50 protein-coding genes (1 of these 50 running past the window's edge) are annotated in these 57,671 nt (G+C 70.3%); 40 read left to right on the top strand and 10 right to left on the bottom strand.

Translation table 11 applies throughout. From position 1 onward, the window contains the following. The coding region (locus tag Aco03nite_RS00550) for an IniB N-terminal domain-containing protein (RefSeq protein WP_203792451.1) at positions 1-564 on the bottom strand (564 nt) is incomplete at its 3' end. A gap of 233 nt (positions 565-797) precedes the next feature. Between Aco03nite_RS00550 and Aco03nite_RS00555 the strand changes: the two genes are divergently transcribed. The 4 genes from Aco03nite_RS00555 to Aco03nite_RS00570 are packed head-to-tail and all read left to right on the top strand — an operon-like array spanning position 798 to position 6,818. Continuing rightward, positions 798-1,850 (top strand): Hsp70 family protein, encoded by a 1,053-nt coding sequence (locus tag Aco03nite_RS00555; RefSeq protein ID WP_203792453.1) that lies wholly within the window; start codon positions 798-800, stop codon positions 1,848-1,850. Beyond that, entirely contained in the window at positions 1,847-4,369 is a 2,523-nt protein-coding gene (locus Aco03nite_RS53950; protein WP_203792455.1) for a helix-turn-helix transcriptional regulator, read from the top strand. Before Aco03nite_RS00555 ends, Aco03nite_RS53950 begins: the two co-directional genes overlap by 4 nt. After that, positions 4,366-6,030, top strand: a complete 1,665-nt coding sequence (locus tag Aco03nite_RS00565; protein WP_203792457.1) for a sensor histidine kinase — start codon at positions 4,366-4,368, stop codon at positions 6,028-6,030. Before Aco03nite_RS53950 ends, Aco03nite_RS00565 begins: the two co-directional genes overlap by 4 nt. Beyond that, positions 6,027-6,818: a cellulose binding domain-containing protein gene (locus Aco03nite_RS00570; protein ID WP_203792460.1), complete on the top strand. Its 792-nt coding sequence runs from the start codon at positions 6,027-6,029 to the stop codon at positions 6,816-6,818. Before Aco03nite_RS00565 ends, Aco03nite_RS00570 begins: the two co-directional genes overlap by 4 nt. Before the next feature lie 478 nt (positions 6,819-7,296). Here the strand turns inward: Aco03nite_RS00570 and Aco03nite_RS00575 are convergent, their stop codons facing one another. Continuing rightward, the gene (locus tag Aco03nite_RS00575) at positions 7,297-7,911 is read right to left on the bottom strand and encodes an FKBP-type peptidyl-prolyl cis-trans isomerase (RefSeq protein ID WP_203792462.1); all 615 of its coding nucleotides are present in this window, start codon (positions 7,909-7,911) and stop codon (positions 7,297-7,299) included. 158 nt (positions 7,912-8,069) lie between these two features. On the opposite strand from Aco03nite_RS00575, the gene Aco03nite_RS00580 reads away from it, so the two are divergent. From Aco03nite_RS00580 to pdxY, 3 genes are read left to right on the top strand one after another with little or no spacing between them, the layout of a single operon-like run. Then, positions 8,070-9,197 carry a sensor histidine kinase gene (locus tag Aco03nite_RS00580; protein ID WP_203792464.1) on the top strand — a complete coding sequence of 376 codons (1,128 nt, stop codon included), beginning with the start codon at positions 8,070-8,072 and terminating at the stop codon, positions 9,195-9,197. Beyond that, the gene (locus Aco03nite_RS00585) at positions 9,194-9,880 is read left to right on the top strand and encodes a response regulator (RefSeq protein WP_203792466.1); all 687 of its coding nucleotides are present in this window, start codon (positions 9,194-9,196) and stop codon (positions 9,878-9,880) included. Before Aco03nite_RS00580 ends, Aco03nite_RS00585 begins: the two co-directional genes overlap by 4 nt. After that, positions 9,877-10,728 (top strand): pyridoxal kinase PdxY, encoded by an 852-nt coding sequence (pdxY, locus tag Aco03nite_RS00590; RefSeq protein WP_203792468.1) that lies wholly within the window; start codon positions 9,877-9,879, stop codon positions 10,726-10,728. Before Aco03nite_RS00585 ends, pdxY begins: the two co-directional genes overlap by 4 nt. A 43-nt stretch (positions 10,729-10,771) precedes the next feature. On the opposite strand, the gene Aco03nite_RS00595 is transcribed toward pdxY, so the two are convergent. Further along, positions 10,772-12,280: a glycoside hydrolase family 5 protein gene (locus Aco03nite_RS00595; protein WP_239144814.1), complete on the bottom strand. Its 1,509-nt coding sequence runs from the start codon at positions 12,278-12,280 to the stop codon at positions 10,772-10,774. 686 nt (positions 12,281-12,966) lie between these two features. Between Aco03nite_RS00595 and Aco03nite_RS00600 the strand changes: the two genes are divergently transcribed. Together Aco03nite_RS00600 and Aco03nite_RS00605 are read left to right on the top strand one after the other, a co-directional pair. Further along, a complete protein-coding gene (locus Aco03nite_RS00600) occupies positions 12,967-14,016 on the top strand; it encodes a neprosin family prolyl endopeptidase (protein ID WP_239144815.1) in 1,050 nt (349 codons plus the stop codon). A gap of 122 nt (positions 14,017-14,138) precedes the next feature. Continuing rightward, the gene (locus Aco03nite_RS00605; RefSeq protein ID WP_239144816.1) at positions 14,139-15,692 is read left to right on the top strand and encodes a GGDEF domain-containing protein; all 1,554 of its coding nucleotides are present in this window, start codon (positions 14,139-14,141) and stop codon (positions 15,690-15,692) included. A gap of 718 nt (positions 15,693-16,410) precedes the next feature. Here the strand turns inward: Aco03nite_RS00605 and Aco03nite_RS00610 are convergent. After that, positions 16,411-19,788: a hypothetical protein gene (locus Aco03nite_RS00610; RefSeq protein ID WP_203792470.1), complete on the bottom strand. Its 3,378-nt coding sequence runs from the start codon at positions 19,786-19,788 to the stop codon at positions 16,411-16,413. Positions 19,789-19,932: 144 nt separating this feature from the next. On the opposite strand from Aco03nite_RS00610, the gene Aco03nite_RS00615 reads away from it, so the two are divergent. The 5 genes from Aco03nite_RS00615 to Aco03nite_RS00635 all read left to right on the top strand — a co-directional run bounded on the left by Aco03nite_RS00615 (position 19,933) and on the right by Aco03nite_RS00635 (position 23,277). Continuing rightward, positions 19,933-20,736, top strand: coding sequence for a transporter substrate-binding domain-containing protein (locus tag Aco03nite_RS00615; RefSeq protein WP_203792472.1), 804 nt, complete (start codon positions 19,933-19,935; stop codon positions 20,734-20,736). Beyond that, positions 20,733-21,527 (top strand): amino acid ABC transporter permease, encoded by a 795-nt coding sequence (locus Aco03nite_RS00620; protein WP_203792473.1) that lies wholly within the window; start codon positions 20,733-20,735, stop codon positions 21,525-21,527. Before Aco03nite_RS00615 ends, Aco03nite_RS00620 begins: the two co-directional genes overlap by 4 nt. A 5-nt stretch (positions 21,528-21,532) precedes the next feature. Next, on the top strand, positions 21,533-22,309 hold the full coding sequence (locus Aco03nite_RS00625; protein ID WP_203792474.1) for an amino acid ABC transporter ATP-binding protein: 777 nt from the start codon (positions 21,533-21,535) through the stop codon (positions 22,307-22,309). Positions 22,310-22,543: 234 nt separating this feature from the next. After that, on the top strand, positions 22,544-22,876 hold the full coding sequence (locus tag Aco03nite_RS00630; protein ID WP_203792475.1) for a hypothetical protein: 333 nt from the start codon (positions 22,544-22,546) through the stop codon (positions 22,874-22,876). A gap of 68 nt (positions 22,877-22,944) precedes the next feature. Continuing rightward, a complete protein-coding gene (locus tag Aco03nite_RS00635; RefSeq protein ID WP_203792483.1) occupies positions 22,945-23,277 on the top strand; it encodes a hypothetical protein in 333 nt (110 codons plus the stop codon). Positions 23,278-23,363: 86 nt separating this feature from the next. On the opposite strand, the gene Aco03nite_RS00640 is transcribed toward Aco03nite_RS00635, so the two are convergent. Next, entirely contained in the window at positions 23,364-26,576 is a 3,213-nt protein-coding gene (locus Aco03nite_RS00640) for a LamG-like jellyroll fold domain-containing protein (protein WP_203792485.1), read from the bottom strand. Positions 26,577-26,783: 207 nt separating this feature from the next. Between Aco03nite_RS00640 and Aco03nite_RS00645 the strand changes: the two genes are divergently transcribed. Next, positions 26,784-27,260, top strand: a complete 477-nt coding sequence (locus tag Aco03nite_RS00645; protein WP_203792487.1) for a hypothetical protein — start codon at positions 26,784-26,786, stop codon at positions 27,258-27,260. Between the two features lie 3 nt (positions 27,261-27,263). Here the strand turns inward: Aco03nite_RS00645 and Aco03nite_RS00650 are convergent, their stop codons facing one another. Further along, positions 27,264-28,223: a LacI family DNA-binding transcriptional regulator gene (locus Aco03nite_RS00650; RefSeq protein ID WP_203792489.1), complete on the bottom strand. Its 960-nt coding sequence runs from the start codon at positions 28,221-28,223 to the stop codon at positions 27,264-27,266. A 129-nt stretch (positions 28,224-28,352) separates the two neighbouring features. On the opposite strand from Aco03nite_RS00650, the gene Aco03nite_RS00655 reads away from it, so the two are divergent. The 18 genes from Aco03nite_RS00655 to Aco03nite_RS00740 all read left to right on the top strand — a co-directional run bounded on the left by Aco03nite_RS00655 (position 28,353) and on the right by Aco03nite_RS00740 (position 43,940). Next, positions 28,353-29,171, top strand: coding sequence for an ABC transporter permease (locus Aco03nite_RS00655; protein WP_203792491.1), 819 nt, complete (start codon positions 28,353-28,355; stop codon positions 29,169-29,171). Further along, positions 29,168-29,959 (top strand): ABC transporter permease, encoded by a 792-nt coding sequence (locus Aco03nite_RS00660; protein WP_203792492.1) that lies wholly within the window; start codon positions 29,168-29,170, stop codon positions 29,957-29,959. The genes Aco03nite_RS00655 and Aco03nite_RS00660 overlap by 4 nt, the downstream gene beginning before the upstream one ends. Next, positions 29,956-30,942 (top strand): ABC transporter ATP-binding protein, encoded by a 987-nt coding sequence (locus Aco03nite_RS00665; protein ID WP_203792494.1) that lies wholly within the window; start codon positions 29,956-29,958, stop codon positions 30,940-30,942. Before Aco03nite_RS00660 ends, Aco03nite_RS00665 begins: the two co-directional genes overlap by 4 nt. Before the next feature lie 4 nt (positions 30,943-30,946). Then, a complete protein-coding gene (locus tag Aco03nite_RS00670; RefSeq protein ID WP_203792496.1) occupies positions 30,947-31,999 on the top strand; it encodes an extracellular solute-binding protein in 1,053 nt (350 codons plus the stop codon). A gap of 63 nt (positions 32,000-32,062) precedes the next feature. After that, the gene (locus Aco03nite_RS00675; RefSeq protein ID WP_203792497.1) at positions 32,063-33,136 is read left to right on the top strand and encodes an adenosine deaminase family protein; all 1,074 of its coding nucleotides are present in this window, start codon (positions 32,063-32,065) and stop codon (positions 33,134-33,136) included. 211 nt (positions 33,137-33,347) lie between these two features. Further along, positions 33,348-34,172: an ABC transporter ATP-binding protein gene (locus tag Aco03nite_RS00680; protein ID WP_203792498.1), complete on the top strand. Its 825-nt coding sequence runs from the start codon at positions 33,348-33,350 to the stop codon at positions 34,170-34,172. Beyond that, positions 34,169-34,933, top strand: a complete 765-nt coding sequence (locus Aco03nite_RS00685) for an ABC transporter permease (protein WP_203792499.1) — start codon at positions 34,169-34,171, stop codon at positions 34,931-34,933. The genes Aco03nite_RS00680 and Aco03nite_RS00685 overlap by 4 nt, the downstream gene beginning before the upstream one ends. A 47-nt stretch (positions 34,934-34,980) precedes the next feature. Continuing rightward, a complete protein-coding gene (locus Aco03nite_RS00690; RefSeq protein WP_203792500.1) occupies positions 34,981-36,048 on the top strand; it encodes an ABC transporter substrate-binding protein in 1,068 nt (355 codons plus the stop codon). Between the two features lie 24 nt (positions 36,049-36,072). Next, positions 36,073-37,122, top strand: coding sequence for an LLM class flavin-dependent oxidoreductase (locus Aco03nite_RS00695; protein ID WP_203792501.1), 1,050 nt, complete (start codon positions 36,073-36,075; stop codon positions 37,120-37,122). Further along, positions 37,119-37,727 carry a cysteine hydrolase family protein gene (locus Aco03nite_RS00700; protein WP_203792502.1) on the top strand — a complete coding sequence of 203 codons (609 nt, stop codon included), beginning with the start codon at positions 37,119-37,121 and terminating at the stop codon, positions 37,725-37,727. Before Aco03nite_RS00695 ends, Aco03nite_RS00700 begins: the two co-directional genes overlap by 4 nt. After that, positions 37,724-39,058 carry an NtaA/DmoA family FMN-dependent monooxygenase gene (locus Aco03nite_RS00705; protein ID WP_203792504.1) on the top strand — a complete coding sequence of 445 codons (1,335 nt, stop codon included), beginning with the start codon at positions 37,724-37,726 and terminating at the stop codon, positions 39,056-39,058. The genes Aco03nite_RS00700 and Aco03nite_RS00705 overlap by 4 nt, the downstream gene beginning before the upstream one ends. 50 nt (positions 39,059-39,108) lie before the next feature. After that, complete coding sequence (locus Aco03nite_RS00710) at positions 39,109-40,371, top strand: MFS transporter (RefSeq protein WP_203792506.1); 1,263 nt, start codon at positions 39,109-39,111, stop codon at positions 40,369-40,371. Further along, positions 40,368-40,775 (top strand): riboflavin kinase, encoded by a 408-nt coding sequence (locus Aco03nite_RS00715; protein ID WP_203792508.1) that lies wholly within the window; start codon positions 40,368-40,370, stop codon positions 40,773-40,775. Before Aco03nite_RS00710 ends, Aco03nite_RS00715 begins: the two co-directional genes overlap by 4 nt. A gap of 53 nt (positions 40,776-40,828) precedes the next feature. Next, positions 40,829-41,254: a hypothetical protein gene (locus Aco03nite_RS00720; protein WP_203792510.1), complete on the top strand. Its 426-nt coding sequence runs from the start codon at positions 40,829-40,831 to the stop codon at positions 41,252-41,254. A gap of 117 nt (positions 41,255-41,371) precedes the next feature. After that, the gene (locus Aco03nite_RS00725; RefSeq protein ID WP_203792511.1) at positions 41,372-41,851 is read left to right on the top strand and encodes an NADPH-dependent FMN reductase; all 480 of its coding nucleotides are present in this window, start codon (positions 41,372-41,374) and stop codon (positions 41,849-41,851) included. Further along, positions 41,844-42,323, top strand: coding sequence for a flavin reductase family protein (locus tag Aco03nite_RS00730; RefSeq protein ID WP_203792513.1), 480 nt, complete (start codon positions 41,844-41,846; stop codon positions 42,321-42,323). The genes Aco03nite_RS00725 and Aco03nite_RS00730 overlap by 8 nt, the downstream gene beginning before the upstream one ends. Positions 42,324-42,425: 102 nt before the next feature. Then, the gene (locus tag Aco03nite_RS00735) at positions 42,426-43,463 is read left to right on the top strand and encodes an NAD(P)-dependent alcohol dehydrogenase (RefSeq protein ID WP_203792515.1); all 1,038 of its coding nucleotides are present in this window, start codon (positions 42,426-42,428) and stop codon (positions 43,461-43,463) included. Positions 43,464-43,577: 114 nt separating this feature from the next. Then, the gene (locus Aco03nite_RS00740; protein ID WP_203792517.1) at positions 43,578-43,940 is read left to right on the top strand and encodes a helix-turn-helix domain-containing protein; all 363 of its coding nucleotides are present in this window, start codon (positions 43,578-43,580) and stop codon (positions 43,938-43,940) included. A 124-nt stretch (positions 43,941-44,064) separates the two neighbouring features. Here the strand turns inward: Aco03nite_RS00740 and Aco03nite_RS00745 are convergent, their stop codons facing one another. Together Aco03nite_RS00745 and Aco03nite_RS00750 are read right to left on the bottom strand one after the other, a co-directional pair. After that, a complete protein-coding gene (locus tag Aco03nite_RS00745; protein WP_203792519.1) occupies positions 44,065-44,931 on the bottom strand; it encodes a hypothetical protein in 867 nt (288 codons plus the stop codon). A 300-nt stretch (positions 44,932-45,231) separates the two neighbouring features. Further along, a complete protein-coding gene (locus Aco03nite_RS00750) occupies positions 45,232-47,046 on the bottom strand; it encodes a glycoside hydrolase family 35 protein (protein ID WP_203792521.1) in 1,815 nt (604 codons plus the stop codon). Positions 47,047-47,123: 77 nt separating this feature from the next. On the opposite strand from Aco03nite_RS00750, the gene Aco03nite_RS00755 reads away from it, so the two are divergent. The 7 genes from Aco03nite_RS00755 to Aco03nite_RS00785 all read left to right on the top strand — a co-directional run bounded on the left by Aco03nite_RS00755 (position 47,124) and on the right by Aco03nite_RS00785 (position 55,666). Next, a complete protein-coding gene (locus Aco03nite_RS00755) occupies positions 47,124-48,128 on the top strand; it encodes a LacI family DNA-binding transcriptional regulator (protein WP_203792522.1) in 1,005 nt (334 codons plus the stop codon). Between the two features lie 83 nt (positions 48,129-48,211). Further along, positions 48,212-49,501: a carbohydrate ABC transporter substrate-binding protein gene (locus tag Aco03nite_RS00760; protein WP_203792524.1), complete on the top strand. Its 1,290-nt coding sequence runs from the start codon at positions 48,212-48,214 to the stop codon at positions 49,499-49,501. Then, on the top strand, positions 49,498-50,388 hold the full coding sequence (locus tag Aco03nite_RS00765; protein ID WP_239144818.1) for a carbohydrate ABC transporter permease: 891 nt from the start codon (positions 49,498-49,500) through the stop codon (positions 50,386-50,388). Before Aco03nite_RS00760 ends, Aco03nite_RS00765 begins: the two co-directional genes overlap by 4 nt. Before the next feature lie 12 nt (positions 50,389-50,400). Further along, entirely contained in the window at positions 50,401-51,261 is an 861-nt protein-coding gene (locus Aco03nite_RS00770; protein WP_203792526.1) for a carbohydrate ABC transporter permease, read from the top strand. A 24-nt stretch (positions 51,262-51,285) separates the two neighbouring features. After that, on the top strand, positions 51,286-52,599 hold the full coding sequence (locus tag Aco03nite_RS00775; RefSeq protein WP_203792528.1) for an alpha-L-fucosidase: 1,314 nt from the start codon (positions 51,286-51,288) through the stop codon (positions 52,597-52,599). Further along, the gene (locus Aco03nite_RS00780) at positions 52,596-53,426 is read left to right on the top strand and encodes a hypothetical protein (protein WP_203792529.1); all 831 of its coding nucleotides are present in this window, start codon (positions 52,596-52,598) and stop codon (positions 53,424-53,426) included. The genes Aco03nite_RS00775 and Aco03nite_RS00780 overlap by 4 nt, the downstream gene beginning before the upstream one ends. After that, positions 53,423-55,666, top strand: coding sequence for a galactose-binding domain-containing protein (locus Aco03nite_RS00785; RefSeq protein WP_203792530.1), 2,244 nt, complete (start codon positions 53,423-53,425; stop codon positions 55,664-55,666). The genes Aco03nite_RS00780 and Aco03nite_RS00785 overlap by 4 nt, the downstream gene beginning before the upstream one ends. On the opposite strand, the gene Aco03nite_RS00790 is transcribed toward Aco03nite_RS00785, so the two are convergent. Both Aco03nite_RS00790 and Aco03nite_RS00795 read right to left on the bottom strand, forming a co-directional pair. Then, positions 55,654-56,808: a branched-chain amino acid ABC transporter substrate-binding protein gene (locus Aco03nite_RS00790; RefSeq protein ID WP_203792531.1), complete on the bottom strand. Its 1,155-nt coding sequence runs from the start codon at positions 56,806-56,808 to the stop codon at positions 55,654-55,656. The genes Aco03nite_RS00785 and Aco03nite_RS00790 overlap by 13 nt on opposite strands. Before the next feature lie 37 nt (positions 56,809-56,845). Further along, positions 56,846-57,671, bottom strand: partial view of a nucleotidyl transferase AbiEii/AbiGii toxin family protein gene (locus Aco03nite_RS00795; protein ID WP_203792532.1) — the 3' portion only. 407 nt of this gene lie beyond the right edge of the window; the window shows 826 of its 1,233 coding nt (coding positions 408-1,233); its start codon lies beyond the right edge, outside the window; the stop codon is at positions 56,846-56,848.

Genomic DNA, 57,671 nt, shown 5'->3' on the forward strand with positions numbered 1-57,671 from the left:
ACCCACACCGACGCCTGCCCCGGCGCCGATGTCGATCAGACCACCGTGCGCGCCGTGCCCGTCGGCGCCGTAGCCGGAGATCCCGGCCGTCGTGGCGGCGTCGTCGGCCGAACCGGCCGACGAGTCGAACGCCGGGTCGTGGTCGGCCGAGAGACCGCCGACCAGCGACTCACCCGTACCGAGCAGCTGGCTGTCCGGAAGGACGGACTCCTTGCCCAGGGAGTCGGCGTTCAGGCCGAGCAGCCCGGCGTTCGCGGTGCTGAGCCCGTCGGTCACGGTGTCCGGCGCCACCTGCGAGGTGATCGCCTGCAGCTGCGCCACCGCACCGGCGACGTCCAGGCTGTTCACGCCGGTGGTGAGGCTGTCCAGGCCCTCCGCGCCGGTCAGGCCGGCGACCGGCGTGGAGTCCACCACCAGCGGAATCACCTGCTGTACGTCGGCGGCGGTAACGTCGTCGAGCCCGGCGCCCCGCAAGGTAGCCTCGGGGTCGCTCTCGAAGGCCGAACGGGCCGCCGGGTCGTAGATCAGGTTGAGAACGAAGTCCTGCAGGGTGGGTGAGGTCACGGTGAAACTCCTTGACGCTGCTGCGCTAGATGATCAGGTCCAACGGCGCGGGCCCAGCGCCGAGAAGAAAGTTACCGGCGGGCCCCCTACCGGGCATCGGGGTCAGCTCCCCAACCCCGGTCCACCCGGCGGTTAGGGGATTAGGGGATCTCCGGTCCAAGATTTTTGGGGGGACGCTTCCGACCCGTCCTTTGGTACGAACGTGAGGTACCGACATCTGAGGAGATGAACACGTGTCGTACGTGCTGGGAATTGACATCGGTGTCGGCACGGTCAGGGCTGCCATCTGCCGGCGTGCTGCCGGCGGGGAACTGGGGGGTTCGGGGTGGGGCCCGGCCCTCCCCGTCTCGCTGGGGGCCCGTACCCCCGTGGTGGCGTCCGCGCTGCGGATGACCGCCGAGGGCACCGTGGTCCCCACCGAGGTGGGCCAGCACGCGGCCGACGCGGTGGGCGGCTACCTCAACCGGGTCGGCGACGCCCTGCCGATGCACTTCGCCGGTGGCTACTTCCCGGCACACGGCCTGACCGCCGCGATGGCCCGATGGGTGGTGGACCGGGTCTGGGAGATCATGGACGAGCCCCCGGTCCGGATCGCGGTGGCGCACCCGTCCTCCTGGGGCGACGGCCGTCTCGGCCTGCTGCGGGCCGGCCTGGACGAGGCCGACCTGCCCGGCACCGTGCTGGTGACCCGCGCCCGCGCCGTGGTGGAGTGCCACCAGGCCGCCGGCCGGGCCTCCACCACCGACGGGCTGTTCGCCGTCTACCGGCTGGGCGGATCGACCGCCGAGGTGGCGCTGATGGCGCCCGAGCAGCCCGGCCGCCTCGAGCTGCTCGCCTCGGCCGAACTCAACGACGTCGGCGGCTTCGAGGTGGACGGGATGACCGACGCCGAGGCCCGGGCCGCGATCCGGCCCACCGTCGAACTCACCGCCGCCCTGGTCCGCAGCCGCGGGTACGGGCCCGGCGACCTGTCGGCGATCCTGGTCGGCGGCGCCGACGGCGCGGTCACCCCGGTGGTGTCCGAGCTGCTCGCTGCGGTGTTCCCGGTCCCCGTCGTGTTCGACCCCCGGCCCCGGATGACCGTCGCCATCGGCGCCGCGCTCGCCGGGCGCCCGCCGGTCAACCGGCCCCTGCAGGCCGCTGTGGTGGGCCCGACCGACGCGTTCGCCGTCCTGTCGCCCGTCGCGCCGCCGGAGCCGGAGGTCGCCCGCACCCGCGGCGCCGCCGGTGCCCCGCCGCCGCGCCCGCCGGTCACCCGCGTCGCGGTCCGGGCGGAAAGCCGATGAGCGCCCCGGTTCTGAGTGGGTTACCCCTGTCCGGATCAGCGGCTTCGCAGCTGCTGGACCGGGTCGCCGCCGATCCGGCCGCCCCGCTGCTCGCCGTCGTCGGCGCACCGGGCGGCTACGGCAAGACCGTCCTGCTCCGGCACCTGGCCGACGCGTACCGCGGCGCCGGGGTGCCGGTGGACGGCCCCTGGCCGCCCCGCACCCTGACCGCCGAGCACGCCCTGCTGATCGACGACGCCCACCGGCTCTCCCCGGAGCAGCTGGCCGACCTGAGCGAGCACGCGAGCCGGCCGGGCGCGCGGATCGTCGTCGCCTACCGGTCCTGGCCGCGCTGCCCGGAGCTGCTGCGGCTGATCGAGGTGCTGCGCCGCGGCGGCCCGTCGGTCGTCCTGCCGGCGTTCACCATCGGGCAGGTCGCCACGTTCCTGGCCGCGCACCTGCCGGCCGCCCCGTCGGCCGAGCTGACCGCCTTCGTCACCGAGCAGACCGCCGGCATCCCCCGGTACGTGGCCCGGATGGCCGACGCCCTGGCCCACACCCCGGCCGCCGCGCCGCACGTCCCGGTCGCCGCCCTGGCCCCGTTCGCCGCCGAACTCGACGAACTCGACCTCGACGTGCGCACCCTGCTGCTCGCCGTGGAAGCCGGCGCCGGCCTGTCGTTCGACCTGGTCGCCGCGGTCCTGGGCGAGGCCACCGACGTCGCCGACCTGGTCGAGGCGGGCCGGGCCACCGGCATGCTGGCCGCCGACGGCACCCTGGTCCCGCTGGCCCGCCGGGCGATCGCCGCTCTCGGCCCGATCAGCCAGCGCATCGACGTCCGCCAGCGGCTCGCCGCCCGGCAGCTGGCCCGCGGCGGCCCGGTGCTGCCCCTGGTCCGGCCGCTGCTGCGGGTCGTCACCGGCCCCGGCCTGGTCCCCGGCGCCGCGGGCAGCGGCCTCGGCCCGGTCTACGAGGCCGCCGGTGAGGAGGCGCTCGGCGACGACCCGGCGCTCGCCGCGGAGTTGTTCGAGGCGGCGGCCGGCGCCGGGCGTACCACCGCGGCTCGCCGGGCTCTGGCCGTCGCACTGGCCGGCGACCTGGACCACGCGTCCCGGCTCACCGACCAGGTCCTCTCCGCCGGAACCCCGGAACAGCGGGCCGAAGCGGCGTACGTGGCCGCCGCCGTCCTGGCCCACCGCGGGCAGACCGCCCAGGCGGTACGGCTCTTCGAATGGGCCGGCTCCGACGTGTCCGCCGGTTTCGCCGCGGTCGGGCTGGCCGCCACCGGACGGCTCCCGGAAGCCGAACGCCTGATCCGGGCCGACGACCCGTCCGCCCAGCCGCCGACCTCGCTGAGCGCCGCGGCCACCCTGATGGCCCGGGGCACCGCCGAATCGGTGACCGGCTCGCCGTCGACCGCGCTCTCCACCCTGGTCCAGGCCGCCACCGTGATCGCCCCGGCCGGCCCGACCGCGCTGCTGCCGGACAGCCCGTCCGCGATCGGCGCGCTGCTCGCCATGCACTGCAACGAACTCGACGTCGCCGAGTCGCTGCTCACCCGCGCCGGGCTGCAGGGCACCGGCGGCGCGCTGCTGGCCACCCGCCACCACCTGCTCACCTCCTGGGTGCTGCTGCTGCGCGGCCGCCTCGACGAGGTCGAACAGCGGCTGCCCGCCACCGTCGGCGCGGCCGCCCCGGAAGGCCGCGACAACCTGTTCGGCACCGCGCTGCGGGTCGGCCTGGCCCGCCGCAACGGTGACCTGGTCGGGCTGCGCAGCGCCTGGCCGGACGCCTGCCAGGCACTGATCGGCCAGCCGGTCGAACTGTTCAACCTGCTGCCGCTGGGCGAGCTGGCGGTGGCCGCGGCCCGGCTCGGCGAGTTCCACCGGGTGGCCGGTCACCTGGCCGAGGCCGACCGGCTGCTCGCCGAACTCGGCGACCCGCCGCTCTGGGCGGTGCCGCTGCACTGGTACCGGCTGCAGGCCGCGATCCTGGCCGACGACCGGGACACCGCCCGCCGGCACGCCGACCGCCTGGACGCCGCCCGTGCCTCCGGCGCCTGGGCCACCGCGTACGCCGACGCCGCCGCGGTCTGGCTGGACGTGCTGGCCGGCCGCGCCGACCCGGAGCCGGTGCTGGCCGCCGCCCGCACCCTCAGCCTCGCCGGACTCACCTGGGACGCCGCCCGGCTCGCCGGACAGGCCGCGATCCGCACCTCGGACCGCAAGGCGATGGCCCTGCTGCTCGAGTCGGCCCGGGCCATGCAGGGCAGCGGTGCCCGGCCCGAGCAGCCCGCGACCTCGGCACCGGCCCGCACCACCCCGGCCGGGCCGCAGCTGCTCAGTGCCCGGGAGCGTGAGGTCGGCGCCCTGGTCCTGGCGGGGATGACGTACAAGCAGATCGCCGACCGGCTGTACCTGTCGGCGAAGACCGTGGAGCATCACATGGCACGCATTCGGCAGCGACTGGGCTGCGCCGACCGGCACGAGCTGCTCACCCGGCTCCGCGAGATCATCGGGGATCCGGAGAGCAACGCGTGAACCGTCGCACCAGACTGGTCGGCGCCGGGTTGCTCGTCGTGTTCTGGGCCGCGGCCGCCGTCCCGGCGGTCACCGACGCGGTCCGGGCGCTCGCCGACCGGATCGTCGCCGACCGGCTCGACCGGCCGGTCGACGAGGCGGTGCTCGCCCTGGAAGCGGAACGACGGCTGTCGGTCAGTGGCCGCCCGGCCGCCGAACTGACCGCCCAGCGGGCCGAGACCGATCAGGCGGCCGGCCGGTTGCGGCAGCCGGAGCAGTCCCGGTGGCGCTGGCTGGCCATGTCGGAAGCCGATCGTACGGCCGACGAGCTGCTGAAACGGATGGACGGCCTGCCCGATCTGCGGGCGTCGGTGGACTCCGGCGCCGTCGACCGGCGGGAGGCTGTCACGGCGTACGCGGAAATGATCGGATCGACGGGCGACCCGGACCCGACCGCTGACGGCATCCGCACGCTGACCCGCTCCCGGGAGGTCCTCGCCGAGGAGGACGCCCTGCTGGCCGCGACCTCCGCCGGCTCCGGGCCGGCCCGCGCCGACCGGGTCCGGCTGGCCCAGCTGGCCGGCGCCCGGCGGGTGCTGTTCACCATCGCGGGCACCACCCTGTCCGGTGCGGCCGCCGACCGGCACCGCCAGCTGGCCGACGGGCCGGAGCTGGCCCGCCTGAGCGACCTCGAGGACGCCTTCGCCACCCAGCCCGGCGGCATCCCGGACCCGGCCGCGTGGGCGCCCACGTTCAACACCCTCAACACCGCCCTGTGGGAGCTGCGCGAGAGCGCCGCCACCGAGGCCGCGGACGCCGCCACCGAGCGGGCGGTGACCGCCACCGTGTGGGCCGGAGCGGTCGGCGGGGTCGGTTTCGTCGCCCTGCTCGGCCTGCTGGTGGTGACCCTGCGCCGCCGGGCCGTGGCCGCCAAGGCGCCGATCCCGGCGGCACGTACCGCCCGGTCCGGCGGCGGCTACCGTCCCGACGAGCTGATGCACGACCTCGACCGCCGCAACCAGGCCCTGATCCAGCGGCAACTGCGGGTGCTCGACGCCCTGACCCGGCGCGCCACCGACGAGCAGGCCGTCGTCGACCTGCGCCGGGCCGGCGAGTTCGCCACCCGGCTGCGCCGTAACCTGGAGAAGGGGGTCACCCTCACCGGCGGCACCCCGGACCGGAGCTGGCCGCGACTGGTGCCGATGGCGGAGGTCATCCGCGAGTCGGCCGCCGAGATCGCCGACCGGGACCGGGTGGTGACCGGCAGTGTCGAGTCCGCGTACCTGTCCGGGACGGCCGCCACCGACGTGACCCACCTGCTCGCCGAACTGATCGAGAACGCCGCCTCGTTCGCCCCGGCCGACTCGCCGGTGGTGGTCGCCGGGCAGCACGAGACCGGTGGCTACCTGCTGACCGTCACCGACGTCGGGCCCGGCATGACCGAGGGTGACCTGGCCACCGGGCACGAGATGATGACGACCGCCGAACCCCCGGCCGGCGGCACATGGTGGGGGCTGTGGGCGGTGGGCCGGTTCGCCGTCCGGCAGGATGTCGGGGTGCAACTCCACAACACCCCCTCCGGCGGTCTCGTCGCCGCGGTGCTGATCCCGTCCGCCGTGATCACCGGCGGCCCGGACAGCCTGGACACCCATCGCGTCGGTCTGCAGAGGGTCGTCGAGTGACCAAGCGGCGTACCCCGGCGGACGTCGTCCGTGACGCCGCGTGGCGGCTGGCCACCGCGATGCTGACCAGCCCGACCCCCGAACCCCGCCTGATCAAGCCGGGCGGGGCGCACGCCCGCCGCCCGATCGCCGGGCGGCTGATGCTGGTGTCCGGCGCCCTGGCCGCGGTGGCGGTCACCGCGCTGCTGGTCATCTTCCTGGTGGACCGCCCGTTCCAGGGCAAGGTCACACCGGACGAGGCCGCCGGGCTGCCCGGCCGGACCGTCGAGGCGAACACCCCGCCCGGGTCCGGCACACCCGCACAGTCCGGCACGTCACCGTCCGCCGACAGCACCGGACCGTCGGCGTCGGCGTCCGTGTCGGTGGCGCCCTCGGTGAGCCAGGGCGCCCCCTCGCTGTCGCCGACCTCACCCGGCGGCGGTGGCAGCCTGCCGCCGACCGGTGGGGACGGCGCGTCCCCGGCGCCGTTGACGGCCGGGCTCAGCACCACGCCGTACCTGCTGGGGCTGCTCGGTTACCGGACGAACGTGACCGTCGCCAACCCGGGCACCGCCGCCCGGACCGGCTGGACCCTGGCGATCACACTGCCTCGCTCGTCGCTGAAGGTCGCCGATGTGAAAGGTGCGACGGCCAGCCAGCAGGGCACGGTGTGGACGTTCACCCCGGACGCGTCGACCACCGAGATCGACGGCGGCGACCAGGCAGCCATCACCTTCAACGTCAACGGCGACACCCTGCTCAACGCCGCCCCCACGTCCTGCACCATCGACGGCACCCCCTGTTCCTGAGCGGCTTCCCCTGAAGAGTCCACAGAACGATTCCCAGGCCGGGTCGGCTTCGTTTGCGGGCATTGATGCCGACGACCCGGGCAGCTGTCACGCTGCTCGGGTCGCAGATCGCCGCTGCCCGTGAGGAACGCGGCTGGCCGGCTGTGGTCCCGCGCTATCTCTCGGGCGGGGAGATGCCCAGGCGGGTCAGCGCGCTCGCCCGAACCGAACAGACCGACTCACAACCGGCAGAGCCGTCCGGCATCTGCACCCGCGCGGATTGAACACTGATCTCGCCAGGCTCGAACGGATTCCAGTCAATGCCCCAGCCGCGCAGTCAAGCCCGCTGGGCTCGCTGACACTCGAAGGCGGAAACGCTGCCCCCACTCACCCAAAGGATGATCCATTCCGGTCGGCACATGCCCGGATCATAGTCGCGGCAGGGCACGTTCCGGGCGGTGCGGGCCTTCACCGGGCGAGCGTCAACAACCCCGAGTGCTCAGGCGGGTGGGAACCGGCTGACCACCTGGCCGGTCGCGTCGAGGATGTGGATCGACGGGTTGTCGTTTACGTCCACCTGTAGGGAGATTCGTGGGCGGCCCTGTGAGTCGGTGAGGTGCAGCATGGCGCCCAGGTCGGAGCGCCAGCCGAGCAGGACCCGCTCCTTCGGGGCGCCGGATGTGGGCATGGCGGTGGGGTGGGCGTTGACGTTCAGGCCGGCGCCGCCGACGCCGTCTCGCCAGGTGCTCGACACCTTGATGGCGTCCACCGCGCCGGGGTAGTCGAACGTGATGCTGCCGCCGGTCGTTGCGGCGAGGATTCCGCCGATCTCGTTGCCGTTGTCGTCGTTGAAGATCATCCAGCTGGCGTTCTCCGGGCCTCCGCGCTGTGCGGCGGGGATCTCGCGGCCGTCGATGATGATCGGCGGTTTGCGGGAGTCGAGGAGGAACCTCTGCCGGCCGCGCCGGTCGGTGACCTTGAAGGACTCGCGGGGCGGGGGAGCACCGGCCGGCGCCGTGTCGGGGGCGGCGGTGGCGGGGGAAGTGGGGTACAGGGCGGCGGTGGTGGTTGCCGCGGTGGCGCTGAACATGGCGCGGCGGCTGAGGTTCGGCATGGACTGCTCCTGTTCGGATGGGCGGCCGTGGTGACTGCCCGGTGACGGAGCATGCGCCGGGTGTCCCGGCTGTGTCGTCGGAGCAGGGGTGACATTTCGACTGTCCACCGTGGTTGGCGGGCCGCCGGGTGGACGCGGCGTACGGTTAGCCTCGGGGAATGTCGATCGATCATCGGCCACCGCTGCTGAGCCGGCTTCGTACCGGCCATTGGGTCGGTGTTGACGTGGTCTTCGTGCTGGTCGTCGGGTCGGTGCAGGGATGGCCGGTGACCGCCCCGGGGCTTCTTCTTCCCCTTGCGGTACGCCGGATCGCGGCCCTGCCGGTCCTCGTGGTGGTGTCGCTGTCCGCGTGCGGGTCGATGCTGGTCCTCGGTGCGCGGTACCCGGCGTTCGAGGTGGCGTTCGCGATCTATCCACTGGCGGTTTCCTGGCGTACCCGCAGATCGGTGTCGCTCTTGATCGTGGTGTCGGGGGCGCTGGGAGCGGCGGCCTGGCTCGGACCGCCGGTGGCGGCCACCGGCTCCCCCGCCGGCCTGATGGCGGCCACCTTCGTGCTGGTGGGCGGGGCCACCGTCCTCGGTGGGACGGTCCGTGCCCACCGGCGGCATCTGGCCCGGCTCCACGAGACGACGGCCCGTGAGGAACGCCTGCATCTGGCCCGTGAGCTGCACGACGCGGTCGGGCACCGGATGAGCGTGATCGCGCTGCAGGCGGGGGTGGCGAACGTGGTGGCCGGCGAACGGCCGGAGGAGGCCCGGCGGGCGTTGTCGTCGATCGAGGAGACCAGCCGGACCGGTCTGCGGGAGCTGCGGGCCCTGGTCGGCCTGCTCCGGGACGACCGGCCGCCCGGCGTAGCCGATCTGGACGCGTTGGTGCTGCCGGTGCGGGCGGCGGGGCTGCGGGTACGGGTGTCGATCACCGGTACGGTCCGGGCGTTGCCGCCGGAGGTCGGCGCGGCGGTGTACCGGATCGTCCAGGAAGCCCTGACCAACGTGGTCCGGCACGCCGCCGCGACCAAGGTCGACGTGGTCGTCGGCTACACGGCGGCCGCGGTCGAGGTCCGGGTGACCGACGACGGCGCGGGAACGCCCGGCGACACGGGGGTGGGGCCGGCCGGGACGGGTGGCCGGGGCCTCACCGGGATGCGCGGCCGGGGCCTCACCGGGATGCGCGAGCGGGCCGAACTGCTCGGCGGGGAGTTCAGCGCCGGGCCACTGCGCGCCCACGGCGGCGGCGGCGGGTACCTGGTGTGCGCCCGGCTGCCGCTGGAGGAGGTGCCGGCGTGACCATCAGCGTGGCCGTCGTGGACGACGAGGCACTGATCCGGGGGAGCCTTCGGATCCTGGTGGAGACCGTGCCGGACATGCGGGTGGTCGGGGAGGCCGCCGACGGGGCGGCCGCGGTCGATCTGGTCACCGCCGAGCGCCCGGACGTGGTCCTGATGGACGTCCGGATGCCCGGCCTGAACGGGGTGGAGGCGACCCGGCGGATCACCACGGCGGCCCCGCTCCGGGACGTCAAAGTCATCATTCTGACCACCTTCGACCTCGATGAGTACGTCTATGCCGCGCTGCGGGCCGGTGCCAGCGGATTCCTGCTCAAGGACACCGCACCGGCCGCCCTGCTGGACGCGATCCGGCTGGTCGCGGCCGGTGAGGCGCTGCTCGCGCCGACGGTGACCCGGCGGCTGCTCCGGGAGTTCGCGGCCCGCCCCGGCGCGCTGGGCCGGCCACCGCGCGAGCTGTCCGATCTGACCCGGCGGGAACGGGAGGTGCTCACCCTGGTGGCGCGCGGCCTGTCCAACACCGAGCTGGCCGAACACCTGGTCCTGAGCCCGGCGACGATCAAGACGTACGTCACCCGGCTCCTCGCCAAACTCGGCGCCCGTGACCGGGCCACCCTGGTGATGATCGCCTATGACGCCCATCTGGTCGAACCGCGTTCCGCCACACATAGGCTGGGGGGATGAAGGTTCTGTCCATCCAGTCGGCGGTCGCGCACGGGCACGTCGGCAACTCCGCGGCCGTCTTTCCGATGCAGCGCATCGGTGTCGAGGTCGTGCCGGTGCACACCGTCAACTTCTCCAACCACACCGGGTACGGCGCCTGGCGCGGCCCGCTGATCGCGCCGTCGGATGTCGCCGAGGTTCTGCTCGGTGTCGAGGAGCGCGGGGTGTTCCCGCAGGTCGACGCGGTGCTGTCCGGGTACCAGGGTGGGGCGGGCATCGCCGACGTGATCGTCGACGCGGTGCGCCGGGTGAAAGTCGCCAACCCCGAGGCGGTGTACGCCTGCGACCCGGTGATGGGCAACGCCAAGTCCGGCTGTTTCGTCGCGCCGGAGATCCCGGTGCTGCTGCGGGACACGGTGGTGCCGGTCGCCGACATCATCACCCCCAACCAGTTCGAGCTGGGTTTCCTGACCGGCACCGAGCCGGCGAGCATCGAGTCGACCCTGGAGTCGGCCGACCTGGCCCGCGCGATGGGCCCGTCGACGGTGCTGGTCACCAGCGTGGAGCGGCCGGACCGGGCGGAGGGCACGATCGAGATGCTGGTGGTCGACGCCGCCGGCGCCTGGGTGGTGACCACCCCGCACCTGCCGTTCAAGGCCAACGGCTCCGGCGACGTGACGGCCGCGCTGTTCACGTCGCACTACGTCGCCACCAAGGACGCGGCGCTGGCGCTGGAACGTACCGCGTCCAGTGTCTTCGACCTGATCGACCTGACCTTCACGTCCGGTCAGCGCGAGTTGCAGCTGGTGCAGGCCCAGGAGTTCTACGCCACCCCGCGCATGCAGTTCGCCGCCGAGCAGGTGCGCTGAGCCCGCCGGGCCGCCCGGGGAATCGGGCGGCCCGGGGCACGTCTCAGGAGGGCGAGCCGGTGCCGGTCAGGATGCGGGAGCGGATGTAGCGGCCGGACTCGGTCAGGACGCCGGTGTCCTCGAAGGAGGTGCCGGCGCAGGTGCCCTGGACGAAGGCCGAGTTCGTCTCGCGGCCGTCGGAGAGGCTCCACATCGCGTAACCGATCTTGTTGGCTTTCAGCAGGTCCAGCCAGGCGTCGGTGCTGGTGAAGTCGTTGCCGCCGTCGCCGGTGAAGGTCTGGGTGCCGAACTCGCTGACGAACAGCGGCAGCTTCTTCGCCGCGCGGGCCACCACGGTGCGGCGGTCGGCGCCGTGCGAGGCGGCGTAGAAGTGGAACGTGTACATGATGTTCGACGCCCGGACCGGGTCGGCGAGGATCTCGGTCTCGTCGGCGCCGTCGGTCAGGCCCAGCGACGAGAAACCGCGGGTGCCGACCAGCACCACACTGTCCGGGGCGTTCTTCCGGATCACCGGGATGACCTGTTCGGCGTACGATTTGATGCCGTCCCAGCTGACCCCGTTCGGCTCGTTGGCGATCTCGTAGATCACGTTGGTCTTGTCCGCGTGGGCGGCGGTCACGTCGGCGAAGAACCGCTTGGCCAGGTCCAGGTTCTGGTTCGGGTCGCCGGGGGTGAGCACGTGGAAGTCGACGATCACGTACAGGCCCAGGGCGCTGGCCTCGTCGACCAGGCCGTTGACCTTGGCGGTGAAACCTTCCGGGTCGGTCTCCAGGCCGCCCTCCTGGGCGTACATGGAGAGCCTGATGAAGTCGGCGTTCCAGTCGTTGCGGATCGCGGCCAGGGAGCCGGGGTTGACGCAGTCGGGGAAGAACTGCAGGCCGTGGCTGCTCATGCCGCGCAGCTGGACCGCGTCGCCGGCCTCGTTGCAGAGGTTCACCCCGCACACCTCGAGCTGCCCGTTCGCGGCGACCGGGGTGTCCGCGGCCTCTGAGCCGGCCGGCGGAGTGGTGGCCGTCGGTGCGGTCGTGGGCGGTGCGGTCGTGGGCGGTGCGGTCGTCGGCGGAGCGTCGGAGGGCGCTGTCGAGAAAGAGGCGGTCGGCTGTGCGGCGCCGCCGCCGTCCTCGGCCAGGGTGCAGACCGACAGCTTCTCGGCGCCGAGGTCGGGGCGGGCCGCGTTGCGGGCGATCGCGGTCTCCATCCGTTCGATGGTGGCGAAGCGTCTGCTCTGCAGCGGGCCGAGAATCGCGTTCTGGATGAACTGGTCACCACCCTGCCCAGCGGTGTCGATGATGCGCTTGTTCGCCTCGGCGATCTGGGTGTTCAGCAGTTCCAGGTTGCGTTCGATCTCGGCCCGCTGCGGAGCGGGCACCGCCACGCCGAGGGAGACCTGCGGGCAGGCGACCGTCGGCGCGGCCGAGCCGGTCTTACCTGCCTCACCGGCGGATGCGACGCCCAGGCCGGCGCCGACGAGGACGACGGCGGCCCCGGCGACGGCGCCGATCTGCCAGCGGCGGGCGCCTGCACGGGAACGCGGGGAGCGGGCTCTGTCCATGGGGAGGACCTTCGCCTTCGGGTGGTGAACACCTCGGTTACGGCGATGGGTACGGGAGCGCTCCCAATCCGGATCAGTGCCCGTGTGACTTTTCTGCCGACCGCTGGCCGGACCGCATCCGGTCGCGCTCGGAGCTGCGGTGCGAGGCGGAGTTCATCCGGTACGCCATCTTTGCGCGGTCACGGGAGACCGCGTCCCGGGAAGCGGCGGGCGTCACGGGCGGCGGTGGCGGGGCCGGCTCCGGCCGGAGCGAGCCACCCGGGCGCTCCGGGCGCTTCGGGGCGAGTGCCGAAACGGCTGTGGACAGGAACCGGCGGATGGCCAGAGGGAGGAAGCGAGTCACGGCGGCGGTGCCTTCCTGCGGGGTGCTCGATGAACCGTACAGAAAGAACCGTATGTGGTTTTGGCTCTTTCGGTAATCGCTCGCAAGGGGTCGTCCGAAGGCGGTCGGCCGCGCTGAGGCGAAAGAGGCTCGCTGCTCTAGCCTATTTCTGGCGGGTAACCGACGTAACCACTCACCGGATCGTACTAATCCGATCGAATATTCCGTCGGACAGGTCTCCGCAGGCCCGTTTCCAGGCTATACGGTGACTCGCATTGCCGGAGCACGCGATCCGATCGGCCCGGCGAAACGCGAATCGCGGAACACGAAATCACCAGGAACAACGAAGCTGAGGACTGGTCACGTGTCGAATTCACGCCGAGGAGTGTCAGCGGCAGCCCTGATCGCCGTCATGGTCGCGGGAGTGGGCGCCGTCTCGACCCTGAACGCCGGCGCCGAGGAGAACCCGGCTCCGGCCCCGGCCGTGACGGAGAGCCCGGCACAGCCCGGGATCACGCCGCCGCCGCGCCTGCCCTGGGGGCAGAAACCGACCGAGATTCAGACCGGCGCCGCCGGAACCAGCAGCCGCCGGCTCAAGGATGCGGGCCTGGACGCCGCCCCGCCCGACAATTCCGGCGCGAAGTACGCCCCGAAGGGCCGCACCTCGCGCACCGGTGACCTGAGGTCCGCGCCTGTCGCACCGGTCCCGCCGAAGCCTCCGGCGCTCAGGACGGAGGCGCTCAAGACGGTGGCGGCCGCCTCGACCGTGCTCTACCACTACAACGCCGGATCCCAGGCCGCGGTTACCGACGGGGCCTACGCCAATTTCGGCATCGGCAAGCCCACCCTGGCGCTGACCGACTTCCACAGCCTGGCGGAGCTGGCCGTGCAGTCGGCCGACGGCACCCAGGTCGTCGAGGTCGGCTGGACGGTGGACCGGCTGGTCAACGGCGACACCGAACCGCACCTGTTCGTCTATCACTGGGTCAACGGCGTGCCCACCTGCTACAACGCCTGCGGGTTCGTGCGGTACAGCACGAACATCCGGCCCGGGGACACGCTGCCCGAGGACACCACCAAGAAGCTGGGCATCCAGTACTACGACGGGGCGTGGTGGGTCGCCTACGACACCGAGTGGGTCGGCTACTACCCGGCGTCGCGGTGGGGCGGCACGTTCACCCAGACCGGCAACGTCCAGTTCTTCGGCGAGGTGGCGGCGCTGAGCCTGGCCCCGTGCACCGAGATGGGCAACGGCCGCAACGGGAACTCCGACGCGGCGGCGGCGCGGATCAGCAGCGTGACCTACCTGAACGGGCCACCCGTCGACCTGTACGTGCGCAGCACCAGCAACCACTACGACGTCGCGCGGCTGAGTGGCCGGACGTTCCGCTACGGCGGGGCGGGAGCCTGCTGACGGCACCGAGGCGGTCACCGAGTGCTCCGGCCCGGGAGCATTCGGTGACCGCCGGGCGGCCGGATGCCTCAAGTCGACAGGCGGACGGCCGACGGTAGGACCATGGGAAACGGGGACTGCCGATGAATCGTCTGCCGGTACTGGTGTCTCCGTACGGACCGTACGCCGCCCTCGCACTGCACGTGCACGACCTGACCATCCGCGGTCACCACGCGGACACCCTGGTCGCCGCGGACGAGGCGGAGGCGATCACCCTCGCCCTCGGCGACCACCGCACCCACCGGGTCAGCAGGCTGGGCCGGATGTACGCGCTGCGGTCCCTGGGCCGGCTGGACGAGGCCCTGCAGATCGCCGAGGACCTGATCGAGGACCAGACCCGGCTGGGCGGTCCGAAGGCCACCGACGCCAAGATCATGGCGGATGCCGCCGAGGTGCTGATCAATCTCGGCCGGATCGACGACGGGCTGCACTACGTGGCCCGCGCGATGGCGGTGCTGGACGTGGCGCCGCGCAAGGGCCTGCGCTACTTCTCCGCGATGGCCTCGCTGGCCCAGGCCGCCCGCTGCGCCGACCTCTTCGAACTCGCCGACGACGCGATGCGCCGGTGCATCGAGTCGTTCGAGAACCCGGACGACCTCTACCGGTCCGCCGCCGAGCTCACCCACATCGAACTGTGGCTGGAGTGGGCGCTGCGACTGGATCAGGTGGGCCGCACCGACGAGGCGGCGAACCTGGTCGACAAGTGTGTCCGGGTGCTGGAGAACCTCAACGCGCAGGGCATCGACTCGCCGCTGGGCACGGCGGTGCTCGCGGTGTGTTATGCCAAGTCCGGGCGTACCGCGGAAGCGTTCGATCTGGTCAAGGATCTGCTGCCGAAGATGCGCGCGGCCGACCAGTCGCACGAGACCCGCCTGCTGCACCTGGCCAACGGGGTGGCGCTGCGGTCCACCGGCGAGTGGGTCGCCGCCCGGCGTGAGTTCCGGGCCGCCCTGCAGCTCTCGGTCCTGCGGTCGCAGAAACTGCTGTTCCAGTACGAGCTGGCGACCACCGCCGTGGGCGAGTTCCCGGGCGAGGCGACCCAGGCGGTCCTGGAGGCGCTCGGTGGTCACGTCGAGGCACTGTGGCAGCTGCGGATGGACCGGCGGACGATGCTGCGGCAGGCGTACCGGCGGGTCGAGCTGGAAGCGGCGCGGCTGTCCGCGGACCTGGCCGCGGCCTCGGACGCGCTGACCGGGCTGGGCAACCGGCGGATGTTCGACAGGCGGATCAACACGGTGATGCCCGGCGGATCACTGCTGCTCATCGACGTGGACCACTTCAAGGACATCAACGACAGGTACTCGCACGGCGTCGGGGACCGGGTGCTCGGCGAGATCGCCGCGGTGCTGCGCTCACACTGCCGGCACGACGAGGTGGCGATCCGCTTCGGCGGCGACGAGTTCGCCGTGTTCCTGTCCACCGGTGAGGACGAGGCCCGCGAGGTCGCCGAGCGGATCCGCCGGGTGATCCTGGCCCGGGACTGGAACACCATCGTGCCCGGCCTGACCGTCACCCTCAGCATGGGACTGGCCGACTGCCTGGCCGGCGAGCCCGGTCGTGACCTGTTCGACCGGGCCGACGCCAACCTCTACTCCGCGAAGCGGTCCGGCCGTAACCAGCTGGCGGCCGCCGCCTGACCGAACCGCCCTCCCACCGGCCCGCAGCGAATCCCGCTGCGGGCCGGCGTTTTTGTCGGTGGCCCGATGCGGTGATCGCGAGCCCGGGCGGAACGGTCTTCGGGCTCCGGTGCGGTGACACGGCAAGTCGTCGCGAGCTCAGCGGGTGTCCGGCATCGCAGCCGGGCTTCGTCCCTGCCGCGTTCGCCGAGCTTGCCCACGAGGCCGGACCGGGGCCGCTCGGAGGACGGTCGGATCAACCGGTCCGATGGCCACCTCCGGCCGAGGGAGGAGGGCCGCCCTCACCGGCCATGACGAAGAGAGACCGGGCCTGCCGGCCATAGCGAAGGAAGAGGGTCGGCCCTCAGCGGCCATGGCGAAGAGGTACGGCCCGCCGGCCATAACCAAGAAAAGGGGCGGCATCGCCGGCCGAGGACGAGAAAGACGGCCGGAACGGGGCCGGTTGCTGTGCCGCTGGGCGGATCCCGGGGCGGTACCGGATCGCCGGACAGGCGCGGCGCGTGTCCGCCGCGAACGCGGTTCGGCCCGGCCAGCGGGATGCTGGCCGGGCCGTTCGGCGCGGTGATCTCGGGCGGTCAGCCCGCCGCCTTGGTGAAGAAGGCGGTCAGGCCTCCGCTTGGTGAAGAAGGCGGTCAGGCCGCCGGCTCGGCCGGAGAAGCGCCCAGGCCGCCGGCTCGACCGGGGAAGCGGTCAGGCCAGCGGCTCGACGAGGCGGCGGTCAGGCCTCCGGCTTGACGGAGAAGGTGACGGTCGCCGGGCGGCCGGCGATCCCCGCGCCGCTCACCGCGGCCACCGACACCGACATCGTGGTGGCCCGCGGCGCGGTCACCGTCACCGGCAGCGCGAGCGCCGACCCGTCGACGGTGCCGTAGAGGCGGCCGTTCACGGTCACCCGGTAGGCGGTGATCCCGGACGGGCCGGCCAGCGCCGGCGGGGTCCAGGTCACCGTGAACGAGGTGCCGGTGCTGCCCTTGGACACCGGGCTGGTGATCGTCGGCGCGCCGAGCACGGTCGAGTCGACCAGCACCGAGCCGGCATCCGCCTCAGCGGTCAGCCCGGTCTGGTTGACCGCCTGCACGGTGATCTGCCACGTGCCGTTGTCGGGCACCGTCACCGCGCCGGACGTCGCCGTCGCGGTGGCCGCCGCCCGCACCGTCCGGGTGCCGTCGGTCGCGACGATCGCGTACGTCTTGATACCGGACTCGGCGTCGATCGCCGGCGCCCAGGACACCTTGACGGCACGGGCCGACACCATCTCGGGCAGCTTCTCCGGTACGGCCGGGGACGGCGCCGTGGTGTCGAACCAGATCGCGCCCGCCGACGAGGCCCGGCTGCTGTTGCCGGCCCGGTCCACCGCGGTGATCGACCAGGTGTGCTTGCCGGGCGGGGTGGTGACGGTGGCGGTGGTGGCGTTCGCCGGGACCGAGTCGGCCCGGTTGCCGTCCAGGAACAGGACGTACTCGTCCACACCACTGGCCTTGTCGGTGGAGGCGGTCCAGGTCAGCACGGTGTTCGCGTCCGCGCCGGTGACGACGACCCGGCCGGGCAGGGACGGGGCGGTCTTGTCGTACGTGTACCCGAGCGACGCCGGGGTCGAGGACAGCCCGGCCCGGTTGACCGCGGTGACCGTCACGTTCTGCCGGCCGTCGGTCGGCCGGTAGGTCCAGCTGGTGCCGGTCACGGTCGCCTTCTGGGTGCCCGCGGTGACCAGGTAGGAGCCGATGCCCGACTCGGTGTCGGCCGACGGGTTCCACATGACCGTCACCGTGGCGTCCCGGCTGAAGCTGTCGGCCGCCGGCGAGGTGATCACCGGTTTGGTCGGCGGGGTGCTGTCGGTCCACTTGGTGAACGTGCCGGACGGCCCGATGTTGCCGGCTGCGTCGACCGGGGTGATGGTCCAGGTGTGCTGGCCACCCGCGGCCTGGTTGACGAACTCGGGTTTGGTCACGGTCACCGCGGTGCCGTCGTCGACCTGCACCTCCCACGACACCGGGGAACCGGCGGCGGAGGCGGCGGCCCAGCTCAGCTTCGACTGGTCGGTGGCGAGCCGGATCCCGGACGGCGCCGCCGGGGCGGCCGTGTCGACACGCACCGGCACGGTGACGGTCCGGGAGGCCTGGCCGGCCATGTTCCGGGCGACCAGCGACGCGGTGTGGATGCCGTCACCGGACACCGTCAGCGTCGCCGACCGGGCGTCCCCGTCGACCGTGACGGTCTTGCCGTTCAGCGAGAGCGTGTAGGAGGCGATCCCTGAGCCGGGCGCCGACGCCGGGGTCCAGGAGACGGTGACCTGCCGGCTGCTCAGCCAGACGCCGGCCGCCGGGGCGGTGATGGCCGGCGAGAGCGGGACCGACGAGTCGATCCACAGCGTGGTCTCGGCGGTGGCGCCGACGTTGCCGGCCGCGTCCGTCGCGGTCACCGAGACGGTGCGGCGGCCGGGGGCGGCGGCGATCCCGGCGGGGGACTGGGCCACCGTCTTGACCAGTTCGCCGTCGACCGTGACCGCGTAGCTGCGGGCGGTGCCACGGTCGGCCGGGGCGACCCAGGTGACCGTCCGGCCCTCCTTGTCCACCTTCACGTTGGTCACCGCGGCGGGCGCGGTCGAGTCCCGGACCAGGGTCTTCGTGACGCTGTTCTTGATCAGGCCGGCGCCGTTGACCGCGACCACGACGATCGAGTTGCTGCCCTCGGTCAGCGGCACGTCGGCGGTCAGGGTGGCGCCGTCGGTGTCGGCGACCTTCTGGCCGTTGACCAGCACCCGGTAAGCGGAGATGCCGGAGTCGGGGTCGACGGCCGCGGTCCAGGTGACCGTGCCGGTCGCGGTCTTCACCGGGGTGGTCACCGAGACGACCGGGGCGACCGACGGGGCGGTGGTGTCGGTGGCCGTGACGACCTCGACCTTCGCGATGCCGTCGGCGGCCGACGTGACCTTCACCGACTGCTTGCCGCCGGGGATCAGCCACACGCCGCCGACCGGCAGGTTCGGCGCCGAGAACGAGGTGGAGGTGCTCGGCTGCATGTCGAGCAGCTGGGTGGTCGGCGAGCTGCCGGTGGTCCGCAGCCGGACCTGGACACCGGCCCAGGCCGGGACGCGCACGTCCCGGCCGGTCGCCGGGCGGTAGTCGACGAACACCGTGCCGGACGAGGTCTCCAGCTTCAGCCCGCTGGTGCCGGTGTGCGCGGACAGCGCCGACAGCGTGGCCGGCGAGGTGGTGGTGGTCTGCTGGAGACCGAGGAAGTCACCGAAGGCCGAGTTCAGGTTGCCGGAGGCGAAACCGTTGCGGGCGTACCCCATCACGTCGGTGGCGTCCTGGTACTCCGCGACCGTGCAGGAGCTGGACAGCGAGACCCGGGCACCGTTCGCGGTGCAGGTCGCCTTGTTGGCGTGCCCGAGACCGAGGTTGTGGCCGAACTCGTGGGTGAGCACGTCCTCCAGGGGTGTGCCGTTCACCCAGATCATCGGCCCGTTCACCGAGCCCAGACCGGCCCAGGCACAGCCGGACTGCTTCGGGAAGTAGATCCCGATGTGGTCCCGCGCGTTGGCCGGGGCGTCGACGCCGTGCGCCGCGATCGCCGCGTTGAAGATCGCGGTGTAGTCGCACGATCCGCTGGGCGCGGCGATCTGCTGCCAATCGCGGACGTCCACGCTGATGTCGACGCCACCGTTGGACTGCTCGGACCAGTAGGTCTTCGCCTGGTTCGCCAGAGCGGTGAGCGACTCCCGGGTCGCGTCGTCCTTGGCGGTCCAGAACACCGGCAGCAGCGTCAGCTCGTGCGCCCCGGAGGCCGCCGCCTGCGCGCGTTTCGTGGATCCGGTCAGCTCGGCGGAGACGACTGTCGTCCCCTCCAGCTCGACCTTGGCCCGGCGGCCCGAGGCCGCGCCGTCCAGTTCGCCGGGCGGCACCTCGAACAGCTTGCCGTCGGCCCGGACCAGGGTCAGCATGCGGTCCCCGCCGGCCGGGGCGTCCGGCAGCGGATCCACGATGACCGACTCGACCGTGCCGACGACCGTACGGGTCTCGGGGGCGGGTGCCGCTGTCGCGCCCGGCGCGAGCAGGGCCATCGCCAGGAGCGATCCGAATCCACTGAGCGTCATGGCTCAGAGATCGGCCGGATGATCACGGACCTGAAGGATTTTGCCCCCGGAGCGTGACCGAAACGAGAGCTGCGCCGAAAGGTGACGGGTGTCGAAATGCAATATTCTTTCCCGATCAATCAACTACCTGGCCGGGGGAGATATATGAGCAAGAAGACGATCGTGCTGGCTGCCGTCGTGGCGCTGGCGATCACGGGCTGCGCCAAGGAGGACACCTCCACCACCACCGAGAGCGGCGTCCCGCTGATCGAGGCCGGCTCGCTGACCACCTGCACCCACCTGCCGTACGCGCCGTTCCAGTCCAAGGACTCCAGCGGCAAGGTCGTCGGCTTCGACGTCGCGCTGATCGACCTGGTCGCCGCCAAGCTCGGCGTGACCCAGGAGATCGTCGACACGCCGTTCGAGGGCATCAAGTCCGGCGCCGACCTCAACTCCGGCAAGTGCGACGTGGCCGCCGCCGGCATGACCATCACCGACGAGCGCAAGAAGGTGCTCGACTTCGCCGACCCGTACTTCGACGCCACCCAGGCGCTCGCCGTGCAGACCGGCAAGGAGGTGAAGACCCTGGAGGAGCTGGCCGGCAAGAAGCTCGGGACCCAGGGCGGCACCACCGGTGAGGACTACGTCAAGAAGCAGGTCGAGGAGAAGAAGCTCGACATCGAGGTCGTCTCGTACAAGGACCTCGCCGCGCTGCAGCAGGCGCTCGCCACCAACCAGATCGCGGGCGCGGTCAACGACCTGCCGGTCTGGAACGAGTACATCAAGGCCAACCCCGGCAAGGTCGTCGTCTCGGCCGGCTTCGACACCGGTGAGCAGTACGGATTCGCCGTCAAGAAGGGCAACGCCGAGCTGCTGAAGGCCGTCAACGAGGCGCTCGCCACCGCCCGCAGCGACGGCAAGTACGACGAGATCTACAAGCAGTGGATCGGCGAGAAGCCCGCCGCATGAAGCTGAGCCCCCGCCGCCGGCGGCTGATCGCCCGGGTCGCCGGCTATGTCGTCTTCGCCGCGGTCATCCTGGCCGTGGCGGGGGCCGCGGACTGGGACCGCCTGTCCGAGGCGTTCTTCCGGCTCGACATCGCCGGGGACATGTTCCCCGAGGCGATCACCGTCGCGCTGCGCAACACCGTCACGTACACGCTGCTGGCCTTCGTCTTCGGCCTGACACTCGGGCTGATCCTGGCGCTGATGCGGCTGTCGTCGATCCTGCCGTACCGCTGGTTCGCGACCGCCTACATCGAGCTGTTCCGCGGGCTGCCGTCGCTGCTGGTGCTGTTCATGGTCGGCTACGGCGTGCCGCTGGCCTTCCCGGACCGGGAGATCCCCGGCGGCGTCTACGGCTCGGTGGCCGTCGGTCTCGGCCTGACCGCCGCGGCGTACATGGCGGAGACCATCCGGGCCGGCATCCAGGCGGTGCCGAAAGGCCAGCTCGAGGCGGCCCGCACCCTCGGCATGTCGCACAGCCGGGCGATGATCTCGATCATCCTGCCGCAGGCGTTCCGGATCGTGATCCCGCCGCTCACCAACGAGATCATTCTCCTGACCAAGGACACTTCCCTGGTGTACGTCCTGGGCGTCACGTCCACGACGATCGAACTGACCAAGTTCGCCGGTGACACCCTCAACACGCGGGTCAACCCGACGCCGCTGGTGGTGGCCGGCCTGCTCTACCTGGTGATCACACTGCCGCTGTCGCAGCTGGTCCGCGGGCTGGAGCGCCGCGCCGGACGGGAGAGGTGAGGCTGATGTCCACCATCGAGATCAGCGGACTGCACAAGTCGTTCGGCAACCTGGAGGTGCTCCGCGGCATCGACCTGGCAGTCGAACCCGGCGAGGTCGTGTGCGTGATCGGCCCGTCCGGCTCCGGCAAGTCGACCCTGCTGCGCTGCGTGAACCTCCTCGAAGAGCCGACGTCCGGCTCGATCCGGGTAGCCGGCACCGAGGTCACCGACCCGGACTGCGACATCGACGCGGTACGCCGCGGCATCGGCATGGTGTTCCAGCAGTTCAACCTGTTCGGGCACCTGACCGTGCGGGAGAACGTGACGATCGCCCAGCGCCGGGTCCTCAAACGCAGCCGCGCCGAAGCCGGCCGGATCGCCGACAAGAACCTGGAACGTGTCGGGCTCGCCGAGAAGGCGGGCGCCTACCCGGCCCAGCTCTCCGGCGGCCAGCAGCAGCGTGTCGCGATCGCGCGGGCGCTCGCCATGGACCCGCAGCTGATGCTCTTCGACGAGCCGACCAGCGCCCTCGACCCGGAGTTGGTCGGTGAGGTGCTCGCGGTCATGCGCGGCCTGGCCGCCGAGGGCATGACGATGCTGGTCGTGACACACGAGATGGCGTTCGCCCGCGAGGTCGCGTCGCGCGTCGTCTTCATGGACGGCGGCGTCGTCGTCGAACAGGGGCCGCCCGAAGAGGTCTTCGGCGCGCCACGCGAGGAACGCACCCGAGTTTTCCTCCATCGTGTCCTGGAGCCCACCCGGGTCAGCGAGGACGAGATCGGCGCGCGTCCCGCCGAATGACGCACGGGGGGCTGAGCGTATCAGCAGCTCAGGCCCCCTCTCCTGCATTCCGGTGATCTCACCCGTGTCGAAGCCGGGTTTTCGAGGTCTGGAGTGACATCTGAGCAAAGGGGTCACCCAGGAGGAGTTTATGTCGTGTCATGTCCGGGTAAATGCCGAATTTTTGCTCCGAGATGCTTCAAGCTGTTGTGGCAGCGCTCAACGGCACTGCAAACCGTTTGAAGGGGAAATCTCATGCGTAACACCGTTCGTTACACCGCTGGCCTGATGGTCGCGGCCGGTGCCGTCCTCGCGTTCTCGACCCCGGCGATGGCTGCCGACAACGGCCGCGAGCGGAACCGTGGCGGCGGCGACCGCTTCAGCCTGTCCAGCATCGACGCCGACTACTACCAGTCGAACCGGGCGTCCAACTCCAACTGGAACAACCAGACGGTGCTGAACAACATCGGTAACACCCAGTACGGCAAGAACAACTACAACGGTGGCGGTACCGCTTTCGCCATCAACAGCACCGACCAGTACAACGACGTTCGCGGCGGCGACTTCGAGCAGTACCTCGGGCGCTGAGCCCCGCCTGAGCGGGCCGGGTTCGCCCGGCCCGCTCAGCCCTGATCACAGTCTTGAGAGGAATTTTGATGAACCGTACCGTTCGTTACGCGGCCGGCCTGATGATCGCCGCGGGTGCGTCCCTCGCGATCGCCGGTCCCGCGACTGCGGCCCCGAGCAATGACCCGTTCGGCAGCCGGGACCGTGGCAGCGACTTCTCTTCGTCGCGCAGCTACTTCGATGCGACTCAGATCCAGAAGAGCATCAACACCAACGTCAACACCCAGGTCGTGCTGAACAACATCGGCAACGTCCAGATCGGCCGCAACAACTACAACGGCGGCGGCACCGCCTTCGCCCTCAACGAGACCTACCAGGGCGGCCGCCTTGACGGCGGGAACTTCCGGCAGCGGAACCGCTGATCATCTGATGCACCACGTCGCCCGAATAGGGTGATGGATATCTGACGACGGACCCGAGGCGTATCACGCCTCGGGCCCGTCGTCCGTCAGGACTTCGTTGCGAACAGCTCCGCCACCTCGGCGTCACTGAGCGCGCGGTCGTACGCCCCGACCTGGTCGATCGAACCCGACCACCAGTCGACCCGGTTGCCCGCATACTTGGCCCGGCCCACCGACAGCGGACCGGTGCTCACCACGTCCGGCCCGGCCGGCACTGCTGCCACCCGCTGGCCGTCCACGTACAAGCGGATCTCGCCGGTCGTGTGGTCGCGGACCCCGGCCAGGTGGTACCAGCGGTTCAGCTCCGGCGTGACCACCAGACGGGCCCGGTTGCCGCCCGGCGTGCTGAACGCGAAGGCGCCCTGCCCGTACTGCAGGTAGAACGGGTTCTCCTTGGTCCGGCCGTCCTGGCTGACCACCGTGGCGTAGTTGCCGGGCACCTTGTCCAGGGTCACCCACGCGGAGACCGTGTAGTCCTTCGTGGTGTCCAGCACCGGCGCGGCGGTGTCGGCCGAGTCGCCGTCCCCGTCGAAACGCAGGGCCGTCCCGGTCACCCCGGGCACCCAGGACGTGTCACCGCTCAGGGTGAGGTGGCTGCCGGCGATGGCGTCCGAAGCCTTGGTCCCGCTGCCCTCGTCCAGCTTCCACGACCCCTTGCCGGGGAACGTCGCGTCGGCGCCGGCGGTGCGGCCGGCCTCGATCACGGCGAGGTTGATCGCCCGTACCGGCGCGGGATCGACCTTGATCTTCCGCCGGTCGTAGGTCCAGAGGCCGTTGAGCTCGGTCTCCAGGTCGGTGATCTGGGTGTAGACCGAACCGGACAGCTCCGCCCCGGCGGCTTCCAGGTAGTACGTGCGGGTGTTGTCCACGTACTTCGCGGTCAGCGCCGCCACGTCGGCGACACCGCTGTAGATCACCGCGGGCGGTCCCGGCCACATGTGCCCGGGCGTACGCAGGGTGAATCCGCCGTGCTCACCGTCCATCGCGACCCGGGTGGCGTCCGGGTACGGCGCGTCGTTGTTGACGTAGTCGTGGTGGTCGATCACGTCGCCCGCACCGGAGTCACCCTTGGACGAGCAGCAGTTGACACCGCTGTGCGCGTTCAGGATCCGGGACGGGTCCTCGGTCTTCAGCGCCGTCGCGATCTGGCCGGTGGCGGTCCGGTCCCACTCGCCCCAGCCCTCGTTGAACAGGATCCAGCCGATGATCGACGGGAAGTTGTGCAGCTGGCGCTGCATCTCCCGGCCCTGGCTGAGGAACGCGTCCTGCCCGGCCGTGGTGCTGATGTCGGCCGACACGAAGTCCTGCCAGACCAGCAGGCCCAGCTCGTCGGCGTGCCGGTAGAACCGGGCCGACTCCACCTTGATGTGCTTGCGGACCGCGTTGAAGCCGAGTTTCTTCGTCTCCACCAGGTCGAAGCGCAGCGCCGCGTCGGTCGGCTGGGTGTAGAGGCCCTCCGGCCAGAACCCCTGGTCCAGGGTGGCCAGTGAGAAGACCGGCTCGCCGTTGAGCACCAGTTTCGGGAAGCCGCCGACCTTCTTGACCTCGATCCGGCGCAGTCCGAAGTAGCCCTTGACCTTGTCGTTGCCGAGCTTGACCTCGAGGTCGTAGAGGTACGGGTCGTCCGGGCTCCACAGGTGCGGCTTGGCGATCTTCACGCGCAGGTCCGCGTTGGACGTACCGGAAATTTGACCGGCCTTTTTGCCCTTTTTGTCGGTGGCGACCACGGTGACCTTGGCGGATTTCGAGGACTTGACCCGAACGACGACGGATCCGGTCGCCACGTCCGGCGTGATCACCAGGTCGTCGATCGCGGCCGGCGCGACCGGCTCCAGCCAGACCGTCTGCCAGATGCCCGACGACGGCTCGTAGACGATGCCGCCCGGGTTGAGCGACTGCTTGCCCTTCGGCTGGTTCGGCCCGGTGACGTCGGTGACCGCGACGATGATCTCCTGCGGCCCCTTCCTGGTGAGCGCGCCGGTGATGTCCGCGGTGAACGCCGTGTACCCGCCGGTGTGCTCGGTGACCAGGGTGCCGTTGACCCAGACCTTCGCCTGGTAGTCGACCGCGCCGAAGTTCAGCTTGATCCGCTTGCCGGTCCAGCCCTTCGGGACGGTCACCAGCTTGCGGTAGAACATGTGGTCCTCGCGCCGTTCGATACCGGACAGCAGCGACTCGACCGGGTACGGCACGGTGATCGTCTCGGCCAGCTTCTTCCCGAAGACCGGCTGCTCACCGGCCTCGGCCCCGGCGAACTCCCACGGCCCGTTCAGGTTGAGCCAGTCGGAGCGGACCAGTTGCGGGCGCGGGTACTCCGGCAGCGGATGTTTCTTGTCGACCTTGTCGCCCCAGGGCGTGGTCAGCCGGTGCGTGGAGTTGTTGACCGCCGACCGGATGATCTGCGGAACCGTCTCGCCGCCGACGACCAGGCCGCCGGTGCCGTCGTAGTTGACCCGGACCCGCTGGTCCTTCTGCACCTTCTCGGTCAGCGTGACGATCAGCTTCGACCGGTCCCGCCGGTCCACCGCGACCGACTTGATCGGGAACCTGGTGGTGTCCACCTCGACCGACAGGTGCTGGGCGAACTGTCCCAGGTTGCCGACGGGCGCGGCGAAGTCGGCGACGACGGTGGTGCCGCCGGCCGGGACGCTCAGGTCGACCGGGAAGATCTGGAAGCCGTCCGGCGGGGTGAACGCCGACTCGGGCACGATCTGTTTCGGCAGGCCCTCGGCGGCCCAGCGCAGGAACAGGTTGGCCCCGCCGACGTCCTGGAACATCTCGATCCGCAGGTCGTGGGCCTCCCCGGCGACCAGGCGCAGCGGCGCGGCGGTCTGCTCACGGTCCCAGTCGCCGACCCAGTGGTCGATGACCGGCTGCCCGTCGAGCAGGAACCGGAACCCGTTGTCGCCGATCATCGAGAACGTGTAGTCCCCGGTGGCCGGGGCGGTGATCTTCCCGGTCCAGCGGGCGGTGGTGTGTTCGGTACGCCCGACCAGTGACTCGAAGGTGCCGGCCAGTCCCGGCAGATCGATGTTCGGATCGAGTGCGATTCCACCGAGCTCGGCGAAGTCGCGGGCGCCCGGGGCGGACATCCGGAAGTACTCACCCTTGAGCCCGTTAACCGCGGCGGCCTGAGCCGCGGCGGCCTGAGCCTGGGCGGCCTGAGCCTGGGCGGCCTGCGCCGGGGCGGTGGGGGCGACCAGGGCTGCGGCGACCAGTGATCCAGCGGCTAGAAGGGACTTGAGGGACGTTCGTGGCATCGAAATGTTTCCCTTCGCGCAACGACGTAACGCAAACAGATTGGCTTATTTACATATCTGATGTCAACGAAAAGCAACAGGATCCAACAGTTCCGCAACTGGCCCTGTGTGACGTCTGTGTCACTCCCATGACGGTTGTGCGGCAGCCGATGGCAACGGCCCTGAGCTGGGCAACAGTGGGATGAACCAGTCCCGAGAGGAGTCCCGATGCCCCGCCTTCACGACACCGAGACGATTCACAGCGACAGCGCTCATCTCGGGACGACGCCCCAGGTCGTCGCCACCGCCGCCGACTTCGCCACCGCCGAGCGCGCGGTGTCCCAGCTGATCGACGGGGGAGTGCCGGCTGGCCGGGCGGTGATCGTCGCCTGCGGCCGTCAGCTCGCCGGCCGTCGTCCCGGCGCCCTGGCCGCCCGCGACGGCGCCCTGGCCGGCGCGGTGGTCGCGGTCCTGATCGAGCACCTGCTGGCCTGGTTCGACCTGATCATCCCGATCGCCGACATGACCTGGAGCACCCTGGTCGCCGCCGGGCTGGGCGCGCTGATCGGCGCCGTGCTCGGGCTGATCCGGCACGAGCTGGCCGGGGAGGACGGACCCCCCAAGGTCCTCCCCGGTCACTACGACGTGCTGGTCGCCGCCGAGGTGGCCGACGACGCCGTCCGCATCCTCGGCCCCGCGACCTGACGCCTAGGCGGGGCGGCTCCAGGTCACCTGGACGGGCAGGCGTAGGCGGCTGGTCTCGGTGGGGTCGGTCATCGCCGCGCCGAGCAGGTCCATCGCGGCCCGGCCCAGCGCGTCACCGGCCACGTCGATCGCCGGGATGCCGGGCACCCCGAGCGCCTCGGTCACCGTGGTCTCCGCGCTGACCAGCACCTCACCCGGCACCTGCACACCCCGGCCACGCAGGGTGAGGATCAGACCCAGAGCCAGGGCCGTCGCGTACGGCACCACAGCGGTGGCCCCGGACTCGAGCACCTCGGCGGTGGCCGTCACGCCCGCCGCGAAGCTCGCCGGATACGGTCCGTGCACCGTCAACTCGGCGCCGGAGCGGGCCGCCGCCTCCCGGGCCGCCGCCGCACGACCGGGGTCCTGCCAGGATCCGGGCGGGCCACCGAGGTAGGCGATCCGCCGGTGCCCGCGCACCGCCAGCCCTTGGACCACCGCCCCGATCGCGGTCGCGGTGTCGGCCACCACCGACGGCAGCCCCTCGGCCTCCCGGTCCACCAGAACCGTCGGCTTGATCGCGGCGATCGCGGCGACGTTCTCCTCCGGACCGCGCGGTGCGGCCAGGATCAGCCCGTCGACCTGGGCGGCCAGACGCTCCAGCGCGGCCAGCCCGGCGGCCGTCTCCAATGAGGCGACCGTCACGGTGAGGTGCAGGTCGGACTCGGCCGCCCGGGCCTGGGCGCCGCCGATGATCGGGGCGAAGAACGCGTTCTCCAGGGTCGGCACCACAAACGCGGCCAGGCCGGTGCGGCCCCGGGCGAGCTGGCTGGCGGTCCGGTTCAGCACATATCCCAGCTGGTCAGCGGCGGCCCGGATGCGGGCGATGGTCTCCGGCGCGACCATCTCGGGGCGGGCCAGGGCGCGCGACACGGTCGACTTGTTGTAGCCGGCCAGCGCTGCCACATCCGCCAGGGTTGCCACGGGATCCTCTCGGTCTTCGTTACACGGTGTTTACCACCACTAGTGCGCCCACATCATCCTCGGTGAAGTAGCCTGCGTGCAACCGGTTGTGCAACCGGTTGCATGTGACCGATCCGAGAATATTGGGAAATGTCTCGTAAAACCGCTCTTCTCCTGCTGCCGGGGCTCGCGTTCCTCGCCATCGGGTTCCTCGTGCCCGCGGTGGCGATGCTCGTCGCACCGCCCGGCGCGGAGACCGCGGCGGTGTTCACGCGGTTCGGCGAGATGCTCGTCGACCCGTACGAGCTGCGCATCATCGGGCGCACCGTCGCCCTCGGGCTGATCGTGACCGCCCTCTGCGTCGGGCTCGGCTTCCCGATCGCGTACCTGCTGGCCCGCTCGACCAGCCGCTGGGGCGGTGTCCTGCTGGCGCTGGCGATCTTCCCGCTGCTGCTCAGCAACGTGGTCCGCACCTTCGGCTGGCTGGTGCTGCTCGGCGCCAACGGGGCCATCGGCAAACTGCTCACCTCGACCGGCCTGGCCGACGAGGCGCCGCAGCTGCTCTACACGCCCCTGGCGATCGTGCTCGGCCTGACCCAGCTGTTCCTGCCGCTGGCGATCATCTCCTGCTACTCGGCGGTCGCGCAGATCGATCCGGGACTGGACGACGCCGCCCGCGGGCTGGGCGCCGGGCGCACCCGCACGTTCTGGACCGTGGTGGTGCCGCTCGCCCTGCCCGGCATCGTGGTCGCGGCCACCCTGGTCTTCGCCGGGTCGGTCACCGCGTACACCACGCCCTATCTGCTGGGCGGTTCCGGTCAGCGGATGCTCGCCACCCAGCTCTTCTCGTACGCGTCGGTCTCGGTCGGCTGGGCGGCGGCCAGCGCCACCGCACTGATCATGACGATCCTGGTCTTCCTGATCTCCGGGCTGTCCTCGCTCGCCGGGCGCAAGGGGGCGACGACATGAGGCGTCCCGTCGCGGCGACCCTCGCCGTCCTCGGTTACCTGATCATGATCGTGCCGATCCTGTTCGTGGTGGCGACCGCGTTCAGCGCCGGCCGTACCCTGCGCTTCCCGCCGGAGGGCTTCTCGTTGCAGTGGTTCGAGGCGGCGGTCACCTACGACCCGTTCATGGAGTCGCTGGTCTCCAGCCTCTACCTGGCGATCGGCGCGACCGCCCTGGCCCTGCTGCTCGGGGTGCCGGCCACCATCGCCATCCACCGCGGCAAGATCCCCGGCCGGGGGCTGGTGGAGGGGCTGTTCCTGTCCCCGCTGATCGTGCCGGAGCTGGTCGTCGGGCTCGCGCTCTACCAGCAGCTGATGATCGGTTTCGGACTCGACAACCTGACCACCCTGCTGCTCGGGCACACCGCGCTGCTGCTGCCGTACGCCGTCCGGGTCACCGGCGCCTCGCTCGCCCTGGCCGACCCGGCCGTCGAGGAGGCCGCCCGCGGACTCGGCGCCTCGCCGGTGCGGGCCTTCCTCACCGTCACCCTGCCGCTGCTGCGCCCCGGGATCTTCTCGGCCGCCCTGCTCGGCTTGGTGACCTCGTTCAACAACGTGCCGCTGTCGCTGCTGCTGCAGGACCGGGAGTTCCGGACACTGCCGGTCACGATGCTCGACTACGTCCAGCAGAGCTACAACCCGCGGATCGCCGCGATGGCCACCATCATCCTCGCCGCGACCGTCGTCATCGCGGTCATAGCGGAGCGCACCGTCGGCTTCGCCAAGATCTTCGGAGGCATCAACCGATGACCATCGCTGCTGAATTCGTCGGCGTCACCCAGCGGTTCGGGGATTTCACCGCCGTGGACGGGATCGACCTGGAGATCCCCGAGGGCAAGCTCACCACGCTGCTCGGGCCGAGTGGCTGCGGCAAGACCACCTCGCTGCGGATGCTCGCCGGGTACAGCCTGCCGACCGCCGGCACCATCAAGATCCACGGGGTGGACAGCACCACTCTGCCGCCGGAGAAGCGCGGGCTGGGCATGGTGTTCCAGTCCTACGCCCTGTTCCCGCACATGACAGTCGCGCAGAACGTTGCTTACGGTCTCAAAATCCGAAAAGTAGGACAGAAAGAGATCGCGGCGCGCGTTTCGGAGACGCTCGATCTTGTCGGGCTGGGTCATCTCTCCGCCAGTAAGCCCAAGAAGCTCTCCGGCGGCCAGCAACAGCGGGTCGCCCTGGCCCGCGCGATCGCCATCCGCCCCCGGCTGCTCCTGCTCGACGAGCCGCTGTCGAACCTCGACGCCCGGCTGCGGGTGCAGATGCGCGCCGAGATCCGCCGCATCCAGTCCGAGACCGGCCTGACCGTCGTCCTGGTCACCCACGACCAGGACGAGGCGCTGGAGATGTCCGACCTGATGGTCCTGATGAAGAGCGGCCGGATCATGCAGTCCGGCTCGCCGCGCGAGGTCTTCGCGAACCCGGCGAACCGCTTCGTGGCCGATTTCCTGGGCTACGAGAACTTCTTCACCGACAAAACCGGCATTTTCCGTACGGTACGCCCGGAGCACCTCACGCTCGGCGCCGGCGACGGAGAACGGCTGGACGCCACCGTGGTCTCCACCGCCTACCGCGGCGTGGACCTGCTGGTGACCCTCGAGGCCGTCGACGGCGCCGGCCAGACCGTCCGCCTGGTGGCCGACGTCCGCAACGGGGCGGCCGTGGAACCCGGCACCCGCACCACAGTCACCGCCGACGCGGCACACCTCGTCACCCTCGCAGCTAAGGAATAGTCAGTTGATACGCCACGCCCTCACCGCGGCCTTCTCCGCGGCCGCCCTGCTCGTCACCGCCGGGTGCTCCGGTTCGTCCACCGACTCCGCCGCGGAGAAGCTGGTGCTGAGCACCTTCCCGTTCGGTGTCGAGGAGTTCACCGAGGCGGTCCTGGACCCGTTCACCGAGGCCACCGGCATCGAGGTCGAGGTCGAGACCGGTTCCAACTCGGACCGGCTCTCGCAGCTGCAGGTGGCCGGGGACAAGGCCGGCGCCGACGTCGTGCTGATCTCCGACTACTACGCGGCGCTGGGCCAGCAGGACAAGCTGTTCCAGCAGATCCCGGCCGACAAGGTGCCGAACCTGGCGAAGATCGCGGACTTCGCCAAGGAGACCGCCTACCAGGGCCCGGCCTACAGCTACCAGCTCAACGGCACGATCTACAACACCGAGAAGCTGACCGCCGAGCAGGCCGCGAAGTGGGACGTCTACGCGGGCGCCAACAGCAAGAAGGTGGCCCTGCCCGACATCAGCGTCACCGCCGGCCAGCTGATGATCTCCGGCGTGGCCGCCAGCTACGGCTCCGGCCCGTACGACATCGATGCCGCTCTGAAGACCCTGGCCGGCTGGAAGCCGGGCGTGCTGCAGTTCTACAGCTCGTCCACCGAGGTCACCAACCTGCTCGCCCAGGGTGAGATCGTCGCCGCCGACACCCTCAACGGCTTCGCCACCACCCTGATGGCCGACGGCGAAAAGGTCGCCTGGACCCCGCCGGCCACCGGCAAATTCATGGCCACCAACCGCGCGATGGTCCCGGCCACCGCGAAGAACACCGAGAACGCCTACAAGTTCATCGACTACCTGCTGTCCGCCGAGGCGCAGACCAAGTCCGCCGAACTCGTCGGCGACCTGCCGGTCAACCCGGAGGCCACCGTGCCGCAGACCATCACCGCCGTCGTCGGCGACGTCGCGAAGGACCCGGTCGCCGCCGGCTACGCGACGCTCGACCCGGCCCAGCTGGTGCCGACCCGCAAGGACTGGGCCGACCGGTTCGCCCGCGAAGTCACCGGCAGCTGATCCACCCTCCCGGCCGGGACCTCCACCGCCAGGGAGGTCCCGGCCATCTTCTTGAGGAACACCATGTCTGATTTCGTTCGTGACCTGCCCAAGGTGGACCTGCACTGCCACCTGATCGGCACGGTCCGCGCCACCACGTTCGCGGAGCTGGCCCGGGCCGCGAAGCTCGACCTGCCCGACGAACCGGAGCGGATCTTCGCCGACATCAACTCGCTGCCGCCGGACCCGGAGCTGTACCGCAACACCCGCGTCCCGGTGCCACCGGGCCGCTCGGCCGACGAGCCCGAGGTGTCGTACTCGCTGTTCCGGGCCTCCGCCTGGGTCATCGAGTCGCTGCGCAGCGCCGACGACCTGACCCGGATCGTCTACGAGGCCTTCGAGGACGCGCACCGCAACAACGTGCGGCACCTGGAGATGTCCTTCGACGAGGTGCCCGCGCACCTGAGCGCGCTCGGTTACACCGGCTCGGTGAACGCGTACGTCGACGGCATCCGGATGGCCGAGCGGGACTTCGGGATGACCGGCCGGCTGCTCGCCGCCGTCGACCGCAGTCACTCCGGCGAGGCCGCGGTGGCACGGGTCCGCACGGTCGTCGACAACCCGAACGACTACGTGGTCGGCATCGGTCTGGACAACCTGGAGACGGCCGGCCCGCCGGAGCGGTTCGTGGACGCCTACCGGCTGGCCGGCGAGGCGGGCCTGCGCCGGACCGCGCACTCCTCCGAGCACGCCCCGATCGCCGCGAACACCATCACCTGCCTGGACGACCTGGGCTGCGACCGGATCGACCACGGCTACTTCGTCCTGGAGGACGACGCGGTGGTGGCCCGGCTGCGCGACGAGCAGACCGCGTTCCTGGTCGCCTCCACCACCTCGCGCCGCAGCTGGCGCCCGTGGCGGCGGGCCTCCATCGCCGCGATGATCGAGGCCGGGCTGAACGTGATCCCGTGCTCCGACGACCCCGGCATGTTCCCGAACAGCCTGAACCAGGAGTACCGGATCCTCGCCGAGGACCTGGCCGTGCCCCGGGAGCGCCTGATCGCGATGGCGCTGGCCGGTGTGGACGCCTGCTGGCTGCCGGACGCCCAGAAGGCCGCTCTGCGGGCCCGTTTCCAGGCCGAGATCGACGCTCTGTAGAGCGAATTCGGGTAGGGCCGGTGGGCCCTACCCGAGTTAACGATCCGGAAACTCCGACTACTCCGCGACGACTCATCGGCTGCCTAACTTCTCATCCAGCTTGAGTCTCGCGACGCACATCCTCGTATTCGCCTCGCACGCATCTCCGGCTCCATGGACAATCACGTACTTGTCTGGAGACCGCCTTGTTCGACATATTGATCAATGTGATTTGCGAGCGGATTACGTGAGCGCCGAGGCGATCCGGGTGAACCGGGTCCGGCGGGTCTACGACATCGGTTCCGGCGGCTCGCTGACCGCCCTCGACGACGTCAGCCTGACCATTCCGGCCGGAACCTTCGTCAGCGTCATCGGCCCCAGCGGCTGCGGCAAGTCCACCCTGCTACGGGTGATCGCCGGGCTGGAACAGCCGGACGGCGGCGAGGTGCACGTCGGCGGCGTCACCCCGGCGCAGGCCGCCGAGCGCAAGATGCTCGGCCTGGTCCCGCAGACCCCGGCGCTGCTGCCCTGGCTCTCGGTGCTGAAGAACGTCTCGCTGCCGGCCAAGGTCAACCGGTCCGCGGGCCGCAAGCGGCGGACCGCGTCCGGCACCGGCGGCCCGGACATGGTGGAGCTGCTGCGCAAGGCCGGCCTGCACGACGTGATGCACAAGCTGCCGTCGCAGATCTCCGGCGGTATGCAGCAACGGGCCGCGATCGTCCGGGCGTTCGGCCTGCACCCGGACGTGCTGCTGATGGACGAGCCGTTCTCGGCGCTGGACGAGTTCACCCGGGAGGCGCTGCAGGAGCAGCTGCTGGACCTGTGGGACGAGCTGAAGGCGACCGTGCTGTTCGTGACCCACTCGGTCAGCGAGGCGGTCCGGCTCTCCGACCGGATCGTGGTGATGGCCCCGCACCCGGGCCGGATCACCGACGTCCTGGACATCGACCTGCCCCGCCCGCGCGGCCAGGCGATCCTCAAGACCGCGCAGTTCCACCGTTACGAGGACCTGGTCCGGGACCGGCTCCGCGGCGCCTTCCAGGGGGCCGCGTCATGAGGAAGTCCCTGCACCCGTCGTTCTGGCTGCCGCTGGTGCTGATGATGACCGCGCTCGGGCTGCTCTGGCAGTGGGGCGCGGGCCGGATGCCGTACCTGCTGCCGCCGCTCGGCGCGATCCGCGACACCCTGATCGAGGACGCCGGCTACTACCTCAGCAACGCCCTGGTCACGCTGCAGGAGGCGCTCGGCGGGCTGGTGCTCGGCGGGCTCAGCGCCTTCGTGATCGGCGTGCTGGTCAGCGAGTTCACCGTGGCCCGGCGGGCGATCATGCCGGTGGCGGTGGTGCTCAACGTGACACCGCTGGTGGCGATCGCGCCGGCGCTGGTGGTCGCGTTCGGGTTCGGCGCCGCCCCGAAACTGATCGTCACCGGGCTGATCTGCTTCTTCCCGGTGCTGATCAACACCTCGGTGGGGCTGCGCGCGGTGCCGCTGCCGGTGCTGCAGGTCTACCGGACGGTGCACGCGTCCCGGCTGGAGACGCTCTGGCACCTGCGGATCCCCAGCGCGCTGCCGTACCTGTTCGCCGCCCTGCGCATCGTCTTCCCGCTGTCGGTGGTCGGCGCGGTGGTCGCCGAACTGTCCGCGGCCGGCTCCGCCGAGGGTCTGGGCACCGCGATCAGCCTGGCGTCGTCGATGAACCGGCTCGCCGCGGTCTACGCCTCGATCGCGATCCTCGCGCTGCTCGGCTCCCTGCTGCTGCTGGCCGTGACCCTGCTGGAGCGCCGCCTCCTGCACTGGCACGAGACCCAGAGCGCCTAGTCACCCGTTCGGTTTGCCCTGCCAGCGAAACCTTAGGAGTGCATATCATGAAATATCGCTTCGTATCCGCGGCTGTCGCCGTGCTGACCTTGGCCGCCTGCAACACCGCCCCCGAGGAGCCGAAGGCGCAGTCCGCCCCGGCGATCTCCGACGAGCGGTGCGCGCAGAACAAGGCGGCCGGCAAGATCACCTATCTGTCCGGTTACCAGTGGCAGTCCTCGGCCTCGATCCTGGAGTACGTGGCCGCCGACGACCTGGGTTACTTCGAGGCGCTCTGCCTCGACGTGGCGATGCAGCCCGGCACCGGCGACACCAGCCAGAACACCAAACTGCTCGCCAGCGGCCAGGTGACGTTCAGCCCGGTCAGCCAGCAGGACGTGCTCTCCGCCAACGCCAACGGCATCAAGGTGCAGGGCGTCTCCACGTACTCCCGGGTGGGTCTGGAGATCCTGATGACCATGCCGGAGATCACCGACCTCAAGCAGTTGAACGGCACCACCCTCGGCCAGAAGGGCGCCATGCCGGTCGGTGTGCAGGCGATGCTGGCCAAGGCCGGCGCCGACTACGACTCGATCAAGCAGGTGGTCGTCGGTTACGACCCGTCGATCCTGCCCCGTGGTCAGGTCAAGTCGCTGACCGGCTTCATCTCCAACGAACCCAACCAGTTGGCGGCGGCCAAGACCGAGGTCAAGGTCTGGCGGCCGTACGACTACGACGTGCCCGGTTCCCTCGGCGCGATGGCCGTCAACCCGGAGTTCGCCGCGAAGCACCCGACCGCGGTGCAGGACTTCCTCCGCGCCGGACTGCACGCCTTCGAACACTGCGAGAAGAACGGCGCGCAGTGTGTGGCGGCGGCCGCCGACCTGACCGGCGCCGGTTACGACGAGAAGCACAACCTGAAGATCTGGGAGACCGAGGTCGGCGTGATCCGGGAGACACTGAAGGCCGGAACCCCGCTCGGTGCCATCGACACCGGCAACGTCCAGTCGCTCGTGGCACTGCTGAACACCTACGGCAAGACCAGCATCGACCCGGCCGTCGGCGCCGCCGAATTCAACACCTCGTACATCAAGGAAATCTACTCCGGCGACACACTCGTCTGGCCCGCCCCGTAATTCTGAAAAGTCTGAGAGGTATCGATGTCCGACAAAGAGTACGGGGTGTTCCTCCCGATCGGTAACGGCGGTTGGATGATCTCCGAAACGGCACCGCACCCGGAAGCCACCTACGCGTACAACCGGAAGGTCGCGGTCGACGCCGAAGCCATCGGCCTGGACTTCATCATGTCGATGGCCAAATGGAAGGGCTTCGGCGGCACCACCGACCACTGGGGGCAGACCCTGGAGTCGATGACCATGATGGCCGCCCTGGCCGAGGCCACCAGCCGGGTCAAGATCTGGGCGACCATGCACGCCAACATCCACCACCCGGCGATCGCCGCGAAGATGTACACCACCCTGCAGGACGTCTCCGGCGGCCGGGCCGGGATGAACATCGTCAACGGCTCCTACGCCGCCGAGTTCCAGCAGATGGGCCTCTGGGACGAGAAACTGTCACACGCCGACCGGTACCGGATGACCGAGGAGTGGACCGAGGCCGTCCTGCGCCTGTGGACCGAGGACAGCGTGACCATGAAGAGCGACTTCTTCACCCTCGAGGACTGCGAGTCCCGGCCGCACCCGGCCACCCGGCCCACCATCATCAGCGCCGGACGCTCCGACCGGGGCCGCGACTTCCAGGCCAAATACGCCGACGGCGCGTTCCTCAGCGCCGACAACCTGGACCAGATGCGCGAGTTCTCCCGCTCGGTGCACGAGCGCTCCGCCGAACAGGGGCGGAACTGCAAGACCTACTCGATGCTGACCGTGGTCCTGGACGAGACCGACGCGGCCGCCGAGGCCAAGGCCAAGCGGTACTCGGCCGGCCTGGACAAGCAGGCGCTGATCGGGATGCGTACCTCCTGGGGCATTCCCGCCGACGTGGCCCGCGCCTGGGCCGACGGCGCGACCGGGGCCGAGGCGTTCCAGACGCCGTACGTCACCGGTAGCCCGGACACCGTCTACGCCCACATCAACCAGATCGTCGACACCGCCGAACTGGACGGGCTGATGCTGATCTTCCCGGACTACCACGCCGACATGCTCCCGTTCGGCGAGACCGTCCTGCCCCGGCTGCGGGCGCGGGGATGAGCGACCTCCGGCAGGCCCAGCTCGCCGCCCTCACCGGACGGCCCGCCCTGGTCGTGGTGGACGTGCAGAACTCGTTCGCCTCCGCTGAGGTGCAGGCTGCCGTCGACGTCATCGCCGGCCTGGTCGACGCCGCCCGGGACAGCGGGGTGCCGGTCGTCTGGGTCGGGCTCGGCAGTGATCCGGAACGGCCATGGAAGACAAGTGCCTGGCTGCGCCAAGGAGATCCGGACGCGCCGTACGGGCCGGACGAGCCCTGCGTGCTCGGCACCCCCGGCGCCGAGTGGCACCGGGTCAGCCCCGCCCCCGGCGAGATCATCGTGGTCAAACGCGCCTACAGCGGCTTCCTCGGCACCCCGTTGGAGGTGCTGCTCCGGCAGGAGGGCATCGGCTGGCTCGCCGTCTGCGGCCTGACCACCGAATGCTGCGTGGCCGCCACCGCCACCGACGCCTGCCAGCTCGACTGGCCGGTGCTGATCCCGCACGACGCCACCGCCGCCTACGAGGAAGCCCTGCACGAGGCCGCGCTCACCCAGCTCGCCCTCAACGTCGCCGTCCTCACCGACGCCGCCGAGCTGACCCGTATCTGGAAGGGGGCTTCCGCATGACCGGCATGCACCTCGCCTTCGACCTGTCGTTCACGCACACCGAAGGACGCTGGGCCCGGCGCGGGTCCTGGGTCGGCCGGGACTTCCCGGACCCCCGGATGTACATGGAACTCGCCCAGACCGCCGAGCGCGCCGGGATCGGCATGCTGTTCTTCGGCGACGGCACCGGCATCCCGGACACCTGGCGCGGCTCCATCGACGCCGCCGTCGAATGGGGTGTGCAATGGCCCCGGCACGACATGGCCCCGATCATCGCGGCGATGTCCACCGTCACCGACCACATCGGGTTCGGGCTCACCTACTCGTCGACGTTCATGCACCCCTTCTACACCGCACGCCTGCTCAACTCGCTCGACCACGTCACCGGTGGGCGGATCGCGTTCAACGTGGTCGCCTCCACCCGCGGCGCCGACGCCGCCAACTACGGCTTCGACAGGCTGATGGCACACGGCGAACGCTACGAGCGGATGGAGGAGTTCATCGACGTCTGCCAGGCGCTGTGGGCGTCGGTGGCGCCGGACGCGATCGTCCGCGACCGTTCGACCGGCCGGTTCGCCGACCCGGCCAAGGTCGGGAGGATCAACCACCAGGGCAAACATTTCGCCGTACGGGGACCGCTGCCGTGTGTGCCCAGCCCGCAGATCAGCCCGATGCTGGTCCAGGCCGGCAACTCGCCCCGGGGCATCGCCGCGTCGGCCCGCTTCGCCGACCTGGTCTTCGGATTCGGCGGCAGCGTCGCTTCCCAGCAACGGCACCGCACCATGCTGGACGCCGCCCTCACCACCGAGGGCCGTGACCCGGCGGACGTCGGCATCCTGTGGGCCACCCAGGTCATCGTCGGCCGCACCCGCGACGAGGCCCGGGCCCGGCGCGACGAGGTGCTCGGCTTCTGGAGCGAGGAGGCGGTCGGTGCGTTCCTGTCCCACAACGCCGGTGTCGACTTCTCCAAGCTGCCCGCGGCGTTCCCGCTCGGCGAGCTGCGCCGCCAGGCCGAAGAGGCGCAGGCGTCGCCGTCCGGACTGATCGGCACCCTGATCGCGGCACACGGCGAGGACTACCGGATGACCAGAACCGAGTTCTTCGAACACGGCTGGACCAGCGCCACCGGCCTGGACCACACGGTGATCGGCGACCCGGAATCGGTGGCCGACCACCTGGAGGAGAACTTCGCCGCCACCGGAGCCCGCGGCGGCTACATGCTGTCCACCCCGCTCGCGATGCCCTCCGGCCTCACCGACGTGGCCGAACTGCTGGCCCCGGAACTGCGCCGCCGCGGCGCCCTGGCCCCTCGTTACCCGGGCCGGACCCTCCGCGAGAACCTGGCCCTCTGATGCCCCCATCCGCGGCTTTGTCTCCGCCGCCGGGCCCACCTTCACCCGCGGTGTCTTCCTCGTCCTCACCGTCGGTCGCCGAGCAGACGGTCCTGGTGTGCGCGCTCATCGGGACCGCGCAGATGACCTCGGGTGTCACGGTTCCGGTGTTGCCGCTCTACCTGGACGGGCACGGGATCGCCGTCGGGGTGCTCGGGCCGGTGGTGGCCGCGTTCGCCGTCGGCCGGGTGATCGCCAACGTTCCCGCGGGGCTTGCTCTGCGGCGGTTTCCGGCCCGCGCCTACCTGTGGGCCGTGCTGCTGGCGCTGGCGGTGGTCACCGCCCTGACCGGCCTGGCCGGTTCGACCGCCACCCTGCTCGGCTTCCGGCTGGTGGCCGGAGTGTTCGGCGGCGCGGCGGTGACCATCGGGTTCGCCCTGCTCGTCGCCGGCGCGCCGGCCGACCGGCGCGGCTCGGTGATGGCCACCGCCACGGTCGTCCAGATGAGCGCGGGCGCGGCCGGCGCGGTCCTGGGCGGCTCGGTCGTCGGCCTGGTCGGCCCGGCCTGGACCTTCACGGTCGCCGCCATCCCCGCCCTGGCCTGCCTGCTCTGGGACGCGGCCCGCCCGGCCACCGTCTACTGGTCGGCTCTGGCCCCGTCACCCTCGTCCGCGTCGCCGCCTGCCTCGCCATCCGCGTCGCCGCCTGCTTCTCCATCCGCGTCGCCGGCCGCGGCGACGGTGAAGCCGGGCGGGGGCGCGCTCCTGGTGGCGCTCTGTGCGCTCTCGTTCGCCACCTTCCTGGTCCGGTTCGCGGGGGAGCAGGGACTGGTGCCGGTCCTGGCCTACGGCTCCGGGGGCCTCACCCCGTTCACTCTCGGGCTGGCCACCGCTGCCGGGACCGTCGCCAGTCTGGCCGCCATGCCGCTGATCGGGCGGTGGGTGGACCGGGGCGCCCGCAACAGTCTGCTGCTGCCCTCCGGGATCGTCGGTGCGGTCGCCCTCACGGTCCTGCCCCTCCTGCACGTCCCTCTGGGATTCAGCGGCGCGATAGTTGCGTATTCGCTGGCCACCAGTGTGATGGGGGTTCTACCGGGAGTCGTCACCGGTGAGACGTTCCCGGCCGACGCGGCCGGTGCGGTGATCGGCTTGACCCGGACCGCGGGGGACATCGGTGCCGCGGTCGGACCGCTCGCCGTCTTCGGACTCGCCGACCTGGCGGGCAATCTGGCCGCGTGTGTCCTGCTGGGCGCGGTGTTCCTGGCGGCGGCCCTCGCCATGGCGGTCGCCCTGGTCCGGCGGCCGGCGCCCGTCGTCGCGGTGGGGGCGTCGTGATCATCACCGGCGTGGTCGTGCACGGGGCCGGACGCGGCCGTCCGATGGGGTACCCGACCGCCAACCTGGACATCACCGAATCCGGCGAACTGCCGCCCGACGGCGTCTACTTCGGCTGGTTCACCCTGGACGACCGTACCGACGCGGCGTTGTTGTCGATCGGGACCAACCCGACCTTCGGTGGTTACGCCCGCAGCGTCGAAGCCCACGTGCTGGACCGGAACGAGGACATGTACGGCCGGACCGCCCGGGTGGAGATCGGCGCCCTGATCCGGGGCCAGGTGCGGTTCGTGAACGCTGAGGCGCTGGTCGCGGCGATGCGGACCGACGAGCGTTTCGCCCGGCGGATGGCGGCGGGCGGAGACGATGCGACAGCGGAGGAGTTGCCGTGGTGCCCGCAATGAGCGCGAGACGGTTCACACACGAATCCGCGGCGTGCGGACGTAGGGTGTTACCCATGTCCGAGGCCGGTGACGAACGGGGCTGGCGCCGTTTCGGGCCGGAGAGCATCGAGCGCGCCATGCTGCTGGCGCTCGGTGACGAGTTCGGTGTCGCGCTGCGGCCCCGGTCGATCGACCTCGGGGACGGCACCCGGCTGGAGATCGAGGGCGCCGACGAGGGCTGTGACCTGCTCGTGCAGATGGTCGGCAACCAGGGCACCTTCCGGTCGCTGCATCGCAACAAGGTGATGGCCGACATGTTCAAATTGACCTGGCTACGCAGTGCGATGTTCCCGGACAGCCGGGCCGTGCTCTGTGTCAGCGAGACCGTCGCCCAAGTCTTCACACCGTCCGGGTGGACCACCCGGGCCGCCCGTGACCTGGGCATCGAGGTGTGGATCTTCGACGCGGCCGGCAAACCGGCGCCGTTGCAGCACGCCTGAGAGCAACACTCGACAGGAACTCCGCAGCTCCGGTCTCATCCCTTTCCGATGTGCCTGGCGACCATTCCGGACAGCTCCGCGGTGGCTGAAGTATCCCGGCAACTGTGAAGGAACGTCATGAGAATCGCGATCGTGGTGGGCAATCCGAAGCCCCGCTCCCGCACTCTGGAGGTCGCCGAGGCGGTGGCCGCGGTGCTGCCCGGCGACGTGGTCGAGACGATCGATCTGGCCGAGCACGCCGAACGCCTGTTCACCTGGGGTGACCCGGTCCTGGACGAGCTGACCGCGACTGTCGCCGCCTGTGATCTGGTGGTGGTGGCGTCGCCCACCTACAAGGCCACGTACACCGGGATGCTGAAGGCGTTCCTGGACCGGTACCCGACGAACGGGCTGGCCGGGACGGTGGCGGTGCCGGTGATGACGGGTGGGGCTCCGGATCATTCACTGGCGGTGGAGGCGTATCTGCGCCCGCTGCTGGTCGAGCTCGGTGCCAGCGTACCGACGCGGGGTCTTTATCTTGTGATGTCCCGGATGGACGAACTGATCGAGATCGTCGAGGCGTGGGCGGCGGCTAACGTGGCGGTGCTCGATGTCTGACCATGGCCGGGAGTTCCGTCGGGTCCTGGGTGGGTTCGCTTCCGGAGTCACCGTGATCACCGCTGTCACGGACGGGGTGCCGGTGGGGATGACCTGCCAGTCGTTCTTCAGTCTGTCCCTGGATCCGCCGTTGATCGCCTTCTCGCCGGCGCGCACGTCCACGTCGTACCCGCTGATCCGGCGGTCGGGCTCGTTCTGCGTGAACATTCTGGAGGCGGGGCAGGAGGCGTTGTGCCGTCAGTTCGCGCGCAGCGGCACCGACAAGTGGGCGGGTGTCGGCTGGCGTCCGGGGGTGACCGGCAGCCCGATTCTGGACGGTGTGTTGGCCAGCATCGACTGTGAGCTGGATCGGGATCTGGAGACCGGCGACCACTTCCTGACGATCGGCCGGGTGGTCGACCTGGCGAGTGTGCCGGGCCGCAGTCCGCTGCTCTTCTTCAACGGCGCCTTCGAGCGCTTGCACGCCGCCTGACCGTCGAGGGTCCGGTGTCACTTTGAGTGATGTCGGACCCAATTTGGTTGACGGCTCAAATAAAGCGGTACGGTGATCTTGAGGGCTACGAGAGGACACCCCATGCGTGCCGTACGGTTGATGAAATGGCAGAGCGAACCCGTGGTCACCGAGGTGCCGGAGCCGGAACCCGGGCCCGGACAGGTGGTCGTCAAGGTCGGCGGCGCCGGTGCGTGCCACTCCGATCTGCACGTCTCGCACGCCGAGTCGATGCCCGGCTGGAGCACGCCGTTCACGCTCGGTCACGAGACCGCGGGCTGGGTGCACGCCGTCGGCGAGGGAGTGGACAACCTGGCGGTCGGTACCGCGGTCGCCGTCTACGGGCCGTGGGGTTGCGGACTGTGCGCCCGCTGCCGGACCGGTGCGGAGAACTACTGCGAGGGTGACGCCCCGGTCAAGGGTGGCGGCGCAGGCCTCGGCGCGGACGGCGGCATCGCCGAGTACATCCTGGTCCCGCACGCCCGCCTGGTGGTTCCGCTGCCCGACGGGCTCGACCCGGTGCAGGCCGCGCCGCTGACCGACGCCGGGCTCACCCCGTACCACGTGATCCGGCGCTCCCGCGACAAACTGCTGCCCGGCAGTGTCGCCGTGGTGATCGGCACCGGCGGGCTCGGCCACATCGCCGTGCAGATCCTTAAGGCGATCACCTCGGCGAAGGTGATCGCCATCGACAGCAAGCCGGCCGCCCTGGACCTGGCCCGCGAGTGCGGCGCCGACGTGGTGATCCCGGCCGGCACCGACGCCGCCGAGGCGGTCCGGGCAGCCACCGTGGGCGGCCGCGGCGCCGACCTGGTGATCGACTTCGTGGGCGCGACCGGCACCCTCGAGCTGGCCGTCAAGGTGGCCCGCCAGATGGCCGACGTGACGATCGTAGGCGCCGCGAACGGCACCCTGCCGTGGAACTTCTTCGCCGTCCCGTACGAGGTCAGCCTGCAGACCACCTACTGGGGCACCATCCCGGAGCTGGCCGAGCTGCTGGAACTGGCGGCGGCCGGCCTGGTCCGCCCCAAGGTCACCACGTTCCCGCTGGAGGAGGCGCCGGAGGTCTACCGCCGCCTGGACGAGGGCAAACTCGAGGGCCGAGCCGTCTTCATCCCCTGAGGGCTCCGCCCCGGAGCCCCATCAGATCACCGAGCCGATCGGCGAACGGCCCGCCCGCCGTTCACCGACCGGCGGGGCTATCGTCGTTTCTCAGCCTGACCGATGGAGGCGACGATGTCTGACCAGCCCATCACTTTTGTCGGTACCGACGCCGCGCAGGCGCGTATCGCCCGTCTGCGGTCACGGCGCGGTGCCGCCGAGCGGGTCGACACCATCCATGCTGAGATGGCCGAAGCCGACCGCGTCTACGCCGAGAACCTCGCGGCAGTACGCAAGGCGGCGGATCTCACGCAAGTCGAGCTGGCCAAAGCCATGGGCGTTGCGCAGTCGGAGATCAGCCGGATCGAAAGTCGCCCCGACATGCTGTTGTCGACACTCGCCAGCTATCTGGCTGCCGCCGGTGACCGCCCACGCGTAGTCGTCACCATCGCCGGCCACGACATCGAAGTGGACCTCACGCCGCTGATAAGGCGCTGATCGGGTTCGCCGGCCAGCTGGTATGAGCCGCTCGCCGTGGTGGGCCGGAGGTTGCACCGTGCGAACCTCGTCAACGTCGTATCGGGCCACCCACTGACAGGACGTTCGACCATTTCACGGGAACCTAGATCAGCACCCCGATGAGACTGACGGGGAAGAGCAAGGCCAGGGCGGCCATCACGCCCAACGCGGCCCTCGCCCCCCGTTCCATGTCCGGGGTGAGCCGGTATACCGCCGATGCGGCGAGGACCATTCCGGGAGTCATCGCGGGGACGGACGGCGTGCCGCCGGCAATGCTGAATGCCGCCACCATCTGGACGAAGCCGATCGCCAGCAGCAACAGGTTGCCCGGGTGCGGCCGCGCGAGCTTCAGATCGGTCACCTCGATCTGAAGTGCGCCGGCCAGGTCACCGCGGGTACGGGCAGACGATACGCCCGCCGTCATCGCGGCCGCGTTGTCGGCCGTGATTTCGTCGGCGGCAACCCGGTCGGCCAGCCTTGTCGTGACGTGCTGTCTGTCCCGCTCGGTGATCGGCTTCTCGGCGATGCGGGCGGTGGCTTCGGCGTCCTCGACCACGACGGGCTCGCCCGAGGCGGGATCGAAGTAGGAGATCCGCGGGCCGTTCACAAAAACCAGGTCGTCAGTCTGCAGCGGCGGCTGTCCCGGGACGGTGCGTGAGGGCCCGAGACCCGTCCCTGTCATCATCGACAGCGAGATCCGCGTGAATCCGCCCTCGGACCTGATCCTCTTGACCGCGTACGACTGCCACGCCTGGTCGTGCCACCGGCTCGGCGTCCGCGCGGAACTGAAATCGTGTCGGCTGGGCGCCCGGCCCGAACCCATCGCCGCCCCGTTGTCGGTGCACGGGTGCTTGGGCCAGGGCGGGCCCACATCATCGAAGAAGACGCGGCTGCCGTTCTGGTTCGCGTAGAAGTAGACCGACGCGCCGCAGACCGGGCAGTGGGCGTTGGGGTTGAGCCACCCCGTCACGGTGCTGCGGGGCGGTGCCGCGTACGACCTGCTCGGATAGCTTCGAAGCGACGACCGGAAGGATCGGCCGGACGACCGGGTCACGTCGTGAGTGCTCACCCAGTGGCGGCTACCACCCGGACTCCGACGCCAATGGCCCCGACGCTGATACCTCGTCACGCCTCGTACCGCCGGGCCCATCTCCGCACCGCACGAACCTTAACCGCGATACCGGGCAGCCCCATCAGCCCTTCGGCCAGCCGGCGGTGGGTCACTCGACTTGATCATGAAAGCGGCGCCGGCTTCGAGCACCCGATCCCGTCAGTCGAACTCCTCGATGTACTCCTCGGTGGGGCCCAGTGCCGGGTGGTCGCGGAGTTCCAGGTGGCCGCCCGGGTGCTCCAGTTCCATGACGGTCACCGTGTTGGAACCGGGGTGCAGGAGTGGGGCGGGGCAGTACAGGGTCTCCTGTGGGCCGATCTTCCAGTAGCGGCCGAGCAGGAAGTCGTTGATCCAGAGCAGGCCGCGGCCGGAGCCGGGTAGGGCCAGGAACGTGTCGGCCGGGTCGTCGACCTCGAACGTGCCGGTCCAGAAGCCGGGGCCGATGCCGGGGAACGGAGCGCCGGCCACCGTGGAGGACAGCGTGACCGGCGCGTTCTCCCAGCTCTGGATGGTGCGCCGGTCGATCAGGACCGGGCCGAGCAGGCCCTTGTGTGCGCCGACCCCGGGTCCGTAGTTCACCCGGCCCAGGCTTTCCACCACGATCTCCAGGCGGACCGGGGCGCCGGTGCCCCGCAGCGGGAGCGTGCCGGTGCCGGGGCCGACCGTGCCGAGCAGGGTGCCGTCGGTGAAGACGAGGGCGATGTCGCGGACGTCGGACAGGGTGAGCAGGTGGTCTCCGGGCGGAATCCGCGGTGTCGCGGTGTGCAGCGCGAACCCGGCATCCAGGCCCATCCTCTCGAACGACGCCGGTCGGACCGAGGAAAACGACGCCGGGTGGGCTGAGAGAAACGCCGAGGGAGACGTCTGCGCCGCGGCGTGACGCACGGCGGTGAGCAGGTCGGCGGCGGGCGCCAACCGCACGGTCTGCGGGGGCAGGGTCGGCAGTTTCTCCGGTACGCGTAACGCCCCCCGCGCCCCCAGCACCTCCCGCATCGCCCAGAACTTGGCGGTCAGTGTCCCGTCCTCGGCGATCGGCGCGTCCGAGTCGTAGCTGGTGATCGTCGGTTGCAGGACCCCGTCGGTCTCGTTGGCGCCGGCCCACAGCCCGAAGTTGGTGCCGCCGTGGGCCATGTAGATGCTGACGCTGCCGCCGTCGGAGACGATCCCGCGCAGGGTGCCGACGGCGCTGTCCACCCCGCGCACGTGATGGCGTTCACCCCAGTGGTCGAACCAGCCGTTCCAGAATTCGGCGACGATGAACGGCTCCCCGTCGCGGCGGCCGGCGAGCAGTTCGCGGGCGGCTTCGGGTTGGGAGCCGAGGGTGGCGGCGGCGAGGGTGCCGGGCAGGGTGCCGCCGTCGAGCATGAGTTCGGTCGGCCCGTCCGCGGTGAACAGCAGTTCGGTGAGGCCCCGGGCGAGCAGCGCGTCCCGGTTCCAGCGCAGGTAGGTGTGGTCGTCGCCGTAGCTGCCGAACTCGTTCTCCACCTGCACCGCGACGATCGGCCCGCCATGAACGGCCTGGAGTGCGGCCAGCCGGGGGATCAGCTCGTCGAACCAGTGCCCGACCGGCCCGGTGAATCCGGGGTCGGAGCTGCGCAGCGCCACGTCCCGGCCGGTCAGCCAGCTGGGCAGCCCGCCGTTGGACCATTCGGCGCAGATGTACGGCCCGGGCCGCACGATCGCGTCCAGCCCCTCCTCGCCGATGATCGTGAGGAACCGTTCGAGGTCACGCCAGCCGGTGAAGTCCGGGTCCGTACCGGGGGAGGGCTGGTGGAAGTTCCACGGCACGTAGGTGTCGACGGTGTTGAGTCCCAGGTCGGCGAGGCGGCGGATCCGGTCGCGCCACAGTTGCGGGTGGACGCGGAAGTAGTGCAGGGCGCCGGAGAGGATCTGGTGCTCAGCGCCTCGGCGGAACAGTCGCCGGTCCCGCCAGGAGAGGGCCGCGGACGTCTTCAGGGCTGCAGCGTCGATCACGGCGCGAGCCTATGTTACCGATGCCATCTGTAACAACGGCGGTATTATCGACCGGCATCGGACATGGGGGAGGGCGCATGAGTGTCGGGCGGCAGCCGAGCATGGCCGACGTGGCTCTGGCGGCCGGGGTGTCGGCGCAGACGGTGTCCCGGGCGCTGCGCGGCTCACCGAATGTGAACCCGGAGACCCGGCAGCGGGTGCTGGCCGCCGTCGACCAGCTCGGTTACCGGTTCAACAACGCCGCCAAGATGCTCTCCTCCGGGCGCAGCCACACCATCGGCCTGATAGTGCTGCAGTCCGGCGGCTACTACTCGCGCTCCGCGGTCACCGCCGGGGTCGAGGCCGGCGCCGGCGAGGCGGGCTACGCGGTCAGCATCGCCACGATCGCCCGCCTGGACACCGGCTTGATGGAGCGGGCCCTGGCCAAACTCGCCGATCAGGGCGTCGACGGCATCGTGATCGCGGTGCCGCTGATCTCGGTGACCCAGAAGATGGAGGACATCACCCGGGACATCCCGACGGTGACCGTGGACGGCTCGCGGACCGCCGGTGCCCGGGTGCTCGGCATCGACCAGCGGGCCGCCGGCCGGGTCGCCACCCAGCACCTGCTCGACCTCGGGCACCGGCAGGTGTGGCACGTGGCCGGGCCGGACGAGTGGATCGAGGCCCGGCAGCGCCGGGAGGGCTGGCGGGAGTGCCTGACCGCGGCCGGGATCGAGGCGCCGCCGGTCCTGGAGGGGGACTGGTCGCCCGCGTCGGGGTACCGGCAGGGGCAGATCCTGGCGATGATTCCCGAGGTCACGGCGGTCTTCGCGGCCAGCGACGAGATGGCGTTCGGGATCATCCGGGCGCTGCGCGAGCGAGGCCGGTCGGTGCCCGGTCACGTGTCGATCGTGAGTGTGGACGACATCGAGCTGGCCGCCTACTGCGCGCCGCCGCTGACCACGGTCCGGCAGGACTTCTACGCCTGCGGCACGGCAGCCGTCGCGCTGCTGCTCCAAGGCGCCGGGGAACCGGCTGTCGAACCGCCGGTCCTGGCCGTGCGCGAGTCCACTGCCCAACCATCGGTCACTGATCGATAACTGGGTCTTGCGTGTTCATGTTATCGATGCCACGGTAACAAACGTCCGGCGCGCCGGACCGGACACGGAAGGACCACACAGGCATGAGGAAGACATTCGCGCTGGCCACCGCGGCGGTGACGGCGCTCGGTCTGCTGACCGGCTGTTCGAGTTCGGACAGCGCCGAGACGAAGGTGCTGAGTGTCGCCGCGCTCGAAGGCGGTTACGGCCGGGACATGTACACGCAGGTCATCGAGGCGTACCAGAGCAAGCATCCCGGTCTTGATGTTCAGCTGCAGATCTCGAAGAGCATCGAGGACGAGATCAGCCCCAACATGAAGGCCGGGAAGTTCCCGGACGTGGTGGTGCTCGGGCAGGGCCGCAAGGCCGGTCTGACCGAGACGCTGATCAAGGACAAGGCCCTGGAGGACCTGACCCCGATCCGGGACGGCCTCAAGGACCGTCTGACCGAGGGCATCGTCGGCAACCTCAACACCGACCCGTACGGCGACGCCAAGACCTTCCTGATGCCGATGTACTACGCGCCGACCGGCCTGTTCTACAACAAGGGCCTGTTCACGAAGAACAACTGGACCGTCCCGGAGACCTGGGACCAGATGTGGACACTCGCCGAGGACGCCAAGGCCAAGGGCATCGCGCTGTTCACCTACCCGACCGCGGGCTACCTGGACTCCTACTTCTTCTCGCTGCTGGCCGGTGTCGGCGGTGAGCAGTTCTACACCGACGTGATGACGTACCAACAGGATGTCTGGAAGACCCCGCAGGCGAAGCAGGCGCTGGACATCACCACCAGGCTGCTCGGTTACGCCGCGCCGACCACCGTCGGGTACGCCAACGAGCAGGACTTCACCAAGAACCAGCAGAGCATCCTGGACGACAAGGCGCTGTTCATGCCGAACGGCACCTGGATCGTCGGCGAGATGAAGGACGCCCCGCGCGCCGACGGTTTCGCGTGGGGCCTCACCCCGCTGCCCGCCGTCACCGCCGGGACCAAGCGTTACCTGACCACCTCGGTCGAGTCGGTGTGGATCCCGTCGGCCGCGAAGAACAAGGACGCCGCCAAGGACTTCGTCACCTTCCTCTACTCCGAGGAGGCCGCCGCGATCTTCGCCAAGTCGAACGCCATCCAGCCGGTCAAGGGCATCGCGAGCAGTGTGCCGGACGAGAACAAGACCTTCTTCCAGCTGTACGAGGACCCGAACGTGGCCGCCCTGGTCGGTGGGTTCGCCAGCACCGCCCCGGTCGAGGGTGTCGACATCAAGGCCGTCCTCTTCGACACCGCGAACAGCATCATCAGCGGTGACAAGACCGAGGACCAGTGGCAGGCCGCGCTGCACGACGCGAGCGAGAAGCTGCGCCAGGCCGGCAAGTGAGCAACAAGCCCGGCGACGGCCGTTTCGTAGCGCTCTGCCTGGTGCCCGCACTGGTGCTGTTCGCGCTGTTCATGATCTGGCCGACCGTGAACGTGTTCCGGATGTCGCTCTACACCTGGAGCGGCTTCTCCCCGGACATGCGCTTCGTCGGGCTGGACAACTTCACCAAACTGCTCGACGACCAGCAGTTCGTCCGCGCCTTCCAGAACACCGTCGCCCTGCTCGTGGTGGTCACCGTGATCACCATGGGCATGGGTCTCTTCCTCGCCGCGATCATGACGAGGCAGAAACTGCGCGGCCGTGACCTCTACCGCTTCGTGCTCTACATCCCGAACGTGCTGAGCGTGGTGGTGATCGCCGCGGTCTTCTCGGCGATCTACGACCAGGAGAACGGGCTGATCAACGGCACGCTCCGGGCGCTGTCGCTGGACGGGCTGCAACTGGTCTGGCTCGGGGACCAGAAGGTGGTGCTCTGGTCGGTGGCGATCGCCATGGTCTGGCAGTCGCTCGGCTATTACATGGTGCTCTACATGTCGAGCATGTCGAGCATCCCGGAGGAGCTCTACGAGGCGTCGTCGCTGGACGGCGCCTCGGCCACCCGCCAGTTCTTCGACATCACCCTGCCACTGATCTGGCAGACCCTGCGGACCACGCTCACCTTCTTCGTGATGAGCGCGGTCAACCTCAGCTTCGTGCTGGTCCGCGCGATGACCGGCGGCGGGCCGGACGGATCGTCCGAAGTGCTGCTCAGCTACATGTACAAACAGGCCTACACCAATTCGTCGTACGGGTACGGCATGGCCATCGGCGTCGTCATCTTCATGTTCTCCTTCCTCGTGTCGCTGCTGGTGAGCCGCGCCACCCGGCGTGAACCAGTCCAGTTCTGAGAGGCCGAACCCATGACGCACAAGCTGGGCCGGGGCCTCACCTACGCGCTGGTCTCGACGATCGCGCTGCTCATCGCGGTGCCGGTGGCCTGGGTGCTGGTCGCCTCGGTGAAGACCAGGGGCGAGTTCTACGGCAGCCCGTGGGCACTGCCCGAGGGCCTGCACCTGGCCAACTACGTGGACGCGTTCGTCACCGCGAAGATGGGGCAGTACTTCCTGACCTCGATCCTGGTCACCCTGTTCGGGCTGGTCCTGGTGCTGGCCGTGTCGGTGCCGGCCGCGTACGTGGTGGCCCGCTACGAGTTCCGCGGCAAGGGCCTGGTCGAGGTGCTGCTGATGGCCGGGCTGTTCGTCAACGTGAACTACATCGTGGTGCCGATCTTCCTGATGCTGGTCGACTGGGACCGGGCGCTGATCGACGTACTGCCGGACGGGCTCTTCATCGACAACCCGGGCATGCTGTCGCTGGTCTACGCGGCCACCTCGATCCCGTTCACCATCTACCTGCTGACCGCGTACTTCCGGAGCATCCCGAAGGACTACGAGGAGGCGGCCGCACTCGACGGGGCGTCCCGGTTCCGGATCATGACGCGGGTGATGCTGCCGATGGCCCGGCCGGCGGTCACCACCGTGGTGCTGTTCAACTTCCTGGCGTACTGGAACGATTTCATCATCTCGCTGACCCTGCTGCCCGGTGACGGCAAGACGCTGCAGGTCGGCCTGCTCAACCTGATGACCGCGCAGAAGGCCGCCGCCGACTACGGGCGGCTCTACGCCGGCATGGTCATCGTGATCGTCCCCGTCCTGATCGTCTATGCCCTGATCCAGCGCCGGCTGATCGAGGGCATGGCGGCCGGCGGGGTGAAGGGCTGACCCGTCCCACCACCGGAGGTACCGATGAACGACACGTTGATCGCGGTCCGGCCCAGCGCCCGCCAGCTCGCCTGGCAGCGGATGGAGTTCTATGGCTTCCTGCACTTCGGTATGAACACGATGACCGGAAAGGAATGGGGTGACGGCACCGACCGGCCCGCCGTCTTCGACCCGCCCGCCGTCGACGCCGGCCAGTGGGTGCGCGCCATGAAGGCCGCCGGGATGACCGGCGTGATCATCACCGCCAAGCACCACGACGGCTTCTGCCTGTGGCCGACCGCGACCACCCCGTACTCCGTGGTGTCCTCGCCCTTCCGCGGGGACGTCGTCGGCCTGGTCGCCGAAGCGGCCCGCGAACACGGCCTGAAGTTCGGCGTCTACCTGTCACCCTGGGACCGCAACCACGACACCTACGGCAGCGGAAAAGGCTACGACGACGTCTACGTCGCCCAGCTCACCGAGCTGCTGACCGACTACGGGCCGGTGTTCACGGTCTGGCTCGACGGCGCCAACGGCGAAGGACCCGACGGCACGGTGCAGCAGTACGACTGGGACCGGTACTACGCCGTCGTGCGTGACCTGCAGCCGGACGCCGTGATCAGCGTCTGCGGCCCGGACGTGCGCTGGTGCGGCAACGAAGCCGGGTCCACCCGCCCGGACGAGTGGAGTGTCGTCCCGCGCGCGCTGCGGGACGTCGAACGGATCGCCGGGAAGTCCCAGCAGATCGACGACGGCGAGTTCGCCCGGCGGATCCGCAGCGACGACCAGGACCTGGGCAGCCGCGCCGCGCTGGCCGGCGCCGAACACGACCTGGTCTGGTACCCGGCCGAGGTCAACACCTCGATCCGCCCCGGCTGGTTCTTCCACGAGGCCGAGAACGACGCGGTCCGCGATCCGGAAGAGCTCTTCCGGATCTACCTGAAGTCGGTCGGTGGCAACGCCACGTTCCTGCTCAACGTGCCGCCCGGGCCGGACGGCCGGATCCACGACAACGACGTGACGGCCCTGCGCGGCCTCGGTCTTTTACTTGCCGACTTTCGGGCCCGTGCCATTCCGGCGCGCCGGGACGGTGATCTGACCCTGCACCTCACCACACCGACAGCCGTCGAAGCAGTGCTGGTCGGCGAGGACATCACCCAGGGCCAGCGGGTGGAGAACCTGGCCGTGCACGGGCTGACAGACGGAGAGTGGACCGTGCTGGCGTCCGCCCGGTCGGTCGGCTACCGGCGGATCCTCACCTTCGCCCCGGTCACCGTCGAGGCGATCTGGGTGGAGATCCGCGAGACCCGGGGCGAGCCAGCGATAAACCGGCTGGAGGCGATCGGGGCAGCCCGGTGAAACGGCTGCTGCCGGCCGTCGCCGTCGTCGCCGCCCTGATCGGTGGCGTGCTCCTGTTGAACCGCACCGATCAGGTCGCCACCCTGGACGGGCACCCGATCACCCGGGATGAGCTCGTCTTTCACATGGAGCGGCTGTCGCGCCTCGACGGGCCGCGGGCTCTGGAGGAGATCAAGCACGACAAGACGATCTGGCTGCTGGCGAAGGAGCAGGGGCTCGTCGAGTCGGTGGATCACGCCGACCTGCTCGACGCGATGGCGGCGGAGAACGAGCGGCGGGCCCGGACCGTCGCTTCCGGTGGAGTCGTGCACGGGCTCGTCGAGTTCGGGGCCGAGGAGTACTACGCGCACCGGCTGGCCGAGCTGACCACCGCGCTGCGGCAGGCGCTCGCCCCTCAGCTGCCGGTCACCGATGCCGAGGTGCGAGCGGCGTTCGACGCCGACCGGGCGCAGTGGAGTGCGAACGCGACCGTTTACACGTACCGGAAATTGGATCGTGGGGGTGGGGTTCTCACCACCGGAACCTACGACGGAAGCACGGCGCGCGGGGTCAACGCGCACGATCAGGAGCTCCTGGCGATCCTCGGCACGCTGCAACCGGGGCAGAGGTCCGCCCCGGTCGACGAGGGCGGCCAGGTCACCTACTACGAGCTGGTCGAACGGCGGGTGGATGAGGAGGCGGCGTTCACCGCCTACGCCGGCCGGATCCGGCAGTCGCTCGTGGACGAGAAGTTCCAGCAGTTCCTCCAGCGCCGGGTGGACGGGGGCGACCTGCGGGTCGACACCGCGGCGGTCGAAACCATCAACGCAGAGGATGGGAACGGATGAGACGAGGATTGATCGCGCTCCTGGCGGCGATCGTCGCGGTGCCGCTGGTCCCGGGAACTCCGGCCCGGGCCGCTTTTGCACAGGCCTGGCCAGGGGACACCGCGAACCAGACCGGCGGGCGGGACTACTACCTGGACGCCACCGCCGGGTCGGACACCGCGGCCGGGACCACACCGGCGACCGCGTGGAAGACGCTGGCCAAGGCGAACGCGACCACGTTCGCGCCCGGCGACCGGATCCTGCTCAAAGCGGGGGAGACCTGGCGCAACGAGCAGCTGTGGCCGAAGGGCTCCGGCTCCGCCGGAAAACCGATCACGATCTCCGCTTACGGTACGAGTACCAAACGTCCCTATATCGCGACAAACGGCAAGGTGCCCAGTCCGTTTCTGGCGTCCGGCGCCAAGAATCCACAGACCGTCGGGCTGACCGGGGCGATCGTGCTGCGCAACCAGCAGTACTTCGCGATCAACAACGTCGAGCTGTCCAACGATGACAACTTCGACGTCGACATCACGACCGGTACCTACGTGCGTGACGGCATCGCGGTGTCGATCAACGCCGATCTGCTGCCGGCCGGCGCCGACACCGTGATGGACTATTTCCGGATCAGCGACGTGTACGTGCACGACCTGGACGGGCCCAGCACCTGGCAGAAGATCCACTACGGCGGGGTGAACTTCCAGGTCTTCGGTTCACAGTCGTACAAGTCGTACGCGGCCGGCGGTTGGCACTTCAAGGATGTCCGCGTCGAGAACAACACGTTCGTCAACGTGGAACTGCATGCGATCCAGATGGCGTTCAACTGGTTCGACGCCACCGGTACGTCCGCCGGGCAGTACGACGAGGCGGGCAAGTTCCACGAGGGCTGGGAACAGCTCTGGGTGCGTACCCGGGACCTGTACTCGCGGGATGTCCACGTCGGCCACAACTACGCCGAGAGCATCGGGCAGGGCGCGATCCAGCTCGCCAACCTGCAGCGCGCCACGGTCGAGTACAACGAGGTCAACGGCTTCCTCGAGCGGTACGACGCGGTGTCCTGCGGGCTCTACCTGTGGGCCGGTGCCGACTCGGTGATGCGGTTCAACGAGGTGTACGGCGGGCCCGCCAACGAGTACGACGGCACCCCGTGGGATCTGGAGTACACCAACTTCAACGTCACCTACGAGCACAACTACTCGCACGACAACGCGGCCGGGTGGATGGCCTACATGGGCAACAGCTCCAACTCGGTGGCCCGCTACAACCTCAGCGTCAACGACAACGGGGTGCTGGTGAAGAACATGCTGTCGACGAACTACACGCCGACCTACTTCGCCAACAACACCTTCGTGTACGACGGTGCGGCCATGGACTGGGTGCACGACGAGACGTTCCTCAGCCGCGTGTACTTCCTCAACAACGTCTTCTACAACACGTCCCGTACGGCCACCACGCCCTGGTACCGCCGGACCGGTGCGCTGCGGCAGGCGGTGTTCTCCAACAACGCGTACTGGGAGGCGAGTGGCACCCACTCCGCTCAGGAACCAGCCGACCCGCGCGGGGTGCGCACCGATCCGCGCTTCACCGGTGACCCGTCGGCGGCCGTCGACGGCGAGGGCATCCGGGCGGCGGCCCAGCGGTTCGTGCCCCGCGACGACTCGCCGCTGATCGACGCCGGGCGGTACAACCCGCACCTGGGCACGGCGGACGCCCTCGGCACCCACCTCTACTACGGCCCGGCGCCGGACATCGGCATCGTCGAGAAGCCGCGCGGGACCAGGGTCGACAACCCGGTCGACACCGACCCGATCGAGAACACCCCCGGCGCCGGGGTGAACCTGGCCCTCGGCAAACCGGTGACGGCCAGTTCCACCCACTCCGGGGCGGGCGGCACCCTCGGCGCGGTCAACCTGACCGACGGCAGCCTGTCCACCCGGTGGGCCGCCGCCGACAACGCCACCTACCCGATCACCCTGGACATCGACTTCGGTAGCCAGGTCACCTTCGACCAGGTCTATCTGGACGAGTACACCGACTCGGGTACCAACCCGCGGGTCGCCACGTTCAGCCTGCAACGGTGGGACAGCGCCACCGCGGCGTGGGTGACGATCGGGTCGTACACCGGCGGCATCGGCCACGACCGGACGGTGACCGGCTTCGGCACGGTCACCACCGGGAAGCTGCGGGTGGCGCTGACCGGCAAGATCGCCACCGAGACCTACACCCCGACGATGACCGAGATCGCCGTCTACCGGTCCTGAGTCAGTTCGTCCCGTACGAACGTCTGGCCCTCGGCTCTGAGCAGCAGGAACGTGGGGTCGACCCGAGTGCCGTCCGGGCGGAAGGCGATCCGCCCGGACACCCCGGTCAGGTCGGTGGTCGTCAGCTCGGCCCGGATCGCCGACGGTGAATCGTCGTTGGCCCGCCGGATCGCGTCGACGGCCACCATCACCGCGTCGTACGCCTCGACCGTCGACGAACCGGGCGGGCTGCCGTACACCGCCGTGAACCGGGCCGGCCAGTCACCCAGATCCGGCATCAGCTCCGGGAACAGCATGGCCGTGCCGTAGACCCCGGAGCTCTCGGCCGCGGTCAGATCGTTCAGCAGCGGCCCGTCGGTGGCGCCGTCGCCGACCACGATCCGGCCGCGGAACGCCCGCCCGCGCAGATCCCTGATCAGCTGATGCGCCTCGGCGTAGTAGCCGGTGAAGTAGACCGTGTCCGGCTCACCACGGATCACCTCCTCCGCGATCGGCCGGAAATGCGGCGCGCCCGGGCTCAGCCGCACCTCCCCGGTGATCGTCACCGCCCCGGACCTGGTGGCCTCCGCCACCGTCGCGTCCGCCAGGGTCAGCGGGAAACTGGTGCCGTCGTGCACCACCGCCAGCCGTTTCCCGCCCAGCCGCCGGATCCGGTCGACGGCGAACCCGGCCTCCGCTCCCACCGTGCCGCAGATCAGGAAGACACTGTCGTAGCCGGGTTCGATCAGCTCCGTCGAGTTCGCCTGCGGGATCACCATCGGAATCCCCGCGTCCCGGAAGATCCGCAACGTCGGCACCACCGCGCTGCTGCAGTAGCCGCCGACCGACACCACGATCCCCCGGGCGATGATCTGCTGAGCCGCTGTCACCGCGGTACCCGGTTCACAGGCGTCGTCGGCGGTGACCAGCTCCACCCGCCGCCCCAGCACCCCACCGGCGGCGTTCACCTCGTCGACCGCGAGCTGCGCCGCGTCCCGCATCGCCGCCCCGGACGAGCTGCTCCGCCCACTCAACGGCAGCAGAGCCCCCAGCCGGACGACGGCCGGCTCGGTGACGGCCACGCCACCACTCCCACCGGCGGTCCCGCACCCCGCCAGCACCACCGTCACCAGCAGAGCAGCCAGCTTCCCCCGACCCGCCACCCGACGACTCCGTTCACAAGGCCCAGCCCCCTGTTCGTCACCCCACCCGGAACCCTGAGGCCTGCCAACCGTGCAGTTCGGGATCCCAGCGCCCGGCGGCCGTCCCGGTCAGCACCGGGTCCAGGAAGGCGGCGACGAACGTGACGGCGGCGTCGGCCTCGGGAAACGTGATCGCCTCCGGCACCCCGAGCCGGGCCGCCTCGCGAGCGACCTTGCGGTACCCGGCGTGCCAGGTCGCGGCCGGAACCCGGAGCGGCCCGGCATCCGCCGGCATGCCGGGACGGCGGCGCCGCTGCGCACAGGCGCGGACGGCGTCGTGTGCCTCGATGACCTCCGAGTTCACGATGGACGCCATGTCCAGCAGATCGCGGAAGCGGCTGGAGGGGGTGCCGGAGGGTTGGACCCCGGTCATGCCGGCCCACTTGTCGGCGATGTGGTCGGCCGGATGGACCGTGCGGTACGGCAGCGCCGTCCAGCCGGGTGCGTCCGCCGCCACCGGCGCCGACGGGGCCAGCACGGGCCGGCAGGTCAGGTCGGTGTCCAGCACCACCTCCACCTTGACCGGCTCCCAGACCCGGCCACCGATCTGCATGTCGTACTTCACCCGGATCGCGGTCTTGCCCTGCGCCCTGATGTGTTCCACCGTCGTGCGGCGGAACCGGACCCCGTCGCCGAGGTCCACGGCGATCGCCGCGTCGAGATCGTCGGCGATGTCGGCGACCTCGGTGGTGGAGGTGGCCGCGTCCAGGTCGAGCGTCCGGCGCGCCGGGAAGCCCAGAACCGCCCGGCGGCTCGCCATGGCGGTGCCGCCTTTCAGGACCCAGTCGCGGCGCCGGTCCGTCATCAGCCGTTGCATCAGCCGG

The organism is Actinoplanes couchii, assembly GCF_016862075.1.
In the GTDB taxonomy this organism is placed as follows: Bacteria; Actinomycetota; Actinomycetes; order Mycobacteriales; family Micromonosporaceae; genus Actinoplanes; species Actinoplanes couchii.

Excerpts from the sequence above, each read along its gene's own strand:
- Aco03nite_RS53950 (WP_203792455.1), top strand. The coding sequence starts at position 1,847 with ATGAGCGCCCCGGTTCTGAGTGGGTTACCCCTGTCCGGATCAGCGGCT.
- Aco03nite_RS00575 (WP_203792462.1), bottom strand. The coding sequence starts at position 7,911 with ATGCCGAACCTCAGCCGCCGCGCCATGTTCAGCGCCACCGCGGCAACC.
- Aco03nite_RS00580 (WP_203792464.1), top strand. The coding sequence starts at position 8,070 with ATGTCGATCGATCATCGGCCACCGCTGCTGAGCCGGCTTCGTACCGGC.
- pdxY (WP_203792468.1), top strand. The coding sequence starts at position 9,877 with ATGAAGGTTCTGTCCATCCAGTCGGCGGTCGCGCACGGGCACGTCGGC.
- Aco03nite_RS00595 (WP_239144814.1), bottom strand. The coding sequence starts at position 12,280 with ATGGACAGAGCCCGCTCCCCGCGTTCCCGTGCAGGCGCCCGCCGCTGG.
- Aco03nite_RS00605 (WP_239144816.1), top strand. The coding sequence starts at position 14,139 with ATGAATCGTCTGCCGGTACTGGTGTCTCCGTACGGACCGTACGCCGCC.
- Aco03nite_RS00610 (WP_203792470.1), bottom strand. The coding sequence starts at position 19,788 with ATGACGCTCAGTGGATTCGGATCGCTCCTGGCGATGGCCCTGCTCGCG.
- Aco03nite_RS00615 (WP_203792472.1), top strand. The coding sequence starts at position 19,933 with ATGAGCAAGAAGACGATCGTGCTGGCTGCCGTCGTGGCGCTGGCGATC.
- Aco03nite_RS00620 (WP_203792473.1), top strand. The coding sequence starts at position 20,733 with ATGAAGCTGAGCCCCCGCCGCCGGCGGCTGATCGCCCGGGTCGCCGGC.
- Aco03nite_RS00625 (WP_203792474.1), top strand. The coding sequence starts at position 21,533 with ATGTCCACCATCGAGATCAGCGGACTGCACAAGTCGTTCGGCAACCTG.
- Aco03nite_RS00630 (WP_203792475.1), top strand. The coding sequence starts at position 22,544 with ATGCGTAACACCGTTCGTTACACCGCTGGCCTGATGGTCGCGGCCGGT.
- Aco03nite_RS00635 (WP_203792483.1), top strand. The coding sequence starts at position 22,945 with ATGAACCGTACCGTTCGTTACGCGGCCGGCCTGATGATCGCCGCGGGT.
- Aco03nite_RS00640 (WP_203792485.1), bottom strand. The coding sequence starts at position 26,576 with ATGCCACGAACGTCCCTCAAGTCCCTTCTAGCCGCTGGATCACTGGTC.
- Aco03nite_RS00645 (WP_203792487.1), top strand. The coding sequence starts at position 26,784 with ATGCCCCGCCTTCACGACACCGAGACGATTCACAGCGACAGCGCTCAT.
- Aco03nite_RS00655 (WP_203792491.1), top strand. The coding sequence starts at position 28,353 with ATGTCTCGTAAAACCGCTCTTCTCCTGCTGCCGGGGCTCGCGTTCCTC.
- Aco03nite_RS00660 (WP_203792492.1), top strand. The coding sequence starts at position 29,168 with ATGAGGCGTCCCGTCGCGGCGACCCTCGCCGTCCTCGGTTACCTGATC.
- Aco03nite_RS00665 (WP_203792494.1), top strand. The coding sequence starts at position 29,956 with ATGACCATCGCTGCTGAATTCGTCGGCGTCACCCAGCGGTTCGGGGAT.
- Aco03nite_RS00675 (WP_203792497.1), top strand. The coding sequence starts at position 32,063 with ATGTCTGATTTCGTTCGTGACCTGCCCAAGGTGGACCTGCACTGCCAC.
- Aco03nite_RS00685 (WP_203792499.1), top strand. The coding sequence starts at position 34,169 with ATGAGGAAGTCCCTGCACCCGTCGTTCTGGCTGCCGCTGGTGCTGATG.
- Aco03nite_RS00690 (WP_203792500.1), top strand. The coding sequence starts at position 34,981 with ATGAAATATCGCTTCGTATCCGCGGCTGTCGCCGTGCTGACCTTGGCC.
- Aco03nite_RS00695 (WP_203792501.1), top strand. The coding sequence starts at position 36,073 with ATGTCCGACAAAGAGTACGGGGTGTTCCTCCCGATCGGTAACGGCGGT.
- Aco03nite_RS00700 (WP_203792502.1), top strand. The coding sequence starts at position 37,119 with ATGAGCGACCTCCGGCAGGCCCAGCTCGCCGCCCTCACCGGACGGCCC.
- Aco03nite_RS00705 (WP_203792504.1), top strand. The coding sequence starts at position 37,724 with ATGACCGGCATGCACCTCGCCTTCGACCTGTCGTTCACGCACACCGAA.
- Aco03nite_RS00720 (WP_203792510.1), top strand. The coding sequence starts at position 40,829 with ATGTCCGAGGCCGGTGACGAACGGGGCTGGCGCCGTTTCGGGCCGGAG.
- Aco03nite_RS00725 (WP_203792511.1), top strand. The coding sequence starts at position 41,372 with ATGAGAATCGCGATCGTGGTGGGCAATCCGAAGCCCCGCTCCCGCACT.
- Aco03nite_RS00730 (WP_203792513.1), top strand. The coding sequence starts at position 41,844 with ATGTCTGACCATGGCCGGGAGTTCCGTCGGGTCCTGGGTGGGTTCGCT.
- Aco03nite_RS00735 (WP_203792515.1), top strand. The coding sequence starts at position 42,426 with ATGCGTGCCGTACGGTTGATGAAATGGCAGAGCGAACCCGTGGTCACC.
- Aco03nite_RS00740 (WP_203792517.1), top strand. The coding sequence starts at position 43,578 with ATGTCTGACCAGCCCATCACTTTTGTCGGTACCGACGCCGCGCAGGCG.
- Aco03nite_RS00755 (WP_203792522.1), top strand. The coding sequence starts at position 47,124 with ATGAGTGTCGGGCGGCAGCCGAGCATGGCCGACGTGGCTCTGGCGGCC.
- Aco03nite_RS00760 (WP_203792524.1), top strand. The coding sequence starts at position 48,212 with ATGAGGAAGACATTCGCGCTGGCCACCGCGGCGGTGACGGCGCTCGGT.
- Aco03nite_RS00770 (WP_203792526.1), top strand. The coding sequence starts at position 50,401 with ATGACGCACAAGCTGGGCCGGGGCCTCACCTACGCGCTGGTCTCGACG.
- Aco03nite_RS00775 (WP_203792528.1), top strand. The coding sequence starts at position 51,286 with ATGAACGACACGTTGATCGCGGTCCGGCCCAGCGCCCGCCAGCTCGCC.
- Aco03nite_RS00785 (WP_203792530.1), top strand. The coding sequence starts at position 53,423 with ATGAGACGAGGATTGATCGCGCTCCTGGCGGCGATCGTCGCGGTGCCG.